Here is a 54,635-nt window from a genome sequence, read left to right as displayed (position 1 = left end):
AGCAGGAGCAGGAGCAGGAGCAGGAGCAGGAGCAGGAGCAGGAGCAGGAGCAGGAGCAGGAGCAGGAAGAGCTTCCTTCGTCTGTATACCCTTTAGCAGAAATTCTAAGTGGTCGGGGTTGTAGTTAAGTTGCTTTTGAAGATTTGCCCAAGAGTAACCCTTGCCTAACTGTGAAGCCTTGAAAGCTATATCGCGGTATTCGAATGAGAAGCCGTTCATCTTACCGGTAGAGGCAATGTTAGCCGTCCAGCCGACTTCTGCCTCTTCCAGCCTCTTGATCAAAGTTAAAAGGTCAGGTGTATCTGCCAAACTTTTATCAAGTATCTGTTGGAGAGCTTCCTTAGGGGAGGGAACACCAGTCCGGGCCGATAGCATTTGTTCGTTGCGAGAGATTCTTTTTCGCTTCGGTTGCCTTGGTGTAATCGCAGAAGCTGTCTTGGTAATTGTCAGGTTATGAGCGATTTCAAGTTCACTGATAATCCGGGTGCTGATGAGGTTTTCATTCCTACCTAAGTAAAGCTTTCCACCGGCCATGTCGATTCTGCTTGCGATAATGTGTATGTGCTGACCTTCGTCGTCATGTAAGACATAGCAACGGAGATGGGTATCACTGAACCCCATCATCTTCATGTAGCCGTCAGCTATGTTTACCCATTGGTCATTCGATAATGCTTCTCCGTCAGGCAATCGTAGAGAGTTGTGCCAAACGGGTTTTGCGACATCCTGGCGAAGATGCTTGGTGCTGTCGAATTCAGCGACCAGTTCAAGGGCTGAATCACCTAACATGTTCCCGCCAATGACGACTGGATCACTTTTGTGGTGTGCTCCCAGCTTCAATGCATATTGAACAACACCTGCGAAGCTCTTACCCCTCTTGATCTTCCGCATACCCTTCACGAGCGGTACTCCAAAAATCTGTTCTTAACAAGCTGTGACGAAGCTCTTTCAGTTGTCGCTTCACAGCGAAAAGCTCGGTGTGAGTAAGCTGGCTATCTTTACTCTTACTGTCGATATGGAGAGCAATACGGTTTAACTTCTGATTGATCTCACCCAAAGTTTTCCATGTATCGATGTTTACAGGAGGCACAATTGTTGGCAGCTTCTGTAACAAAGCCATACGTAACCATTCGCCTTTACTCGTAGAACCGCGTTTCGTATTGAGGTGTTGAAGTTCTGCGTTATTCAGACGAACGCTGACACAATGAGTTCTGAGAGTTTGCGGTATTAATTCTTGCAGATTTGAAGATTGCTTTATTAAAGGTGCGATGCTTTTTGAAATGCGAGGCATTGATGGGTTTATTTCCATATAAACTCCTTTTTTAATGTTGATGTCTTTAACTATTATACATGCTCTTGAAATAAGTCAATATTTGCAGGAGCAATATTTAATATAATACTTATAAATATGTATTAAGAATGATATTCCCAATCAATTTTATGTAGACCATAGTTCTTTATGAGTAGTCCAAAAGGACACAACTCATCATCATGAGCTCTTAATATAGGGTTTGTTGTGCAGAGACTATTAGTGACATTAGGATTTGAAACTCTACATAAATCTATCAGTGCGCAATTTCTGTCACTGCCTGAGACATAAATCATAAGGGCGAGAACTGTTAGAAGTTGCATAAATTCATTCTGGTCAAAGTCTTCTGGAAGTAAGGAAATACATTCCCCATTATTATTCATAACAAGGGGGATACCTATTTCTTGAATGAAACCGTTTATTTTTATGAAAAAATCATCACCATTTAACCTGAAAAGTTCGGCAAATATAAATTTATTAGATAATTCGGTTTTTGCAAAATCAATAACAAGTTGTATCCATCTTTGGATGTTGGGGAAATTGTTTCCAGAATAAGTTAATGATAATGATTCTTTGAAATCAAATAGTCTTCTCTGAGTTTTGGTAAATATAGTTTCATTAAAGCCTCCCTTTGCTTCCCATGGGCGATTAATGAGGTAGTGACTACATGAATCGAAAGTATCAAGAACAGAAATCATATTATTGATTTTTAATTCTTCAATAATATTGAAAAACATATTTAATGGGTTGTCATTATATAGACAATATTCAACGAAACATACTCTAACTTCATCAGCAACATAATCAAAGCCTAAAAAATCAAATAGCGAATCAACAGTCATATATGGAAAGTGAGGATGAGAAGTTTCCCAGTGCTTAGTTTCAATTTTATGTGCAATATATTCAAGGAAATCTCTTGCCCCAACATGGTATTCCGAGTTGTTTTCTAAGACTAAGATATATTTAAAAACCCTAGCACCAGTATCAATTGTGAAAAATTCATTCTTTAAAGATTTGATTTTAACATTTTCATCGATGAAATCGTCGCATCCCCATGTTGAAGAGAATTGTCTGTCAGTCAGTTGGGTATCGTCATCCCACTCAGAAAATGGTCGTATAATTTTCTTTACTTTATTTGCATGAAGGAGGACACTAAGAAATCGTCTTTTTGAGGTTAGTGTGTTTCGTATGGAATATGGGAGGATTAGATCCTGTAAAAAATGTATATATTCATGAACAAATGTTTGTTCGTTATTCCGAACACACTCCTCAATTTGTTCGTTGGATTCGATATGCATATAAAAGTTCGATGGGGAATATGAACCATTTGCTGCTCTGATTTTCATTATATTTGTCACCTCTTTCGTTATATGCTTAGTACTGTGGATTAAAATAACATTACTTGTAGGCTTTTGTATAGTCAGTCTTTTACAACCAAAGGGCAGGAAAAGCAAGGCGACCAAAAGAAGCTCCGCTTCCTTTGGTTAGCTCTTGCTTGAGTTGACAAAACATAAAAGGATGTTAGTTAATATATATTAATTGTAGGAGGGTTTTATGAATAAAAAAATAATGACGTATATTGTGATAATTTATATCGCCTCAATTTTAGCATCCTTAATTTATTTAAACTTATCGGACACTTTCTCGATGAGGTATTTCGAATTGTCCGGTTTAAAAGAAAAAGTCATCACTACCTATGTAGCGGTTTCATTGTTTTTTTCACCATTATTATTTATGATATCGGATGCTATTAATAGTGAAAAATAGAATTCTTCATTTTTCAGATTTATATTTTAACATATTTTCTTTATATTCAAATCGTGCAACGATAGCTTTTACTATTAGTAATATGGTATAGAGGCAAATGACAAGATAACCAATGTTATTTATCATGAATTTATCAAAAAAGTCTATAGACGTATTGGGTAATGTTTTTAAAGTTAGTAAGGCAGTTGTTAGAGCACTTACTGAAAATAAAACAGTATCATTTGCTGATTTAATCAGATCACGTTCAGTTTTATTTTTTAATTCTACCAAACGATAAAAGAAAGGGATAACAATACAAATTGGAAAAACTAATAAATATGGTGAGCTAAGGTCAAAGAAAAAAAATAATATTATGAGAACAAATAATAATTTTATGCTTTTTTTGTACGTGTCTATCAGCGGTTTTGGAATTTTTTTCATAATTTTATTCATTTTTAATTGAGCCAGCAGTGGCTGGCTCTAGTGGTTAGGCTGCCAGACCTTCATTGGGGCGATCTGAATCTTCTCTGCTATCTTTTTCAGCAGCATAAGTAGATTCACGTGACTTAGTAGACATCCCTGAGCCGTAGATCTTCTGAGCTTCACTATTTTCTGGTTTCCAAGCCCAGTTTGAAACATCTACTTTTTGTTCCGATTCCATTTTTTCAAGAAAATTTAAACCAAATACATTCATAGTTCACCTGCTATTTGAAGTTAACCAATTTGCAATGGACCCGGAAATATCCATGCCGGATAAATCTTCGATCCACAACCATTGACCAGCAGAATTCACCTCTAAGAACCACCAGTCATTATTTTCATCAACGATGAAATCTAAAGCCCCATATCGAAGGTTTAACTTAGACATTAAGGAATTTATTTTTTCCTTCACCGAAGTGGGGGCATCAATTTTCCAGTGCGGTGTATTAGGTATATCGTATCTACGCCAATCTATTTTTGCCTTGTTTGAATGCTGAGAGTCTATAGCACAAGCAAAATGTTCATCTTCAATTACTGTGTATCTAACTTCAAATTTTTTATTAACATATTTTTGAAGAGTAATTGGATTTTCTGAATAGTTTGCAAAACTTTCTAATTGTTCTAAAGTTATTTTGTTTACATATAGACCTAATAACTCACCTGATTCAGAGATATACATATCTTGAGACATGAATTTAAGAACCGAATCAGGGTAAGTAGTTAAGAAATTTTTGAGGTCTTCTTTGGAGTTTGAAGTTATAAATAGTGGATTATTTAGCCCAACTTCATTAGCTATTTTGTGTTGAAAATACTTGTTATCAGCGAGAGTTGCATCTCTTACATGATTAAACCAGCAACTTTCAGATAATGCATTATATAGACCAAAAAGGCTTTTATTCCATTCAGATCGCCATAATCTGAAACCATTACTTTGATCTTGCTGTTGTTCAGAATTGACTTGAACAGATACCCGCCTTGGCCAAACACATTTTACGGATGAATTTTTGATTGTTTTTCCGTTCTGGGAGATAGTCCATTCAGAGCCATCAAAGCTAATTTTTGTATCTTTAAGGGCTTCTATATCTAAATTCAAACGGAAATAGTTATCACCGAGTTTCATCGAAACTATGTCTGCATGAACATCGTTACTGTCAGTAAGTATCAAGATCATTGTTAGGATGTATCTGAATTTTTTTTGTTTACTTAATATCCGATAGTTATGTTTCATCGTCAATATTAATTTTTATTGAATATAAGGTATTGATTTAAAAGTAGTTTAATCACCGCATTGGTTTTCATAATGTAATTTACATATGGTATTATATCATTTCTTTTAGTCTTTCTTGTAAATTACCTTGCTTTTACTTGACTTAGTCAGACTTTTGTACTCGATAGCTTTGTGCTTCTTGTGGCTATGGAGTAATCTAATGTGTAATAAAACTATGCTAAGGAACCAATCGATTACTATGTATATCAATAAATTAGCTATTAGAAATTATAAAAACTTTCGAAGCTCAAATTTCTGCTTTGTTAAAAACTCAGTGAATACAATTATCGGTGAGAATGCTTCAGGTAAAACAAATTTGTTTAATGCTATGCGATTGATTCTTGATGACTCACTTCCAATGAATTCAAGAGTTCTATCAGGTGAAGATTTTTATCGTGGCTTAAATGACCCCTTCGGGCACTGGATTATTATCACAATGTATTTTGATGATTTAAGTGAATCTGAAGAAGAACAGGTTATTGCGAACTATACAATAAATAATGGTAACGAAGAGGCATTAAAAGAAGGAAATTATACATTTATATATCGCCCAAGATTTCATATTAGGCAAAAGCTATACGAGTTAACTGTAGATAATAAAGATTTAGAATCAAGATTAGAGGCTTTTACAGAGTTGAAATCAACTTGTATAATATCCAAAGAGACTTACGAGGCTGTCGCTTTTGTTAGAACAAAAGTTGATTTTAATAATGACGAAGTTTATAAGCAAGTAGTTGGGGATTTTGAAAATTACATTTTTTCAAATCCCAATGAAGATGATGCTACAGTCATTGGTGTAAAAAAACCGCCATACTTCGCCTTAGGTAGTGAAGTTGCTTGTACTTATGTCAAGGCTCTTCGCAACGTGGTAGCTGATTTAAAGTATTATAAAACTAATCCACTGTATAAATTGCTCACTTTAAAAAGCAAACAAATTGATGATAGAAAAGATATTTCTGAGAATGTTAAGAACATTAATGAACAAATTTCAGCAATTCCTGAAATTGCTCGACTAAGTAATAAAATATCAACATCTTTACTTAATACGGTTGGCTCAACATATTCGCCAAAAATATTGGTTTCATCACAACTACCCGAAGATTTTACTGAATTAATCCAATCACTTGGATTAGTAGTCGAGGATTCTTTAGATTATGACGGTTCAGGAAGAATTGATGATTTAAGTCTTGGGGGGGCAAATTTAATATATTTGGCTTTAAAATTATATGAGTATGAAGAAATTAGAGATGCTGAAGAGCATATAACTCATTTCCTATTGATTGAAGAACCAGAGGCTCATATACATAATCATATCCAGAAAACTTTATTTGACAATTTTAATTTTCAAAATACTCAAGTCTTCGTTTCGACTCATTCAACCCAAATAAGCTCTGTTTCTAAAATCTCGTCGATGAATATTTTGGCTCGGCAACGAGGATATACAGATATCTATCAGCCTTCCAACGGACTACAGCCAAAAGAAATTTCGTCAATTGAAAGATATCTTGATGCAATCCGTAGTGATGTGTTGTTTGCTAAAAGTGTAATTCTCGTAGAGGGTGATGCTGAATTAATAATAATCCCAGAACTTATAAAGGTCACTTTAGGTATTAGCTTGGATGAATTAGGTATTAGCTTAATAAAATTGGATGGGACTGTATTTAAGCATATTTCAAATCTTTTTCATAGTAATAGATTAAAACGCTATTGCGCAATTTTAACTGATAAAGATTTGGCATATGTGCAAGAACCGGATGAACTATTTGATGCTGATTTCGTTGAATCTTTGAAAAACGCTGAGACTGACGGTTTACGCAGAGAACGAGAGTTGGCAGAGTATGTAGAAGGCAATCAATTTGTCTCCGTTTTTTATGCAGAGAATACGTTTGAAACAGAGCTTGTTCGGTATGATGAAAATTCCGATCTTTTCAACAGTGTCATTAGGACAACATATAAAAGATCAGGTGATATTGAGCGAGTTGTTGCAGGTATTAATTCCGATGATTTACGGGTAAGATTTAGAACTGCTCTTTTTTTCGCCAATAAAATAGGTAAAGGGTGGTTAGCTACTGAAATGGTAGAGTATCTCCATAATGAGAATCGTGTTCCTGACTATATATTAAAAGCGATTCATTTTGCACTTAAAGATAGAGAACTGAATGCTGTGCTTACTAAAATGCTTGCCTATAATATGTCTTTAATGGGAACTCACTGGGATGATGTATGCAACAAGATTAATTCTGAACCTGATTTTGATAAAAAGATGCAAGAGTATAGGAAACATTTCAATGATAGCTTTTCTAGATTTTGGGAGTTGTAATTATGCCATATAGAAATTTGACATCTGAACAACTAGATGCTGTAAAATTTGATGGCAATCTATTACTTACAGCTTGTCCAGGTTCAGGAAAAACAAAAACATTGGTTTCCAAACTTTGTTTTATACTTGAAAATAAGGAGTTGTTTGATATAGGTAAGAAAAAAATTGTGGCATTGACATACACTAATGTTGCAGCAGATACTATTCTCGAAAGAATTATTTCATATGGTATAAATAGCGATTCATTGTGGATTGGAACAATACATAGTTTTTGTTTAAATTGGATTATAAAGCCTAACATTGATAGAATTCCAAGGCTCAGCAAAGGTTTTAATGTAATTGATGAGTATGAAAAAGAATTTATATTAAATGATCTGAGAGAACGTTATAACTTATCTCCTTACGATAAAATAGATACGCTTTTAGACTTAAGTTTTACTCCGGTATATTCTCGAAATACTGCTGAATATTCAGTGGTAAAAGCCTATCACTCCTATTTGTATGAGAATCGATTAATCGATTTTGATTTGATTTTGAATTTAACGTGCAATTTATTATTGAAGAATGATGTGCTATGTGAAAGACTATCTTTAATTATGCGATATATTTTAGTCGATGAATATCAAGATACCTCTCATATTCAATATGAAATACTAAGGCTGATAGTAAGTAAAAGAAATTCCTTGGTTACTTTTATTGGTGATAAAGAACAAGCAATATATACTGGATTGGGAGCGGTTGTTAAAAATAGAGAAGAGTTGTTCGATTACTTCAACCTTGAAGAATTAGAAGAAATGAGGTTAACCGGTTGTTTCCGTAGTAGTCAATCGATCATAGATTTTTATAGCAAATATAAAGATGATGCCTATTATATTAATTCATTGTCAGAACTGAAGACATTTCCTTCTGTGATACTCAAGGAAAATAGTGTTGATATCACCCAGTTGTCTGTTTATGTTTCAGGAATAATAAGAACTCACTTAGAACAAGGTATTTCTCCTGGTGAAATTGCTGTTCTATGCCCAAGTTGGTTTGATGTAATAAAATTATCCAATGAAATTATATCACTAAATTCTGATCTGGATATCGATGGTATCATGGTTTCTCCCATACCTAAAAATAATGAAAACTTGTGGCTCAATCTTGTAAAGCTTGCTTTAATTGAAAAGAATCCATCTAATTATCTTGTTAGGCAAAAACTTTTGCGAGATTTACTCAAAGAATTAAATGATTTAGAGTCATATACAAAATTCTTATCTCCAAAGCAAATCATAAAAGAAATAAATAAAATAGAATTTGCATTGGATTATAATTGTGAAATAGATATTTGGATAAAAAATCTTATAACTAACTTCTGTAGTTCATTAGGATTGGATGTTAATAATCAAAGCTATGCTTATAAAGAAATGATCTGCTTGATAGATGCTACTAAAAAACGAATGGCTAAATATAGTATGAACTATAGGGCAAATGATCTTCATTCTTTTTTTAATTTTAAAAGCGGAGTTAAAATTACGACTTGTCATTCGACAAAAGGAGATGAGTACGATGTCATTATTTGCACCGGGCTATTAAATGGAAAAATACCAAATTGGAATGACATTATAGATTGTAGCCCTGCACATCAAAATTATGTGGCTCGCAGGCTCTTATATGTCATAGGGTCTCGTGCAAAAAAACATTTATATTTGATATCTGAAAGCGGTCATAAGACACAAAAAGGTTATCCATATCAGGTCACTCCACAGCTTTAAGTACCCTTTGGTAGCAATAACTTTGGTATTATTGCTACGGGGAAATATAGTACTTATTTTCTTTTCTGCTTTGTCAATTGTTTAGGCAGCATAAGCTTTTAACCTTTGAGCTTGCACATAGCCGCTCCACCATTGCATGAGAACCACTCGTTCTGCGAGATAATCTGCGCGATTATATGCGGCAATTATTTCATCTTTCTTCGAGTGAGCAAGGGCCGCTTCTAAGACATCTGTCCTGAACTTACCCGACTCCTCTGCGGCCGTTCGTGCAATAGATCTCATTCCATGGGCTACAAGCTCTCCACCAAAGCCCATACGGATTATGGCCGCATTCGCTGTTTGTTCATGCATATGATTGAGTGGAGCTTTGATACTGGGGAAAACCCACTCTCTGTGCCCACTGATGGCTTTCATTGAATCCAATATTCGCAAAGCTTCTTTACTTAATGGGACCTTATGTGGCTTCTTCATTTTCATAAAATCGGATGGTATGTTCCACATGCCGGTTTCTATATCAATATCTGACCATCTTGTGCGAACAGCTTCACCAGGGCGAACCCATGTGAGAAGTTGCCACTCAATCAGTAGCCTTGTTTCTAAACGGATAGAAGCATTGTTTAGAGCAACCAGGAAGCGGGGGAGTTCGGAAGGGGGTAATGCTGGCATGTTCTGTTTCTTCGGCTTACTGAACCGTTGCCCAAGGTTATCAGCAGGATTGAACTCGATAAGTTCCTCAGTTGCAGCATAACGAAAAATTTCATTTAATCGGGAAATGATTCGCCGTAAAGTTTCGAGGACTCCTCTTTGCTCAATAGGATCGAGATGTTGCTTTAAGAGTTTGGGGCGGATCTCATTGATAGGAACATTACCCAAGCCGGGAAAGATATTTCTCTCCAGGCTTCGCCAGATGTCTTCTGCATGGTCTTGTGAGATACCTGAGGTCTTTACCTTCTCATCTAACCATTTCCTTGCCACGGTTTGGAGAGTGTGTTCAGTAGCATTCTTTAAGGCATTAGCTTTATTGTTGTTATGGACTTGAGGATCAATGCGATTGGCAAGCAAGGAAAGGTATTCATCTCGCAAGGCTCTTGCTCTTGCCAGAGTGAGGTGAGGGTAGGTCCCAAGGCTCATTTTGGTTCTTTTCTTACTCACTGGCACCGCATATCTGAAATACCAATTCTTCTTCCCTCCTTTTGCGAGAGGAGCGATTCGCAGGATCAAACCATCACCGTCAAACAAGTTGATTTCTTTGTCGGCTGGCTTGGTGCTTTTGATTTCAGTGTCAGTGAGCTTCTTAGCGATTTTTGCCATTTTGGGACCCTCGGTTTTTGGACCCTTCTTAGTGGGTCCCATTCAGGGTGCCATAACTCGTAGTTCTCAGCAATTCTCGCTAGACTACAATAGACGTAAAAAAGCCCGCAGAGCTTGTGCTGTGCGGGCTTAGTAGACTTTACTGAACTTCAGTACATCAATATTTGGTGGAGCTGGCGGGAGTTGAACCCGCGTCCGAAATTCCTACATCCTCGGCACTACATGCTTAGTCAGTCTTTACATTCGCTTGCCAGCTGCGGACAGACACGCCACTAACAAACTAGCCTGATTAGATTTAACGCTTCAACCCCAGGCAGGGCATCCACGCGATCTCTTTTGGGTTTGACCTCTCTTTGATCCCCGTCTTAAGAGCGGAAGCTAGGGAGAGAGGGCTCAGAGCAGGTTATTAAGCTGCTAAAGCGTAGTTTTCGTCGTTTGCGACTATTTTTTGCGGCTTTTTACGAGGCCAACCGCCCCTCGGCATGCACCTTGGGTTTCGCAAATCCCGTCGAATCCAGAATCAGCCCCAATGTGTAGGTTAAGTATAACAGATTTGTGAATGTCGTTACCAGCCCCATCACGCAGGATTATTTCAGCAGGGTGGACGAAAAAGCAGCATCAACAAGGATATAGCGTAAGGGCCAGCGAGAGCTGGCCCTCGGGGAGGGGAAATTAACGTCCGGCGTGCTTCATAATACGCGCCTTATCCAGCGCCCATTCACGATCTTTCAGGTCGGTACGCTTGTCGTGCTGTTTCTTACCTTTGGCGACGCCGATTTTCACTTTGCACCAGGCGTTCTTCCAGTACAGCGACAGGGCGACGACGGTGTAACCTTCGCGGTTAATGCGGCCGTACAGCGTGTCGAGTTCGCGCTGGTTGAGCAGCAGCTTACGGGTGCGCGTCGGGTCGCAGACATAGTGGGTGGAAGCCACGGCCATGGGCGTAAAGTTGGCGCCGAACAGGAAGGCCTCGCCATCCTTCAGGATGACATAGCTATCGCCGATGTTGGCTTTGCCTGCACGCAGGGATTTGACCTCCCAGCCCTGCAGGGCGAGACCAGCCTCGTATTCATCTTCGATAAAGTATTCGTGACGGGCGCGTTTATTCAGCGCAATGGTGGCTGATCCAGGTTTGTGGGCTTTTTTCTTAGTCATAATGTCCTGAAGTCATCGTCTTATACACAGTTACCTCGATCGCATCCTGCGAGGTGTACTGCGCATCTTAGCACGAGTTGCGGCACAGCGTTTTTTTTAGCAGCAGATAAATGATATTATTTGCACTGTGTTTAAATGTGGAACCTGCTATGCCTCAGATTAGCCGTACTGCGCTGGTGCCTTTCAGCGCGGAACAGATGTATCAACTGGTAAACGATGTGAAGTCCTATCCTGATTTTCTGCCAGGCTGCACCGGTAGCCGCGTGCTGGAATTGGGGCCGACGCAAATGACGGCGGCGGTTGATGTGTCCAAAGCCGGCATCAGTAAGACCTTCACCACACGCAATACACTGACCAGCAACCAGAGCATTTTGATGAGCCTGGTGGATGGCCCGTTCAAGAAGCTGATTGGCGGCTGGAAGTTTATTCCGCTGAGCCCCGAGGCCTGCAAAATAGAATTCCATCTCGATTTCGAGTTTACCAATAAACTGATTGAGATGGCTTTTGGCCGGATCTTCAAAGAGCTGGCCGCTAACATGGTGCAGGCGTTCACTTCGCGCGCCAAAGAGGTTTACAGTGCCGGCTAATATTCGTGTTGAAGTCGCCTACGCGCTGCCTGAAAAGCAGTATCTGCAGCGGGTCACCCTGGACGAGGGGGCGACGGTCGAGCAGGCGATTATCGCCAGCGGTCTGCTGGCGCTGCGTGATGACATCGATCTGGCGAAAAACAAGGTGGGTATCTACAGTCGTCCGGTAAAGCTGCATGACGAAGTTCACGACGGCGACCGGGTCGAAATCTATCGACCGCTGATCGCAGACCCGAAAGAGCTGCGTCGCCAGCGGGCAGAGAAAAGCGCCGCAAAGTAACCTGCAGCAGACCGGCTATCAGCCATAAAAAAAGCGCTCACCGAGCGCTTTTTGCTTTTCCGGGCCTTACTGACTGGTCAGCGCAGGCTTGTTATCAATGTTAGTCAACACACCGCCGCTGTTGAAGGTCAGGGTCAGGGTCTGCTGAGTCACTTTCTGGTGGCCCGGCTCCTGACGGAAGACATAGAACCAGGTATTGGTGCCGAACGGATCCGTCATCATTGGCGTCCCCAGAGCATAAGCTACCTGCTGTTGCGTCATACCGACACGAATTTTTGCTACATCGTTTGGTGCCAGATAGTTACCCTGGTTGATGTCAGGACGGTAAACCACTCGTTCCAGAGTGGAACAGCCTGCGGTCAACATAAGAAGAACCGCTGCGGCAGCAGTCAGCGTTTTACAGCGCATAGTGATTTGATTCCTTTTTGGGCCCGAGCAGTACGTGGCTCATCTGTAATATGCCGATAATAATAGACCTTCGCGCCGTTGGAAACCTCCGGCTGCAGGTCAGCAGGCAATTTGCTGTTCACTATGACCCTGTGAAAATCAAAAAGTTTACGCCGCAAGCAACTCTTTCGCGTTCGCCAGGGTGTTGCGCGTGACTTCGCTGCCGCCCAGCAGACGGGCCAGCTCCTGCAAGCGAGCACGTTTATCCAGCGGCTGCATATGGGTTTCGGTCATCTCGCCATCGGTCTCTTTGCAGACAAAGAAATGATGGTGGCCGCAGCCTGCGACCTGCGGCAGGTGGGTCACGCACATCACCTGCGTGGACTCGCCCAGCTGGCGCAGCAGCTTGCCGACCACGGCGGCGGTCGGGCCGCTGATGCCGACGTCCACTTCGTCGAAGATGAGCGCCGGGGTTTCCATTTTACGCGCGGTGATCACCTGAATCGCCAGCGCAATGCGCGACAGTTCGCCGCCGGAGGCCACTTTGGCGATTGGCTGCAGCGGCTGACCGGGGTTAGTGGTGACGCGGAACTCAATATGGTCGGCGCCGTCGGCGGTGAGATGGCGTTCATCGAACGCGACCTCAATCGCGAAGACCCCGTGCGGCATCGAAAGTGAGTGCATACTTTCAGTGATAAGCTGGGTCAGCTCGTCGGCGCTGGCCTGGCGCAGGGCATGCAGCTGGCGTGCGGTCTCCAGCGCCAGCTGATGATGTTCGACCACCTGCTGGCTGAGGGATTCCAGCGAGCCGGCGCTGTCGTCCAGCAGGCGCTGCTCTTCCAGCATCGCCTGATAAACCGCCGGCAGCTCTTCCGGCATCACCTGATGTTTACGCGCCAGCGCGATTTGTCGGGAAATCCGTTGCTCAAGTTCAAACAGACGGTTCGGATCGAGATCCAGACGGTCATGGTAGTGGCGCAACTCGTCGCTGGCCTCGCTGAGCTGAATGGCCGCCTCTTCCAGCATATCCAGGACGCCGGAAAGCTTGCTGTCCATGCCCACCAGCTCGCTGACCAGCTGCTTCGCGGTATAAAGCTGGCTCTGCAGATTGGCCTCTTCGCCGTCCGCCAGTACCGTAAGGGCGTGCTGACAGGTGCTGAGCAGCTGGCCGCTGTTGGCCAGGCGCTTGTACTCTTCGTCAATCTGCTCGAATTCTCCCGGCAGCGGGTTAAATTCGTTCAGCTCTTTAAGCTGATACTGCAGCAGATCGGCGCGGGCGGCGCGCTCCTGGCTCTGCTGCTGATGCTGGGCCAACTCGCGGCAGCTCTGGTGCCACTGGCGATAGTGCTCGGCCATACACTGAGTAAGCGCATACTCACCGGTATAGCCGTCGAGCAGCGTTTTTTGGTGTTCGGGTTTGGTCAGCAGCTGGTGGGCATGCTGGCCGTGGATCTGGATCAGCAGCTGGCCCAGCTCGCGCAGCTGCGAGAGCGGGACGGCGGTGCCGTTGATGAAGCCGCGCGAGCGGCCGTCGGCGCTGATCACCCGGCGAAGCAAACACTCACGCCCGCTCTCCAGCTGATTCTCTTCCAGCCAGCGCTGGGCAGCCGGGGTATCTTTCAGCGCGAAGCGCGCGCACAGGTCGGCACGGGTGGCGCCGCGACGCACCATGTCGGCTTCCGCTCTGCCGCCGAGGCATAGCCCCAGCGCGTCGATGGCAATGGATTTCCCGGCGCCGGTTTCCCCGGTGATGGCGGTCATGCCGCTGTGGAAATCAATTTCCAGTTCACGAACGATAGCAAAATTACTGATGGTGAGTTGCGCCAACATAGCTGCCTTCCTGTATGAAAAACCAATACTGTGTTTTCGTACAGTATAGACTGGTTTTTTATCCAGTAAAGAGGCAGCCGTGAAAATCAGAACAATTTTTTCGACCAGCCGAGCTTGGTGCTTAATGTATTGAAATAGCTGTAATCTTTAGGGTGAATCAGATTGAGGTGATAATCACAGCGGCGAATGAGGACATCTTCGCCATCCTGGATCGGCAGGGCAATCTGGCTGTCGCAGCTGATCTCCAGATCGCTGCAGCGGTGAGAGAAGCGCAGGCGGATGCTGCTGTCGCCGTTGATCACCAGCGGTCGCGCTGAAAGGGTGTGCGGGAACATCGGCACCAGGGTGATGGCGTCCAGCGACGGCGTAAGGATTGGGCCGCCAGCCGACAGCGAGTAGGCGGTGGAGCCGGTCGGAGTGGAGATAATCAGGCCATCGGATCGCTGAGAGAACGCAAAGACTTCGTCGATATAGACTTCGAACTCAATCATATGCGCCACTTTGCCGGGGTGCAGCACCACTTCGTTGATGGCGGTGCTGATACGTTTCTGGCAATCCTGCTGACACACCTGGGCCTCCAGCAGAAAGCGTTTCTCGGCGATGTAGTGGCCTTCCAGCACGTCGGCGAGCTGCTGCAGGGCGTTGTCCGGGTCAAGGTCGGTGAGAAAGCCGAGGTTGCCGCGGTTAATGCCGATAACGTTAATGTCGTAACGGGCCAGGGTCCGCGCCGCGCCGAGCATATTGCCGTCGCCGCCCACCACCACCGCGAGGTCGGCCTGTTGGCCAATCTCCGCCAGCGTGCCGGTTTTCACGTTGCTGAGCTGAAGTTCATGGGCGATCTGCTGTTCAACCAGCACTTCATACCCTTTGCTGCACAGCCAGCGCCAGAGCATTTCATGTGTGGTCAGGGCGGTGGGGTGACGAGGATGTCCCACAATGCCGATACACTTGAAATGGTTCTTCATGATCTGGATGTCCTTGCGTTAAATGAAATAGTGACAATCTGTCCGCTTCCCTTGAAACCCGGAAACTGATCCCCATAATAAGCGAAGTTAGCGAGATGAATGCGAAAAAAACGCGGAGAAATTCATGAGTAGTAAAGAACAGAAAACGCCTGAGGGGCAAGCCCCGGAAGAAATTATCACGGAGCAGCACGACGACGTTGAGGCGGTAGAGCCTGAAGTTTCGGCTGAGCAGGTGGATCCGCGCGATGAAAAAATTGCGAATCTGGAAGCCCAGCTGGCTGAAGCGCAGAAACGTGAACGTGAAGTGATGCTGCGTGCCAAAGCCGACGAAGATAACCTGCGTCGTCGTACCGAGCAGGATATCGAGAAAGCGCACAAATTCGCGCTGGAAAAATTCGTCAATGAACTGCTGCCGGTAATCGACAGCCTGGACCGCGCGCTGGAAGTGGCTGACAAGGCTAACCCGGAGCTGGCGCCGATGGTGGAGGGGATCGAACTGACCCTGAAATCTATGCTGGACGTAGTGCGTAAGTTCGGCGTGGAAGTGATCGCCGACACCAACGTTCCGCTGGATCCGAACGTCCACCAGGCCATTGCGATGGTCGAGTCTGAAGATGTGGCGGCGGGCAACGTGCTGTCCGTGATGCAGAAAGGTTATACCCTGAACGGCCGTACTATTCGCGCCGCGATGGTGACGGTAGCGAAAGCGAAATAACGCTTGCTGCCTTGCTCAACGGCTGCCTGCGGGCGGCCGTTTTTTGTGTCATCGCTGCCGGCGCGAGATAAAAAAACGGCGGGCCGCAGCCCACCGTGATATTAATTCCTTCGCTAGCGCTACTCCGCGACGCTCTCGCGTAATGATTTCACCGGCATCACTTTCACCTGTTTGATCATGTTGTCCTGCACGTCGAGGATATCTATATCGTACTGCTCAATGCGCACGCGGGTGCCCGGGACCGGGATCTCTTCCAGCGCTTCGAGGATAATACCGTTGACGGTTCGCGCTTCATCTTCCGGCAGGTGCCAGTTAAACGCTTTGTTGATTTCGCGAACGTTGGCGCTGCCGTCGATAATCACCGTGCCGTCGTTAAGCGGGGTCACTTCCTCCGCCAGGGTGGGTGACATGGAGGTGGTGAAGTCGCCGACAATCTCTTCAAGAATATCTTCGACGGTGACCAGCCCCTGAATATCGCCGTATTCATCGACCACCAGACCGACTTTCTTTTTATTGCGCTGAAATTTCACCAGCTGGGTGCTGAGCGGCGTGCCTTCCGGCACAAAGTAGATCTCATCTGCCGCCCGCAGCATGATCTCTTTTGTGAACTCTTTCTTCTCCGTCATCAGACGGTAGGCTTCGCGAACGCGCAGCATGCTGATGGCATCGTCCAGCGAATCGCGGTAGAGCACGATGCGGCCATGCGGGGAGTGGGTCAGCTGGCGGACGATAGATTTCCAGTCATCATTGATATCGATGCCGACAATCTCATTGCGCGGCACCATGATGTCGTTAACGCTGACCTTCTCCAGGTCCAGCACCGACAGCAGCATATCCTGATTGCGTCGTGAGATTTGTGAACGGGATTCATTCACAATCGTGCGCAGTTCATCTTTGCTCAGGGCGCTGCTGATGACGGTATCGGTGCGGATGCCCATCATGCGCATCAATATGCGGGTGATGGTATTCAGCAGCCACACCAGCGGCATCATCAGCACCTGCAGGGGCGCCAACAGGAAGCTGCTGGGGTAGGCAACCTTTTCCGGATAGAGGGCGGCGATGGTCTTCGGCAGCACTTCGGCAAATACCAGCACCACAAAGGTAAGTACGCCGGTGGCGATCGCGACGCCGGCGTCGCCGTACAGGCGCATGCCGACGATGGTGCCCAGCGCCGAGGCGAGAATGTTGACAAGGTTATTGCCGATCAGCACAAGGCTAATCAGGCGGTCCGGCTTGCGCAGCAGCTTCTCCACGCGCTTGGCGGGGCGGTTGCCTTGTTTCGCCATGTGGCGTAACCGGTAGCGGTTCAGCGTCATCATGCCGGTTTCGGAACCGGAGAAATAGGCAGAGATAATCACCATGACGATCAGCGTTATGATCAGCGTGGTGGTGGAGATATGTTCCACGTAGGATTCCTTAAAAGACTTAGCTCACGAACTGCTGCAGCACGCGGCTACCAAAATAGGCCAGCGTCAGCAGACCGGCGCCAGCGACGCTGAACCAGACCACACGACGTCCGCGCCACCCTTCATGATAGTGCCCCCACAGCAGGACGATATAGACGAACCACGCAATAATCGACAGCACCGCTTTATCGATATTTTCGCTGCTGAACAGATTGTGCATGTAGAACAGGCCGCTGCACAGCGTCAGGGTCAGCAGCACCACGCCGACCTGGGTGATGTGGAACATTTTGCGCTCAATGCTCATCAGCGGCGGCATTTCGCTGCTGAAGGCCAGCTTTTTATTCTTGAGCTGGTAGTCGATCCACGCCAGCTGCAACGCATACAGCGCGGCAATGATCAGCGTGGCGTACGAGAAGAGCGACAGGCCGATATGCACCAGCATCCCCGGGGTGGTTTCCAGGTGGGTGATATATTCGTTAGGCACGAATGTGGCGAAGGCCAGGTTGATCAGCGCGAAGGCATAGACGATAGGCAGCAGCAGCCAGCCGCGATTGCGCGAGGCCACGATAGTCATCACCGTACAGATCATCAGGCTGACCAGCGACCCGACGTTCAGTAAGCTGAGATTTTGCCCGCTCTCGCCGCCGGGGAATATCCGTGCTTCCAGCGCAAAAGCATGGCAGATTAAGGCGATAGTCGCAGATAAAATCGCCATTCGCCGCCAGCTGCTGTTTTTTTGCAGCAAGCCGGGGATAATCAGCGCGAGGCTGACGGAGTAGGCGACAAGGGCGAGTAGAGCAAAAACAGGCATAGGTGTCGGCTGTTGGCTAAATAAGAAAGAGAAGCAGTATAACGTTAGCAGGCCTCTGCTCCAACCGTTGCAGCACATTCAGATTGATGTCGTGTTATACTCCGCCACATTCGTTTTGTGTGTCGCTGCGGCGACCGACCGTTTCCACCTCAGGCGAGAGACAATGTTTGATAATTTAACCGATCGTTTGTCGCGTACGCTGCGCAACATTAGCGGCCGCGGACGCCTTACAGAAGACAATATTAAAGACACCCTGCGCGAAGTGCGCATGGCGCTGCTGGAAGCGGACGTTGCGCTTCCGGTGGTCCGTGATTTCATCAGCCGCGTCAAAGAGAGCGCGGTCGGCCATGAAGTCAATAAAAGCCTGACCCCGGGTCAGGAGTTCGTCAAAATCGTCCGCAACGAGCTGGTGGCGGCGATGGGCGAAGAGAACCAGACGCTCGACCTGGCCGCGCAGCCGCCGGCCGTGGTGCTGATGGCTGGCCTGCAAGGTGCTGGTAAAACCACCAGCGTCGGTAAGCTGGGGAAATTCCTGCGCGAGAAGCACAAGAAGAAAGTGCTGGTCGTTTCCGCGGACGTTTACCGCCCGGCGGCGATCAAACAGCTGGAAACCCTGGCCGAGCAGGTCGGCGTCGATTTCTTCCCGTCTGATGTCGGGCAGAAGCCGGTTGATATCGTCAACGCGGCGCTGAAAGAAGCGAAACTCAAATTCTACGACGTGCTGCTGGTGGATACCGCCGGTCGTCTGCACGTTGACGAAGCGATGATGGACGAAATCAAGCACGTCCACGCCGCCATTAACCCGGTTGAAACCCTGTTCGTCGTCGATGCGATGACCGGTCAGGATGCGGCGAATACCGCGAAGGCCTTTAACGAAGCGCTGCCGCTGACCGGCGTGGTGCTGACCAAAGTGGACGGCGACGCCCGCGGCGGCGCGGCGCTGTCGATTCGCCATATTACCGGCAAGCCGATTAAATTCCTCGGCGTCGGCGAGAAAACCGAAGCGCTGGAGCCGTTCCATCCGGACCGCGTCGCTTCCCGTATCCTCGGCATGGGCGACGTGCTGTCGCTGATCGAAGATATCGAGAGCAAGGTTGACCGCGCGCAGGCCGAGAAGCTGGCCTCCAAGCTGAAGAAAGGCGACGGTTTCGACCTCACCGACTTCCTTGAGCAGCTGCGCCAGATGAAAAACATGGGCGGCATGGCCAGCCTGATGGGCAAGCTGCCGGGCATGGGGCAGATCCCGGACAACGTGAAAGCGCAGATGGACGACAAAGTGCTGGTGCGTATGGAAGCGATCATCAACTCGATGACCCTGAAAGAGCGCGCTAAGCCGGAAATCATCAAAGGTTCGCGTAAGCGCCGTATCGCCGCCGGCTGCGGCATGCAGGTGCAGGATGTGAACCGTCTGCTCAAGCAGTTCGACGACATGCAGCGCATGATGAAGAAGATGAAGTCGAAAGGCGGCATGATGAAGATGATGCGCGGGATGAAAGGGATGATGCCGCCAGGCTTCCCGGGTCGTTAAAAACAAGGGCATAAGGCTATCTTGTTTGCCATTTTAGCGCCGGGGTGTGCTCGCCATCTTCACGTACTACCTGTACGTTCCAGTGGTTGCGCACACGCTGGTACTAAACTGGCTGCACCGCCGACGGCCTTTTACAGCAGACTTATCAACTGCTGATTGCATTTTCCCCAGAAATCAGTAAAATTTTCGGGCTTTTAATATGACACCGGGCTCCGTTCCTCGATGGGGCCCGGTTGTTTTATTCACACAAGAGGATGTTATGGTAACTATTCGTTTAGCACGTCACGGCGCTAAAAAGCGTCCGTTCTACCAGGTTGTTGTCACCGACAGCCGTAATGCACGCAACGGTCGCTTCATCGAGCGCGTTGGTTTCTTCAACCCGATCGCTAACGGTGCGGAAGAAGAAACTCGCCTGGATCTGGATCGTATCGCTCACTGGGTTGGCCAGGGCGCTACTGTTTCCGATCGCGTTGCCGCGCTGATCAAAGCCGCTAACAAAGCAGCTTAATCTGTCACGGTGGTCATGATGAGCAAGCAACACACCGCGCAAGCACCTGTTGATCCGATCGTATTGGGGAAAATGGGTTCTTCCTACGGTATCCGTGGTTGGCTCAGAGTGTTTTCCTCCACCGAAGACGCCGAAAGCATTTTTGACTATCAGCCCTGGTTAATCCAGAAGGCGGGTCAGTGGCAGGTCGTTGAGCTGGAAAGCTGGCGCCACCACAATCAGGACATCATCATCAAGCTGAAAGGCGTTGACGATCGTGATGCCGCGAATCTACTGACTAATTGCGAAATTATCGTGGATTCATCGCAGTTGCCGGAGCTGGAAGAGGGTGACTACTACTGGAAAGACCTGATGGGCTGCCAGGTAGTTACGACGGAAGGCTATAGCCTCGGTAAAGTCATCGATATGATGGAAACCGGGTCGAATGACGTGCTCGTCATCAAGGCAAACCTGAAAGATGCATTTGGTATCAAGGAGCGGTTGGTTCCGTTCCTCGATGGGCAGGTTATCAAGAAAGTCGATCTCACTACGCGTACTATCGAAGTAGATTGGGATCCTGGTTTTTAAATTCTCCGGATAAACGGTAAAAGACGGCGCTATGTGGATTGGCATAATTAGCCTGTTTCCTGAAATGTTCCGCGCAATTACCGATTACGGGGTAACTGGCCGGGCAGTAAAAAATGGCCTGCTGAGCATCGAAAGCTGGAGTCCTCGCGACTTCACGCATGACCGGCACCGTACCGTGGACGATCGTCCTTACGGCGGCGGACCGGGGATGCTAATGATGGTGCAACCCTTACGGGATGCCATTCATGCAGCAAAAGCCGCGGCAGGTGAAGGCGCGAAGGTGATTTATCTGTCACCTCAGGGACGCAAGCTTGATCAAGCGGGCGTCAGCGAACTGGCAACGAATCAGAAACTGATTCTGGTGTGCGGTCGCTACGAAGGGATAGACGAGCGCGTAATCCAAACCGAAATTGACGAAGAATGGTCAATCGGCGATTACGTTCTCAGCGGTGGTGAGTTACCGGCAATGACGCTGATTGACTCCGTTTCCCGGTTCATTCCGGGAGTACTGGGCCATGAAGCATCGGCAACGGAAGATTCCTTTGCTGATGGGTTGCTGGATTGCCCCCACTATACCCGTCCTGAAGTGTTAGAGGAGATGGAAGTACCGCCAGTATTGCTGTCGGGAAACCATGCTGAGATACGTCGCTGGCGTCTGAAGCAGTCGCTGGGCCGCACCTGGCTTAGAAGACCTGAACTTCTGGAAAACCTGGCTCTGACTGAAGAGCAAGCAAAGCTGCTGGCGGAGTTCAAAACTGAACACGCGCAACAGCAGCATAAACATGATGGGCAGGCGTGAGCCCCCAATATCAGTTTACCCAGGATAAGAGATTAAATTATGAGCAACATTATTAAGCAACTTGAACAAGAACAGATGAAGCAGGACGTACCTTCCTTCCGTCCGGGTGATACCGTGGAAGTGAAAGTATGGGTTGTTGAAGGTTCCAAAAAACGTCTGCAGGCATTCGAGGGCGTGGTTATCGCTATTCGTAACCGCGGTCTGCACTCTGCATTCACTGTTCGCAAAATTTCCAACGGCGAAGGCGTTGAGCGTGTCTTCCAGACTCACTCTCCGGTAGTTGACAGCATTGCTGTTAAACGTCGTGGTGCTGTACGTAAAGCTAAACTGTACTACCTGCGTGAGCGCACTGGTAAGTCTGCTCGTATCAAAGAGCGTCTTAACTAAGATTCGCTTTCGCGACATCCTGACAAAAAGGGCTGGCCTCAGGGCCGGCCCTTTTTTTATCTTTGTTGTAACCATCGTGATGTAAATCATTTACAATACGCCCTCTATACGGAGGGGCGGTGGTCAGCAACAGTTTTCAGCAAACGACACCTAAACGGCGAGCCGCCTGGCTGGCGCTGTTGGCGATCCTGCTGATCGTGGTGGCCCCGCTAATCTCCGTCTCCCTGCAAAAAGACCCCATGAGCGCCATGCCCGGCATGCACCACGCCATGATGATGGATAGCTCGTCCGCGAGCATGGCGCAGATGCCCGGGCACAAGATGGCAATGATGCACAGCACAGACGGCGCTACGCATACCGGACACGAAATGCCGCTGGACCATGCCGAAGCGTGTGGCTATTGCGTGCTGTTAGCCCATGTCCCGGGGCTCCTTTTCGCGCTGGCGCTGTTCGTCGCCATGCTCCTGCGGCGCATTCGCCTGCCGGTTTCTCGCCCGGTATTAAAGCACTGGCACTACTTTCCCTGGCTCTACCCCGAAACCCGCGCCCCGCCGCGGTTGTCTGCTTTTTCCCTTAAATAAAAATCAATCTGCGCACCGCGCAACGACCTCTTTTGCTTTAAAAAAGGAAAAGTATGACAACCTGCACCTCGCGCGCGGCATGGCTGAACCTGCTGCGTCGCCTCCATTTCTATATTGGTCTGTTTATCGGACCGTTTATCTTTGTCGCTGCCCTGACCGGTACGTTGTACGTGGCGACGCCGCAGCTGGAAAACTGGCTCTATCACGACGCGCTGCATGGCCTTGCCGACGGGACTCCGCAGCCGCTCAGCGCCCAGATTGCGGTGGCCGAAGAAGCGACCCAGGGCAATCTGCGGCTGCTGGCGGTGCGTCCGGCGTCTGCGTTGGGCGAGACCACGCGCATTATGTTTGCCGATCCGGGTCTCGGAGAGTCGGAATCCCGGGCTATTTTTGTCGATCCGATCGCGCTGCGGGTGAAGGGCGATATGACGGTCTACGGCACCAGCGGCATCCTGCCGCTGCGCCAGTGGATTGATTATGCGCATCGCTCTCTGCTGCTGGGCGACAGCGGGAGGTTATACAGCGAACTGGCCGCCTCCTGGATGTGGGTGGCCGCGCTCGGAGGCATTGCCCTGTGGGCGATGACGCGTCCAAAACGGCGGCTGAATAACGCCTTGCAGAACCATCGTCGGCTGCACGTGACGCTGGGCTGGGGCTTACTGGTGGGTATGCTGCTCTTCTCCGCCACCGGCCTGACCTGGTCGCAATGGGCCGGCGGCAATGTGGACAAAATGCGGGCAGCGTTCGGCTGGCTGACGCCGCAGGTCAATACCCAGCTGCATGGCGAGATGCAGATGACGCACGATCCCCACGCCGGACATCATATGGATGCGATGGCCATGGCCCAGCATCAGCCGGCGCTGCAGCTGGCCCAGTTTGACCAGGCGCTGGCGGCGGCCCGTCAGGCGGGGCTGAACGCCAGCCGGCTGGAGATCCGTCCGCCAGTGTCAGACGACCGCGCCTGGACGGTGAATGAGATCGACCGTCGCTGGCCGACGCAGGTGGACGCGGTGGCGATCGATGGCGCCACGATGCAGGTGGTGGATCGCACGCGTTTTGCCGACTTTCCGCTGATGGCGAAGCTCACCCGCTGGGGCGTCGATTTCCATATGGGGATCCTCTTTGGTCTGGCGAATCAGCTGCTGCTGGTGGGATTTGGCTGCGCGCTGTGCGTTACCATCGGGGTGGGGTACCGGTTATGGTGGATCCGCCGTCCGCCTCAGGCGGCCTGGGATCCGGCGCATTCGCTGCTGCAGGCGTGGCTGTCGCTCGCCTGGCCTGCCCGAATCCTGGTGCTTGGGCTGGCGTTTGCCCTTGGATTGGCCATGCCGTTAATGGGAGCCAGCCTGCTGCTGTTCATTGCCGTTGACTACCTGCGCTGGCGCGCGGCAACGGCAATGAGGATGATGAAGTCCAGCGACTAAGTGAAGACTTACGGCGTGCTGATGACCACCGTTACCCGGCGGTTTTCGGCGCGCCCGGCCGCCGTGTCGTTGCTGGCGATCGGGTATTTTTTGCCAAGGCCGCGGGTGACTAAATTACTGCGTGGGACATGAGCGCCTTCCGCCCAGGCATCGGCCACGCTGTTGGCCCGCTTAAGCGACAGGGCTTCATTGTAGCTATCTTCACCATAATTATCGGTATGGCCTTCAAGGCGGCTATGGGTGATCCCGGTAGCCGCCAGCCGCGAGGCCATCGTGGTGATCTGCTGGCGGCTGTCGGGACGTAGTCGGTAGTCATTCTTGTCAAACAGGATGCTATCGGATAAGCCCAGGGACCAATCGCCATTGCTTTCAGTGAAGCCGTAAGATTTCATCGCCGCCACCTGCTCCGGGGTAAATTTTCCCTGAGGAGCCTGGCAACCTGTCAAAAGCGCCGCCGCCATCAGGGCGGGGACGAAATATTTTCTGATCATAATGAGTCCTTTATTATTTCAGCGTCTGCTGGATACGTTGGTTTTTCATCCGATACATATTCTGATCGGCAAGTTCTTGCAGTGATTCCGCGGTGGCGTGCTCCCACGCCAGGGCATAACCGACGCTCAGCGAGAGCGTGGCGCTATGACCGTTGTGCAGGTTGAATGGCGGAAGAAATTTTTCCGTTAGCGCCTGGCACAGGGCCTGCACTTCTGCTTCCGAGCGCACCTCGCGCAGCAGAACGGCAAACTCATCGCCGCCAAGACGCCACGCCAGATGGCGTTTACCGGCAAAAGTCATCAGGCGGCTGGCGACCTCCATCAGCACTTTATCGCCCGCCGCATGCCCCCAGTTGTCGTTAATCAGTTTGAAATTATCGCCATCAAGAAACAGCAATGCCGAGGTTTGATGATCGACTTCATTCTGCATCAGCTCGGCGAGCGCGTTACGAAAGGCGGCGCGGTTAGCCAGGCCGGTCAACGGATCGTGTAACGAACTGCGCAACAGCTGCGCGTTTTTGGCCTGCAGCTGGCGCTGCCAGTCCTCCATTTCCCCCAGCAGGCTGTTAAAGTCCTGGGCGAAAAGATGGAACTCCTCGATACGCTCCTCCGGCACCCGCCGGGAGAAGTGGCGGTTTTCACGTATATCATGCACGACCTCAGTGATGCTCTGCAGGGCGGCGACGATCCCCCGGTGTAGGGAGTGGGTCAGCAGCAGGGCGATGAACGAGGCGAGCAGAATGCTGCCGGTCAGCACCAGAATCGAGATACCGAGAAAGTGGCTAATCAGTTCATCAAGCGCGGTCAATCTCAGCTCGCCGATTTGTTTGCCCTGGTGCCAGATGGGCTGCACCGTGGGCTCCGGAAACAGCCATTTACTGATAAGCCCGCTCACTTGCTCTTTATTGGCCAGCGGTTCATGGCGCCACGCGGCGAAGTGCTGCATCTGGCCGTTTAGCACGATTGCCTGGGAGATCTGCCCTTGCTTGCCCAACGACGCGAGGGTCTCCTCTGCCGCCGCGCTGTCGCCAAATACCAGGGCGGCTTCGAGGCTGCGCCCCATGGTCGCGGCAGTGAGCTCAAGATTTTTCTGCGCGTACTGCTTGAGCGTGAAGATTGAGGCTGTACTCAGCAGCAGCCAGACCAGCGTCATGGAGATCACCACGCTTATCACGCTAATGCGACGGAGCGCGCGTTTGAAAGTCGGGCGCGGAGTCTGTGAAAAGTCCTTATTCATGTGGTTTCTTCCGGGCAAGCATCAGGACGTCCGGGTTAACCCGAACCCCGCTGTGCGTCAGAACGTCCAGATTAACGGAGAAGCGGACCCGGTCGTCATTGATGATCAGGCAAAACGCGCTACCAATTGAACAATCCGTATTTTGTTCTGCGATGAGTAACAGCGGCCTCGGGCCATAGCGGCGAGTGAGTTCTGACTGTTCAGTCGGCGATTCGCTGCCAAAATAAAAACCATCGCAGGTCGTTTTTAACGCTTCTTCACGATTACGTACTATCACCGGTTGATAGGGTAATGCATCCGGATCTTCATGAGCCAGGCTATGGGTGAAGCGTGATGAGGCAAAAATGCACAGCTTTGGCGCTCCTGTTAATGACGGCCAACGGGTGTAGGTCACGATCCCGGAAACAATAGCGCGAACATGTTCTGAAGGTCCGGCAGCAAAAACAGGAGATACCGCGATGAGAAAAAATACAGTCAATAAAAGACGGTGTAATACTGTCATTAACGCTTCCGTCAAAGTCGCCATAGCGCGGGAAAAGCCGCTGCCGATGCCCGGCGAAGAATACCACTGTTAATAAAACCCGTCATTAGATGCGCCCTTTGCTTTGGGACAATTCTCACCAGGATTTTTCGTAGTACCGATACCGTGGGTGCGCAAGTTTGGCTTGTTTTTCCTATGTGTAAATATTGTTATACGCATCGCGCCATTGTGAGTGGCAATTAATTCGCTGGTGTAAATTAAAATTTACTGAATATGGATTGAATTCTTTACTTTGTGTGGTATCGTTACGTCATGCCCTCTGAGGCAACCCTAATCGCAAACGAGCTACACAGGATCGCAATCATGCAAAAAGACGCGCTGAACAACGTACATATTACCGACGAACATGTATTAATGACCCCGGAGCAACTGAAGGCGGAATTCCCGCTGAGCGTCGAGCAGGAAGCGCAGATCGCGCACGCCCGTCAGACCATTTCGGATATCATCGCCGGTCGCGATCCGCGCCTGCTGGTGGTATGTGGTCCTTGCTCCATTCACGATCCGGAAGCTGCGATTGAATATGCTCGTCGGTTTAAAGCCCTTGCCGCAGAGGTCAGCGATAGCCTCTACCTGGTGATGCGCGTCTATTTTGAAAAACCCCGTACCACCGTCGGCTGGAAGGGGCTGATTAACGATCCGCACATGGATGGTTCGTTTGATGTTGAAGGCGGCCTGAAGATTGCGCGTCGTCTGCTGGTCGAGCTCGTCAATATGGGACTGCCGCTGGCGACGGAAGCGCTGGATCCTAACAGCCCGCAGTACCTCGGGGATCTGTTCAGCTGGTCCGCTATCGGCGCGCGTACCACGGAATCACAAACGCACCGCGAAATGGCCTCTGGCCTGTCGATGCCGGTCGGCTTTAAAAACGGTACCGACGGTAGCCTGGCCACGGCCATCAACGCCATGCGCGCCGCGGCGATGCCGCACCGTTTCGTCGGCATCAACCAGGCCGGGCAGGTCTGCCTGCTGCAAACGCAGGGTAATCCGAACGGCCATGTGATCCTCCGTGGCGGCAAGGCGCCGAACTACGGTCCGGAAGATGTGGCGAAATGCGAAAAAGAGATGGCGCAGGCGGGACTGAAGCCGTCGCTGATGGTAGATTGCAGTCATGGGAACTCCAATAAAGATTTCCGCCGCCAGCCGGCCGTGGCTGAATCCGTGGTCGCGCAGATCAAAGATGGCAACCGCTCCATTATCGGCCTGATGATCGAAAGTAATATCCACGAAGGCAATCAGTCCTCTGAACAGCCGCGTGAGGCGATGAAATACGGCGTCTCGGTGACGGATGCCTGCATCAGCTGGGAGACTACCGAGGCGCTGCTGCGTGAACTGGATAAGGATCTCCGCGGCCACCTGGCGGCCCGTTTGGTTTAAGAGGAAAGTATGGTTGCTGAACTGACCGCGTTACGCGATCAAATTGATGAAGTGGATAAAGCGTTGCTTAGCCTGCTGGCTAAGCGTCTGGAGCTGGTGGCCGAAGTCGGCGAGGTGAAGAGCCAGTATGGCCTGCCGATTTACGTCCCGGAGCGCGAGTCGGCGATGCTCGCCTCCCGACGTGAAGAGGCGGCTGCGCTCGGCGTACCACCGGATCTGATCGAGGACGTTCTGCGTCGCGTGATGCGGGAATCCTATTCCAGCGAAAACGACAAAGGCTTCAAAACCCTGCAGCCGAATCTGCGGCCGGTGGTCATCGTCGGCGGCGGTGGGCAGATGGGGCGTCTGTTTGAGAAGATGTTAACGCTGTCCGGCTACCAGGTGCGTATTCTGGAAAAAAACGATTGGGCCCGGGCGGCGGATATCGTCGCCGATGCCGGCATGGTTATCGTCAGCGTACCTATTCACACCACCGTGGAGACGATCGGCAGGCTGCCGCCCCTTCCGGCGGATTGCATTCTGGTTGACCTTGCCTCGGTGAAAGCGGAGCCGCTGCAGGCGATGCTGGCGGCGCATCAGGGCCCGGTTCTTGGCCTGCACCCGATGTTCGGTCCGGACAGCGGCAGCCTGGCGAAGCAGGTGGTGGTCTATTGTGATGGCCGCCAGCCGGAGGCCTATCAGTGGTTCCTCGAACAAATCCAGGTTTGGGGCGCGCGGCTGCACCGCATCAGCGCCGTTGAGCACGATCAGAACATGGCCTTTATTCAGGCGCTGCGCCACTTTGCCACCTTCGCCTATGGCCTGCACCTGGCGGAAGAGAATGTACGTCTTGAGCAACTGCTGGCGCTCTCGTCACCCATTTACCGACTGGAGCTGGCGATGGTAGGCCGTCTGTTTGCCCAGGATCCGCAGCTGTACGCCGATATTATTATGTCATCGGAAAACAACCTGGCGCTGATTAAGCGCTACTACCAGCGTTTCGGCGAAGCGATCGGCCTGCTGGAGCAGGGCGATAAGCAGGCGTTTATCGACAGCTTCCGTAAAGTCGAACACTGGTTTGGCGATTACGCCCAGCGTTTCCAGAGCGAGAGCCGCACGCTGCTGCGTCAGGCGAACGATAATCGGCAGTAAAGCGAAAAAGATGTATACAATAAAGCCAGCGACCGCTGGCTTTTTTTATAGGGATGACAACGATGGCTGAACCACAACCGCTGTTTGACTACACCGGATACCTGCCGGAATGCCCGACCTGGAGCGAGGCAGAACAGGCCCTCTACTGGGCTGATATCATGGAATGTGAAATTCACCGCTACGATATCCGCAGCGGAGAACACCAGGTGCTGCAGTTTCCGGAGGAGGTCGGCTGTTTTGCCCTGCGCGAGAAGGGCGGGTTTATCGTGGCATTGCGCAGCGGCATCTGGCTGACCGACGCCCACGGCCTGCTGCGGCGGAAAGTCTGCGATAACCCGAGCAACCCGGAGCTGGCGCGGTTTAACGACGGCGGGACCGATCGCGATGGGCGCTTTTATGCCGGTACCTTCTGGGGGCCAGGGGATTACAACGGCGCGCTGCTGATGCGAGTGGATAACGACCTGCAGCCGAAAGTGATCCAGTGTGACATCCATGGCGCCAATGGCCTGGCCTTTAGCGCCGACCGGCGCTGGATGTATACCTCTGATACGCCGAACGCCGTGATCTACCGTACGCCGCTGGATGAGCAGGGTGAGCCTGGCCGACGCGAAGTCTTTCGCCGTTTTCAGCCTGGCGAAGGGATCCCTGACGGGGCGGCGATCGACGTGGAGGGATGTTACTGGAGCGCAATGTTTGACGGCTGGCGGATCGCCCGTTTCTCGCCGCAGGGCGAGGAGCTGGACTCCTACCCGATGCCGGTTCGTTGCCCGACGATGGTCTGCTTCGGCGGGGCGGATATGAAAACGCTCTATATCACCACCACCCGGGAAAACATGGAGGACGACGAGCTGGCGCAGTATCCGCTGTCAGGCGCCATCTTCACCCTGCCGGTAGCGGTGGCAGGGATGAAGAAATTACCGTTCCGCGAATGTTAAACCGGATCCACCGGGACCACGTTTTCGCTAGGGTAGCAGCCGAGGACCTTCATGGAGCGGGTGATATCCGCCAGCTCCTTCAGCGCCTTGCGCATGGGCAGCGAATCCAGGTTGGCCTGAATATCGAGATAAAACATCTCTTCCCAGGGATTGCCGTGGATCGGGCGGGATTCCAGTTTGGTCATGATCAGATTGTGGTTGCGCAACACCAGCAGGGCTTCCACCAGGGCGCCCGCCTGCTGACCGGTCGCCATTAACAGCGTGGTCTTGGCCGGCACCTGATCGGAGACGTTCACCGCTTTGCGCGCCAGGACGAGGAAGCGCGTGATGTTCTGCGTCTGGTTGGCCTGGCAGTGCTCCAGCACCTGCAGACCATACAGAGCGCCGCCCGCTTCGCTACCCAGGGCCGCGACGGCCGGGGAGTTCGCCTGCGCCACTTTTTCCATTGCCGCCGAGGTGCTCTCGGTATACTCAATCTTCCAGTGCGGGTAGCGGCTCAGGTACTGGCTGCACTGCTGGAACGGCTGCGGATGGCTGTAAACGGTCTGAATTTTATCGGCATCCGTCGAGGTGCTCACCAGTACGCAATGATCGATAGGGATCGTCAGCTCGCCAACGATCGACAGGCTGGTGTGCTGCAGCAGATCGTAGACGTCGTTGATCCCGCCGGAGCTGGTGTTTTCAATCGGCACCACCGCGTAATCGGCCTGGCCGGTTTCTACCTGATTAAAAATATCGGCGAACTTCGCGCAGCCGCTCTCAATAAACTGCTCAAAGTGGCGAGCGGCGTACTGACGCGCCGCCAGATGCGAGTAAGAGCCCTTGGGACCGAGGAACGCCACGCGGGCCGAATGCGGGTTAATTTTATTCAGATGCTGCTGCAGCAGGGTTTGCTGGGTAAGAACAGAGTCTTCGATAATCAGCTGGAACAGGCGGGTGATATAGTGCGCATCCAGATTATGGCGCTTGCCGATAGTCATCAGGCGCTCCAGCAGATCGCGTTCGCGGTCAATATCACGCACCGGACGATGGGAGGCCAGTTTGGCTTTTCCAACCTCAACAGCCAGTCCGCGGCGCTCCGCCAGCAGAGCAAGCAGCTTCTCGTCCAGGGCGCTTATCTTATCGCGCAGCGCCAGTAATGGGTTTTCCTCGGTCATAGATGTTGCCTTTGTTGTTATCAAATAAAAAAGGCCTCCCGGGTGGGAGGCCTTATTGTTCGTCTTCGCATTCTTTCTTATACGACGAATTGCCTCCCGGTCAGGGGAAGGTAAAAAAGAATGCGAAGAAGAACGGGACAAGTTTCATGGTAAATTCCTTTAGGTAGTGGGGATTACAGTACCTGTACTGTTTTCACTCTGTCAATAAAAAACGCGCCCGAAGGCGCGTGGCATGACACAACTTAAGTTAAGGATTACTCTTCTTCTTCCACAAAGCCTGCCTCTTTCACCGACGTCGCGGCGCGGCGGGCTTCCCCTTTGTGTTGCACTTTATTGAGCTGCCGTTCCAGCTTGTTGATCAATTCGTTAATGGCGGCGTACATATCTTCATGACGCGCACTGGCAACCAGATGGCCGTTTGGCGTGTTGATGGTTGCATCAGCGATAAAACCCTGCGGCTCCTTAGACAGAATGATGTGCGGGTTGATTAAATGAGTTTGCCACTTATCCAGTTTGGCGAGACGGTCTGCGACATGCTGGCGGATTGCCGGAGTAATTTCCATTTGTTTACTGGTAATGTTCATTGTCATAAATTTTACCTCTTGTCTTTCCCGTCTTGGTGAATCCAGCATACCTTTCCCAATGTCAAAATGTGTGATCTAAATCACATTTTATTGTCACTTTTTGTCAACAAATTCATTTTGTGAGACAGGGCAGGAAGAAGTGAGATTTTACTTGTCGAACCCGATAAAGCAGGCCATATTTGATGAGTTAACCCGGCGCTAAACCGCTTCAGCTCGTCGGGAAACGTATAAAAAAACAGCAGCCAGTGGCTGCCGTTTGCGATCGATGAGTCAGGCTCAGGTGTTCTTGCTGTTCGCGGCGATAATCTTCGCGACTTTGTCCGCCTGAGCGTTCATTTGCATCTGACGATAGGCGTTTTCCATCTTCGGCAGGGCATCGCGGGTGGCCTGGGTATCCGGATAATTACGCATCATCCCTTCCACACGGTTAACCACGGCAACCCATGCGCCACGATCGGTGTAGTAATCCACGACCGACAGCTCATATTTGGCCAGACGATCTTTCAGGAACACCATGCGTTTATAGGCGTCAGTGGCGTACTGGCTGTTCGGATAACCACGCACCAGTTTGGAGAAGTCATTGAAGGCATCGCGCGCGTGCTGCGGATCGCGGTCGGAGCGATCAACGCCGAAGAAGCCCTGCAGCGCGCTGTCATCCAGGGCCATGTTGGTCAGGCCGCGCATATAGATGACATAGTCGATGTTCGGATGGGTGGGGTTCAAACGCATGAAGCGATCGATAGCCGCCTGAGCCAGAGGAAGATCGGCGTTTTTATAATACGCATAAATCAGATCCAGCTGTACCTGTTGGGAATAAGGGCCGAATGGATAACGATTATCCAACGCTTCCAGTTGCGTTATCGCCTGTTTCCAGTTACCGTCCTGCAGTTTTTGCTGGGCGGTCGCGTAGATTTCATTCGGCGGATTATCAGGCACCTCTTCCTTAGAGCCGGAGCAACCCACCAAAGCCAGGCTCAGTGTGGCGGCTGCCACCAGGTATTTCATGCGCGTCATGACGTTTTGACTTCCTCAAAATGTTTATGCGGGAGAATCTCTGTTCCTGCTCCCGATTAAGACCAGCTACAATAGCACACTATATTAAACGGCAAAGCCGTAAAACCCAACGTTAAACGAAGAAGCTGTATATGGCACAACGAGTACAACTCACCGCAACGGTGACCGAAAATCAACTCGGTCAACGCTTAGATCAGGCTTTGGCCGAATTGTTCCCTGATTATTCGCGATCGCGGATAAAAGAATGGATCCTCGACCAACGCGTATTAGTCAATGGCACCATTGGCGATAAACCGAAAGAAAAAGTGCTGGGGGGAGAACGCATCGCTATCGATGTGGAAATCGAAGAAGAGGCGCGCTTCCAGCCGCAGGATATTCCGCTCAATATCGTTTACGAAGATGATGACATCATCGTGATCAATAAACCGCGCGATCTGGTTGTACATCCTGGCGCGGGCAACCCTGACGGTACTGTGCTGAATGCGCTGCTGCACTACTATCCGCCTATTGCCGATGTGCCGCGCGCGGGTATTGTTCATCGTCTGGATAAAGACACCACCGGTCTGATGGTGGTGGCGAAAACCATTCCGGCGCAAACCCGGCTGGTGGAGTCGCTGCAGCTGCGCGAGATCACCCGTGAATACGAAGCGGTGGCGATCGGTCATATGACCGCCGGTGGCACAGTGGAAGAGCCGATCAGCCGTCACCCGACCAAGCGTACCCATATGGCGGTGCATCCGATGGGCAAACCGGCGGTGACCCACTACCGCATTATGGAACATTTCCGCATCCATACCCGCCTGCGTCTGCGTCTGGAAACCGGTCGTACACATCAGATCCGCGTGCATATGTCGCATATCACCCATCCGCTGGTGGGTGACCAGGTCTATGGCGGCCGGCCGCGTCCGCCGAAGGGCGCGTCGGAGGAGTTCATCACCGCGCTGCGTAAATTCGACCGCCAGGCGCTGCACGCCACCATGCTGCGCCTGTATCACCCGATCTCCGGCATTGAAATGGAGTGGCACGCGCCCATCCCGCAGGATATGGTCGAGCTCATCGAGGCGATGCGCGCCGATTTTGAAGCCCATAAGGACGATATTGACTGGTTATGACGAAACTGATTGTACCGCAGTGGCCAATGCCCGGCAGCGTGGCGGCCTGTAGTTCTACCCGCATCGGCGGCGTGAGTCTGCCGCCCTATGACTCGCTCAACCTGGGCGCCCATTGCGGCGACAATCTGCAGCATGTCGAAGAAAACCGGCGGCGGATGTTTGCCGCCGGCGGCTTGCCGTCTTACCCGGTTTGGCTGGAGCAGGTCCATGGCACCGAGGTTCTGACGCTGGACGGCGGACCCTATCCGTCGAAACGCGCGGATGCCTCTTATAGTCGTACGCCAGGGACCGTCTGCGCGGTGATGACCGCTGACTGCCTGCCGGTGCTGTTCTGTAACCGCGACGGCACCGAAGTCGCCGCGGCGCACGCGGGATGGCGCGGCTTATGCGAAGGGGTTCTGGAAGCGACGGTTGCTCGTTTCGCCGATAAAGCCGAAAATATTATGGCGTGGCTTGGGCCCGCCATCGGTCCGCAGGCGTTTGAGGTGGGACCGGAAGTCCGGGATGCCTTTATGGCGAAGGACGAGAATGCGCACCGGGCTTTTCGTTCGGCAGGCGAAAAATATTTTGCTGATATCTACCAACTGGCGCGGCAGCGTCTGGCAAACGTCGGCGTTGAGCAGATTTTCGGCGGCGATCGCTGCACGCTAAGCGAAAAGGATGATTTTTTCTCTTACCGGCGCGACAAGACCACCGGTCGTATGGCAAGTTTCATTTGGCTGATATAACCTAGAGAATCAAGACGATCCAGAAGGCAAACTTATTTTTCACATAGTTCGGGTCTTTAACCTTGAATAATTGAGGGATGACCTCATTTAATCTCCAGTAGCAAATTTGACCTGTTTATGGGAGGAGTTATGCGTCTGGATCGTCTTACCAATAAATTCCAGCTTGCTCTTGCCGATGCCCAGTCGCTCGCACTCGGGCACGACAACCAATTCATCGAACCTCTTCATTTAATGAGCGCCTTGCTGAATCAGGAAGGGGGATCGGTACGTCCTTTATTAACCTCGGCGGGCGTGAATGCCGGGAAACTGCGCACTGACATCGAACAGGCCTTGAGCCGTTTACCGCAGGTGGAAGGCACCGGCGGCGATGTGCAACCTTCTCAGGATTTAGTGCGGATCCTCAACCTTTGCGACAAGCTGGCGCAAAAGAAAAAGGACAACTTTATTTCGTCGGAACTGTTCGTTCTGGCGGCGCTTGAATCACGCGGTACGCTGACCGACCTTTTAAAATCCGCCGGAGCAACAACCGCCAACGTGACTCAGGCGATTGAACAAATGCGCGGAGGGGAAAGCGTGAACGATCAGGGTGCCGAAGACCAACGTCAGGCATTGAAGAAATTTACCGTCGATCTCACCGAGCGTGCCGAGCAGGGCAAGCTGGATCCGGTGATCGGCCGTGATGAAGAGATTCGCCGTACCATTCAGGTACTGCAGCGTCGTACCAAAAACAACCCGGTGCTGATCGGTGAACCCGGGGTGGGTAAAACGGCAATCGTCGAAGGCCTGGCGCAGCGTATCGTCAACGGCGAAGTACCAGAAGGGCTGAAAGGCCGTCGGGTATTGGCGCTGGATATGGGGGCGCTGGTGGCCGGGGCGAAATACCGCGGTGAGTTTGAAGAGCGTCTGAAAGGCGTGCTGACCGACCTGTCCAAACAGGAAGGCAACGTCATTCTATTTATCGACGAACTGCATACCATGGTTGGCGCTGGTAAAGCCGACGGCGCGATGGATGCGGGTAACATGCTGAAGCCGGCGCTGGCGCGTGGTGAACTGCACTGCGTCGGGGCGACGACGCTTGATGAATACCGTCAGTACATCGAAAAAGACGCCGCGCTGGAACGTCGCTTCCAGAAAGTGTTCGTTGCCGAGCCTTCGGTAGAAGATACCATCGCGATTCTGCGCGGTCTGAAAGAACGTTATGAGCTGCACCACCACGTGCAGATCACTGACCCGGCTATCGTGGCGGCGGCGACCTTATCGCATCGCTATATTGCCGACCGTCAGCTGCCGGATAAAGCCATCGACCTCATCGATGAGGCGGCATCCAGCATCCGTATGCAGATTGACTCCAAACCGGAAGAGCTGGACCGCCTCGATCGGCGTATTATCCAGCTGAAACTGGAACAGCAGGCGCTGAAGAAAGAGTCTGATGAGGCGAGCCTGAAGCGTCTCGATATGCTCAACGAGGAGCTGGCGGATAAAGAACGGCAGTACTCGGTGCTGGAAGAAGAGTGGAAAGCGGAAAAAGCGTCGCTCTCCGGCACCCAGACCATCAAAGCTGAGCTGGAGCAGGCGAAAATCGCCATCGAACAGGCGCGTCGCGTCGGCGATCTGGCGCGGATGTCCGAGCTGCAGTATGGCAAAATTCCGGAACTGGAGAAACAGCTGGCGGCTGCCACTCAGTCCGAAGGGAAAACCATGCGTCTGCTGCGTAATAAAGTGACGGATGCTGAAATCGCCGAAGTGCTGGCCCGCTGGACCGGTATCCCGGTCTCCCGCATGATGGAAAGCGAGCGCGACAAACTGCTGCGTATGGAGCAGGAGCTGCATCATCGGGTGATTGGCCAGGATGAGGCGGTTGAAGCGGTATCCAACGCCATTCGCCGCAGCCGCGCCGGGCTGTCCGATCCGAACCGGCCGATTGGTTCGTTCCTGTTCCTCGGTCCAACCGGGGTCGGTAAAACCGAGCTGTGTAAAACGCTGGCTAACTTTATGTTCGACAGCGACGACGCAATGGTGCGTATCGATATGTCCGAGTTTATGGAGAAACACTCCGTCTCGCGTCTGGTCGGTGCGCCTCCGGGATACGTCGGCTATGAAGAGGGCGGTTACCTGACCGAGGCGGTGCGCCGTCGTCCTTATTCCGTCATCCTGCTGGATGAAGTGGAAAAAGCGCACCCGGATGTGTTCAACATTCTGCTGCAGGTACTCGACGACGGGCGTCTCACCGACGGGCAGGGGAGAACGGTCGACTTCCGTAATACGGTAGTCATCATGACCTCGAACCTCGGTTCCGATCTGATTCAGGAACGGTTCGGCGAGCTGGACTACGGACATATGAAGGACCTGGTGCTGGGGGTAGTCAGCCAGAACTTCCGTCCGGAGTTCATCAACCGTATCGACGAAGTGGTGGTCTTCCATCCGCTGGGCGAGAAACATATTGCCTCTATTGCCCAGATCCAGCTGCAGCGTCTGTATAAACGTCTGGAAGAGCGCGGATATGAAGTGCAGATGTCCGATGAGGCGCTGAAGCTGCTGAGCGCCAACGGTTACGATCCGGTATACGGCGCGCGGCCATTGAAACGTGCTATTCAGCAGCAGATTGAGAACCCGTTAGCCCAGCAGATCCTTTCCGGTGAGCTGGTTCCGGGTAAAACCATCGAGCTGGTAGTAAAAGACGACCGCATTGTGGCAGTGCAGTAAATCACAAAACGACAAAAACGAGCCCAGCGGGCTCGTTTTTGTTTAAAAACCAGGCAAGAATTAAAACTCAATACCTGATTTGGTTGAAAAGTGAGCGGTTGAATTCTTTTTTTGAATTTATCCTTGTCACTTCAGAATTACCCCCTATAATGCGCCTCCACTGACACGGAACAACGGCAAACAAGCCGCCGGGCCAGGAGGGTTTTAGCGGTGAAGTTCAGCGCTAAAAACTGACAGAGAAAAGCAAAATAAGGGCTTGACTCTGAATGAGGAAAACGTATTATACGGGACCTCGCAACGGTGAGCTGAAAGCCGCGTTGCAACTGCTCTTTAACAATTTATCAGACAATCTGTGTGGGCACTCAAAGTGACATGGATTCTTAACGTCCTCGGACGAAAAATGAATACCAAGTCTCAAGAGTGAACACGTAATTCATTACGAAGTTTAATTCTTTGAGCATCAAACTTAAATTGAAGAGTTTGATCATGGCTCAGATTGAACGCTGGCGGCAGGCCTAACACATGCAAGTCGAGCGGTAGCACAGAGAGCTTGCTCTCGGGTGACGAGCGGCGGACGGGTGAGTAATGTCTGGGAAACTGCCTGATGGAGGGGGATAACTACTGGAAACGGTAGCTAATACCGCATAACGTCGCAAGACCAAAGTGGGGGACCTTCGGGCCTCATGCCATCAGATGTGCCCAGATGGGATTAGCTAGTAGGTGGGGTAATGGCTCACCTAGGCGACGATCCCTAGCTGGTCTGAGAGGATGACCAGCCACACTGGAACTGAGACACGGTCCAGACTCCTACGGGAGGCAGCAGTGGGGAATATTGCACAATGGGCGCAAGCCTGATGCAGCCATGCCGCGTGTGTGAAGAAGGCCTTCGGGTTGTAAAGCACTTTCAGCGGGGAGGAAGGCGTTAAGGTTAATAACCTTGGCGATTGACGTTACCCGCAGAAGAAGCACCGGCTAACTCCGTGCCAGCAGCCGCGGTAATACGGAGGGTGCAAGCGTTAATCGGAATTACTGGGCGTAAAGCGCACGCAGGCGGTCTGTCAAGTCGGATGTGAAATCCCCGGGCTCAACCTGGGAACTGCATTCGAAACTGGCAGGCTAGAGTCTTGTAGAGGGGGGTAGAATTCCAGGTGTAGCGGTGAAATGCGTAGAGATCTGGAGGAATACCGGTGGCGAAGGCGGCCCCCTGGACAAAGACTGACGCTCAGGTGCGAAAGCGTGGGGAGCAAACAGGATTAGATACCCTGGTAGTCCACGCCGTAAACGATGTCGATTTGGAGGTTGTGCCCTTGAGGCGTGGCTTCCGGAGCTAACGCGTTAAATCGACCGCCTGGGGAGTACGGCCGCAAGGTTAAAACTCAAATGAATTGACGGGGGCCCGCACAAGCGGTGGAGCATGTGGTTTAATTCGATGCAACGCGAAGAACCTTACCTGGTCTTGACATCCACAGAACTTTCCAGAGATGGATTGGTGCCTTCGGGAACTGTGAGACAGGTGCTGCATGGCTGTCGTCAGCTCGTGTTGTGAAATGTTGGGTTAAGTCCCGCAACGAGCGCAACCCTTATCCTTTGTTGCCAGCGGTTAGGCCGGGAACTCAAAGGAGACTGCCAGTGATAAACTGGAGGAAGGTGGGGATGACGTCAAGTCATCATGGCCCTTACGACCAGGGCTACACACGTGCTACAATGGCATATACAAAGAGAAGCGACCTCGCGAGAGCAAGCGGACCTCATAAAGTATGTCGTAGTCCGGATTGGAGTCTGCAACTCGACTCCATGAAGTCGGAATCGCTAGTAATCGTAGATCAGAATGCTACGGTGAATACGTTCCCGGGCCTTGTACACACCGCCCGTCACACCATGGGAGTGGGTTGCAAAAGAAGTAGGTAGCTTAACCTTCGGGAGGGCGCTTACCACTTTGTGATTCATGACTGGGGTGAAGTCGTAACAAGGTAACCGTAGGGGAACCTGCGGTTGGATCACCTCCTTACCTTAAAGAACCTGCCTTTGTAGTGCTCACACAGATTGTCTGATGAAAGTAAAGAAGCAAGGCGTCTTGCGATTGAGACTTCAGTGTCCCCTTCGTCTAGAGGCCCAGGACACCGCCCTTTCACGGCGGTAACAGGGGTTCGAATCCCCTAGGGGACGCCACTTGCTGGTTCGTGAGTGAAAGACGCGTGCCGAACTATCTCAAAACTCATCTTCGGGTGATGTTTGAGATATTTGCTCTTTAAAAATCTGGATCAAGCTGAAAATTGAAACGACACACAGTTAATGTGTGTTCGAGTCTCTCAAATTTTCGCGACACGATGATGTTTTACGAAACATCTTCGGGTTGTGAGGTTAAGCGACTAAGCGTACACGGTGGATGCCCTGGCAGTCAGAGGCGATGAAGGACGTGCTAATCTGCGAAAAGCGTCGGTAAGGTGATATGAACCGTTATAACCGGCGATGTCCGAATGGGGAAACCCAGTGTGATTCGTCACACTATCGTTAACTGAATACATAGGTTAACGAGGCGAACCGGGGGAACTGAAACATCTAAGTACCCCGAGGAAAAGAAATCAACCGAGATTCCCCCAGTAGCGGCGAGCGAACGGGGAGCAGCCCAGAGTCTGAATCAGCTTGTGTGTTAGTGGAACGGTCTGGAAAGTCCGACGGTACAGGGTGATAGTCCCGTACACCAAAATGCACAGGTTGTGAACTCGAAGAGTAGGGCGGGACACGTGGTATCCTGTCTGAATATGGGGGGACCATCCTCCAAGGCTAAATACTCCTGACTGACCGATAGTGAACCAGTACCGTGAGGGAAAGGCGAAAAGAACCCCGGCGAGGGGAGTGAAAAAGAACCTGAAACCGTGTACGTACAAGCAGTGGGAGCACCTTCGGGTGTGACTGCGTACCTTTTGTATAATGGGTCAGCGACTTATATTCTGTAGCAAGGTTAACCGTATAGGGGAGCCGCAGGGAAACCGAGTCTTAACTGGGCGTTAAGTTGCAGGGTATAGACCCGAAACCCGGTGATCTAGCCATGGGCAGGTTGAAGGTTGGGTAACACTAACTGGAGGACCGAACCGACTAATGTTGAAAAATTAGCGGATGACTTGTGGCTGGGGGTGAAAGGCCAATCAAACCGGGAGATAGCTGGTTCTCCCCGAAAGCTATTTAGGTAGCGCCTCGTGAATTCATCTTCGGGGGTAGAGCACTGTTTCGGCTAGGGGGTCATCCCGACTTACCAACCCGATGCAAACTACGAATACCGAAGAATGTTATCACGGGAGACACACGGCGGGTGCTAACGTCCGTCGTGAAGAGGGAAACAACCCAGACCGCCAGCTAAGGTCCCAAAGTCATGGTTAAGTGGGAAACGATGTGGGAAGGCACAGACAGCCAGGATGTTGGCTTAGAAGCAGCCATCATTTAAAGAAAGCGTAATAGCTCACTGGTCGAGTCGGCCTGCGCGGAAGATGTAACGGGGCTAAACCATGCACCGAAGCTGCGGCAGCGACACTATGTGTTGTTGGGTAGGGGAGCGTTCTGTAAGCCTGCGAAGGTGTGCTGTGAGGCATGCTGGAGGTATCAGAAGTGCGAATGCTGACATAAGTAACGATAAAGCGGGTGAAAAGCCCGCTCGCCGGAAGACCAAGGGTTCCTGTCCAACGTTAATCGGGGCAGGGTGAGTCGACCCCTAAGGCGAGGCCGAAAGGCGTAGTCGATGGGAAACAGGTTAATATTCCTGTACTTGGTGTTACTGCGAAGGGGGGACGGAGAAGGCTATGTTAGCCGGGCGACGGTTGTCCCGGTTTAAGCATGTAGGCTGGTTGTCCAGGCAAATCCGGATAATCAAGGCTGAGGTGTGATGACGAGGCACTACGGTGCTGAAGTAACAAATGCCCTGCTTCCAGGAAAAGCCTCTAAGCATCAGGTAACATCAAATCGTACCCCAAACCGACACAGGTGGTCAGGTAGAGAATACCAAGGCGCTTGAGAGAACTCGGGTGAAGGAACTAGGCAAAATGGTGCCGTAACTTCGGGAGAAGGCACGCTGGTGTGTAGGTGAAGTCCCTGCGGATGGAGCTGAGACCAGTCGAAGATACCAGCTGGCTGCAACTGTTTATTAAAAACACAGCACTGTGCAAACACGAAAGTGGACGTATACGGTGTGACGCCTGCCCGGTGCCGGAAGGTTAATTGATGGGGTTATCCGTAAGGAGAAGCTCTTGATCGAAGCCCCGGTAAACGGCGGCCGTAACTATAACGGTCCTAAGGTAGCGAAATTCCTTGTCGGGTAAGTTCCGACCTGCACGAATGGCGTAATGATGGCCAGGCTGTCTCCACCCGAGACTCAGTGAAATTGAACTCGCTGTGAAGATGCAGTGTACCCGCGGCAAGACGGAAAGACCCCGTGAACCTTTACTATAGCTTGACACTGAACATTGAGCCTTGATGTGTAGGATAGGTGGGAGGCTTTGAAGCGTGGACGCCAGTCTGCGTGGAGCCAACCTTGAAATACCACCCTTTAATGTTTGATGTTCTAACGTTGGCCCCTTACCGGGGTTGCGGACAGTGTCTGGTGGGTAGTTTGACTGGGGCGGTCTCCTCCCAAAGCGTAACGGAGGAGCACGAAGGTTAGCTAATCCTGGTCGGACATCAGGAGGTTAGTGCAATGGCATAAGCTAGCTTGACTGCGAGCGTGACGGCGCGAGCAGGTGCGAAAGCAGGTCATAGTGATCCGGTGGTTCTGAATGGAAGGGCCATCGCTCAACGGATAAAAGGTACTCCGGGGATAACAGGCTGATACCGCCCAAGAGTTCATATCGACGGCGGTGTTTGGCACCTCGATGTCGGCTCATCACATCCTGGGGCTGAAGTAGGTCCCAAGGGTATGGCTGTTCGCCATTTAAAGTGGTACGCGAGCTGGGTTTAGAACGTCGTGAGACAGTTCGGTCCCTATCTGCCGTGGGCGCTGGAGAATTGAGGGGGGCTGCTCCTAGTACGAGAGGACCGGAGTGGACGCATCACTGGTGTTCGGGTTGTCATGCCAATGGCACTGCCCGGTAGCTAAATGCGGAAGAGATAAGTGCTGAAAGCATCTAAGCACGAAACTTGCCCCGAGATGAGTTCTCCCTGAGACTTTAAGTCTCCTGAAGGAACGTTGAAGACGACGACGTTGATAGGCCGGGTGTGTAAGCGCAGCGATGCGTTGAGCTAACCGGTACTAATGAACCGTGAGGCTTAACCTTACAACGCCGAAGATGTTTTGGCGGATTGAGAGAATTTTCAGCTCTGATACAGATTAATCGATACGTTGGTGAGACGTGTTGATAAAACAGAATTTGCCTGGCGGCACTAGCGCGGTGGTCCCACCTGACCCCATGCCGAACTCAGAAGTGAAACGCCGTAGCGCCGATGGTAGTGTGGGGTCTCCCCATGTGAGAGTAGGGAACTGCCAGGCATCAAATAAAGCAGAAAGCCCGGTCGAAAGACCGGGCTTTTTGTTTTTGCGTTTAAAAAGAACCCCGTCCCGAAAGGCGCGGGGTTTTTTGCTGTGTGGGGTATATCTCCCCCCGGTGGCGCTGCGCTTACCGGGGCTACAAAAGCGTACCCCGGACAAAGTGCGCAGCACCGCCTCCGGCGAAAATTACGCCATGTTCGCTCCATTATCTCCTTTCAACGCAAAATAAAACCCCGTCATGGCAATCCCTTCGCCATAATCCACTTTTTCCCTGCCCCTGCGCTGGCGATGATCGCGAAAACCGTGCTTGCGAAAAAAAATGTGAATCCAATCACATATAAAAATATAACAATTATATAACATTTAGTTTACTAATTAATTTGTCTGCGTGACGTGGTACGCCCGACAAGACAGATTGCAGTCTTTGCTGGAGCAATATAACAATGACAGAAAGTAGCATTACCGAACGGGGCGCGCCGGAACTGGCCGATACCCGTCGTCGTATTTGGGCAATTGTTGGCGCTTCCTCGGGGAATCTGGTTGAATGGTTTGATTTTTACGTTTACTCATTCTGCTCGCTCTATTTCGCGCACATCTTCTTTCCATCCGGAAATACCACCACCCAACTGCTGCAAACGGCAGGCGTATTTGCCGCCGGATTTCTGATGCGTCCTATCGGTGGATGGCTGTTTGGTCGGATCGCTGACCGCCGGGGACGTAAAACGTCCATGCTTATCTCGGTCTGCATGATGTGCTTTGGCTCACTGGTGATTGCCTGTCTGCCGGGTTATGCGGTGATCGGCACCTGGGCCCCGGCGCTGCTGCTGCTGGCGCGTCTGTTCCAGGGGCTGTCTGTTGGCGGAGAATACGGCACCAGTGCGACCTATATGAGTGAAGTCGCGGTGGAGGGTAAGAAAGGCTTCTATGCCTCCTTCCAGTACGTTACGCTGATTGGTGGTCAACTGCTGGCTGTATTAGTGGTTGTGGCGCTCCAGCAGGTGCTTAGCGATGAAGATCTCCATGCCTGGGGATGGCGTATTCCTTTTGCCCTCGGGGCGGTACTGGCTATCGTCGCGCTGTGGCTGCGTCGCCAGCTGGACGAAACCTCGAAGCAGGAGACCCGGGCGCTGAAAGAGGCTGGCTCATTTAAAGGGTTGTGGCGCAATCGCCGGGCCTTTGCGATGGTGTTAGGCTTTACCGCCGCCGGATCGCTGACCTTCTACACCTTCACCACCTATATGCAAAAGTATCTGGTCAACACGGCGGGCATGACGGCCAGCACCGCCAGCGTGATCATGACCGCGGCGCTGTTCGTTTATATGCTGGTTCAGCCGCTATTCGGCGCCTTCTCGGATAAAGTTGGCCGCCGGACCTCCATGCTGTGCTTTGGCGTGCTGGCGACGTTATTTACCGTGCCTATTCTCAGCGCCTTGCAAAAAGTGAGCTCACCCTATGCCGCCTTCGGCCTGGTGATCTGCGCCTTACTGATTGTCAGTTTCTATACCTCGATCAGCGGCATCCTGAAAGCAGAGATGTTCCCGGCTCAGGTTCGCGCGCTTGGGGTCGGGTTGTCCTATGCCGTCGCGAACGCATTGTTCGGCGGCTCTGCGGAGTACGTCGCGCTGTCGCTTAAGTCGGCAGGGATAGAGCACGCGTTCTACTGGTATGTGACGGTGATGGCCGCCATTGCCTTCCTTGTCTCCCTGATGTTGCATCGCAAAGGGAAGGGGTTGCGTCTGTAACGCTTACTGATGAGCCAACTGCCATACAGCGTAGCCGGTGGTCGCGCCGGCGACATCCCAGGCAAAATCCTTCCAGCTCCAGCCGCTCCCAGCCGGGCGGCTGTCCCAAAGCTCTTTTGAGGCGCCAAGGCTGACGGAAAACATCAGGCCGATAGCGGCGCTGCGGTCCCGGCTGTAACCCTGATGTTGCGCATATTCATTGCCAGCGGCAGAGAGCATCGCTGAGGCCAGAAAATGCTGGGCTTTGTCCTGACCGGACCATGCATCATTTGCCATGTGGCTGCAGCCGGTTAACAGCAGCGAAGCAATCACTAATATCGTACGCATAGCACTTCCAGAAAAAAGCCCCGTCGAGGCGGGGCTGATAGTCAGAGAATACGGCTGATCAGCCGGTCAATGCGGATCCGCCGCAGGCGGCGGATCAGTTTTCGCACTTTCACCGGATAGTCGGCGATACTTTGCAGATCCCGATAATGTTTCACTACCGTGGTGTGGGTGCGGATGAGCTTCAGCTCTTTCTCCCGCATGGCCCCCAGCTGCCGCTTTGGATCGTGGATCAGAATGGCGTTTTCCAGATCGAGCCGCCAGGCGCGCGGGTTCAGGTTGTTGCCAGTGAGCAGCATCCACTCATCGTCAACCCACATGCCTTTCAGGTGGTAGCTGTTATCGTCATCCTTCCACAGGCGGACGATCAGCTGATCGGTATTGACATAATACTGCAGCCGGCTGAGGAAACGCCGCAGGTTGATCTCATACAGATAGGGAAGGGCGCCGATGATTTTAAACGGCTGATCTTCAGGAATGTAGAAATCGTTAGCCGTTTTATCGCCGACAATAATCTCCACCTGTTTTCCGTCGCGCAGCAGCTGGATGATATTTCTTACCAGTACGGCAGGGAGGTTGAAGTAGGGGGTGCAGATCGTCAGCTTGTGTTCGGCACAGGGCATCAGGTGAAAGATGGTTTTATTCAGCAGGCTCGATTTACCCAGGCCTACCAGCGGGGTGACGGAGAGTTCTTCGTCACCAGCGGTGCCGACAAAATGGTAGCTGCGGTCGCGGAGCTCCTGACGGTACTGGCGAATGTCGTTTTTGATTTCCGGGCTTCTTGGCCGATCCGGTCTGTCGAGACGGTTAACGCCGCGCCCCTGAACCAGATTGTTGTCGACCCAGTCGAACATGATGTCCGCCATTTTGCCGTTACGGATGCACTGATAGCGATCATAGCGATACTTATCATGCTGATGCAGATAAACATCATTCAGGCTGGCGCCGCTGTAGAGGACGCAGTCATCAATAATAAAGCCTTTGAAATGGAGAACGCCGAGCGCCTCCCGGGTGTTAATCGGCACGCCGTAAACGGGGATATCTACCCCTGGATTTTCATTGGCCATCCGACAATACCAGTCGGCATTGGTATTAGAGGCGGCGGCGCCGATACGGCCACGCTGAGCGCGGTGCCAGTCCACCAGAACGCGGACATCCAGTTCCGGACGCTGGCGTTTGGCGTCATAAAGGGCCTGCAAAATTCCTTTTCCGCCATCATCTTGCTCCAGATAGAGCGCAATAATGCATATACGCTGAGTGGCGTGGGCAATCCGGGTCAGTAACGCTTCCCTGAATTCCGCAGGGGCGTAAAAGAACTCTACATCATCAACTGACTGAGAAAGCTTAGGGAGTTGGGCAAGGTGTTGTTGATGTTTATTACGCTTAAATTTTGACAACATCACAGTGCGTTTCTTCTCTGTTTATTGAAGGGTCTTCTGTACCATGCAGACGACGTAAGCGGGCAATAATACCATTACTACCCGCTAATGTGGTCAACAATTGCGGTCAGCGTCGCGCGATTATCCCTGATTCAGGGGCAGCGACAGGCTGACAATCCCATCTTCCAGCTGAATATCGACGGTGAATCCCAGCTTTCTGGCGAGGCCTATCATGCCTCGGTTATTTGGCATCGTAATACCATTAAGGCGCTGCAGGCCATGGCTTTGCGTATAGGCGATCAGCTTTTCCAGCAACCTTCGCCCCAGGCCTAACCCTTTTAAATCTGAACGGACCAGAACGGCAAACTCGGCGTCAATATTATCGGGATCGGAGATCGCCCGCGTCACGCCGAGGATCTCGCTCTTCTCTGCGCTGGTCCTGACGGCAACGAACGCCATTTCTCGATCGTAGTCGATCTGGGTCATATTGGCTAAGTCGTCATGGGTAAATTCGTTGATCTCACTAAAATAGCGATAATAGAGATCTTCTTTGGTGACCTGGGCGATAAATGCGAGCAACTGTGGCTCATCTTCCGGGAGGATCGGCCGGAACAGACAGCGATCGCCATTTTTCATCACCACCCACTCCTCCAGTTGGTGCGGATAGGGACGAATAGCGAGACGGCTTTCACTGTCGCCGCTGAAGGGAGCAAGCCCCAGGGTAACGTCCAGCGCCGTAAACTCGTTGCCGGAGGCGAGCAGGGGATGAATATCCAGGCGCTGGATCTCCGGGCAGTCGACGATCAGGTTCGAGACCTGAACCAGCAGCTGGCTTAAGCCAGCGATATCCAGCGGGCGCAAGGCGCTGCGGCCGCGGATCTTCTTATTTTTGATCGCCTGGATCACCAGATAACGCGCCAGGTTCATATTCAGCGGCGGCAGCGCCACGGCGGCCTGGTCCTCGGCCCGCCACTCCACGCCGCCCTCGCCCAGCATAATCAACGGGCCGAAGACGGGATCGTGCTCAACCACTACTCTTAGCTCCTGGGCGCCAGCGCGATTGGCCATGCTTTGCACCAGCAATCCATGAATGCGCGCCTGGGGCCAGGCCAGTTTGACGCGATCGATCATCGCATCTGCAGCCTGCTGCACCTCGGCGGCGGTACGCAAATAGAGCATGACCCCCTGTACTTCTGATTTGTGCGGGATATCCGGAGAACGCAGCTTCAGCGCAACCGGATAGCCTATCTGCTCAGCGATATGCACCGCTTCCGCGCTGTCAGCGGCAATCCAGGTTGGCAGCGTGTGGATGCCATAGGCCCGAAGCACCGGGCTGACCTCGTGAGTATCCAGCGTGGTGGCGCCGTCTTCTATCGCTTGCTGCAGCAGAGCATGCGCCTCGCTGGTATTGGCGGTTAAGGAGTCTGGTAGCACCGGCGTCTCGCGCAGTTGTTTCTGGTTGCGACGGTATTCCACCATATGCATAAAAGCGGTGATCGTGCCCTCCGGCGTACGGTAGGTAGGGAGGCCGGCATCGCTGAATAAACGTCGCGCTTCCTGCGAGGAAAATTCGCCGCACCAGTTGGTCAGTACGGTGACATATTTACCGCGCGGATGATGCTTCAGAGCGTCAATCAGGGCCAGGGCACTCTCGGTGCCCGGCGCGGCGGCGCTGGGAGAGTGGATCACCAGCAGCGCGTCATAGTCCTGACTGTTGAGCAAAACATTCACCGCCCGCTGATAGTGTTCGCTACTGGCGTCATCGCGTAGATCCAGCGGGTTGGCGATCTCCACGCCAACCGGCAACGCCTGGCGCAGGGCGTCGCGCGTCTCCTCGCTGAGAGTCGCCAGCTTACCGTTTCGCAACCAAAGCTCATCCAGCGCCAGCGCCGCCGGCGCCGCACCGTTGCTGACGATCATCAGTTTTTCACCGCGCAGCGGGCGCATGTGGCTGAGGGTTTCCACCGCAGAGAACAGCTCATGGGTATCCTGCACCCGCAGCAGACCAGCGCGCTGAATGGCCGCATCCCATGCCGGGTCCATCCCGGAATTGGCGTGCAATAGCTTCTGCGCCGCCGGACTACGGCCGCTTTTAATCACCAGGATAGGTTTGTTTCGCGAAGCGCTGCGCGCGGCGGAGACAAAGCGGCGCGCGTCGCTGAGATGCTCGAGGTACAGCAAAATGGCGCTGGTCTTGCTGTCGCGGGCCAGAAAGTCCAGCAGGTCATCGACATCAATATCCAGGCTATCACCCAGGGCGATGAAGTAGGAAAAACCCATCTCGCGCTGTTGCGCCCAGTCAAGGATAGTATTGGAGACGGCGGCCGACTGCGAGATAAAGGCCAGTTTACCGCGATGGATCGGCACCGGTGAAAAGCTGGCGTTCAGCCCTTGCCATGGGGCCAGCAGTCCGAGACTGTTGGGGCCGAGCAGACGCATCTGATAGCGCGCGGCGCATTCGAGCAGCGCCGGGTACTGTTCCGGCTGCGAAGAGAGGATGATGCAGGTCTTGCAGCCTTTTTGCCCTAAGGCTTCGAGCAATTCGAGATTACGCCTGGCGTTAGTACAGAGCACCGCCAGATCCGGGGTAAACGGCAGGCTCTCGATGGTAGGCCATGCCAGTACCCCAAGAACCGCCTTCCAGGCGGGGGTGACCGGCATCACCGGGCCATTGAAGCCGCCGGCTAACAGGTTGCGCATCATGAGATAGCCAGCGCGCTGCGGCTTCATTGATGCGCCAATAACGGCGATGGACTTTGGTCGCAGCAGCGCTTCCAGGCCTCGTTGGCTCATACCGGTCTCCTTTCATCCCAGTGACCGAATGATTTTAAACGTTTTCCACCTGGCCCGCTGTGATACTGCCCTTATGCTGGGTTTTTCCCGCCAGATAGCGGGTCCGGAAGCGGGTGAAGTGCTCGCCAAGCGCAGCGGCGGCCGGGGCATCGCCCGCCAGATCCAGCAGGGCGATGGCCACTTCCGCGGTACAATATTGTCCGTCGGCGTGCGCCTCGCGTAGATGGTAGGCAGAGATGCGCGACAGATCGACGGAGATAATCGGCAGCGCGTCGAGATAAGGACTCTTACGGAACATTTTGCGCGCTTCGGTCCAGGTGCCGTCGAGCATGATAAACAGCGGCGGTTTACCGGACGGCGGCGCGCTCAGGACCTGGCGATCCGGCCCGGCATAGGAGGCCGGAAATACGACCATGGGCTGATAATCAGGATGGGCGACCAGATCGAGCAGCGCCTGCGGCGGTTCGGTACGCGACCACTGAAACGCTTCGGTATCTGGCAGAATATCGGCGATGAGCCGGCCAGTGTTGCTGGGCTTCATCGGTTCCGTATCAAACATCACCAGGCAGAAGCGGCTGGCGGCCTGCGCCGAGGTTAACGTGGCGCACAGGCACTGCTTGAGCGGCAGCAGACAGCGCTGGCAGCGGCGGATGCGATTGCCGCGCGCAAGGAAAGGGCGGGTAGCTCGCGCGAGACGTTCGGCGCGCAGGCGAAGGACAGCGTTATCAGTCATGGGAGTCGATAGTGAAAAACGCTATTGTCGCAGAGGTGAAAACGGGGCACAAGCGGTGCCCCGGAAGGGTTATTGTTGGCCGGCTTCGTTAAGCCAGCTATCGAATGGCGCTTTTGGCACTGCGCCATTGAGCATGTCGATCACTTCGCCATTTTTGAACATCATAATGGTCGGGATGCTGCGGATACGAAACCGGGCGCTAAGCTCACGTTCCGCTTCGGTGTTGACTTTCACAAAACGCATCTTCCCGCTACGCTCTTCCGCGACGTCTTCAAAGATCGGCGCGAAGCTACGGCAGGGTCCGCACCATGGCGCCCAGAAATCGACAACGACCGGCAGATCGTCTTTCAAGAGTTTATCCAGCGTTGCCCCGGTCGCGTTGATGACGTCGCCATCAAAAAGATCGTGACCGCAGCGTCCGCACTTTGCGCCATCCGCGCTACGATCGTCCGGGAGGCGGTTCAGAGCCTGACAACTGGCACAAACGGTATTCATAACTAACCTCTGGTTATGGGTTGCAACGTGGCACGTGGCCGATATGTTTCTGTGATGTTACATATTATCGATGAAGTGTTATTTGAGGACAATGCGTTTTGTTCGATGAGTGCAATAGAGGCCGGCTTTTAAACGAAATCATGGCGAAGCGATGGCACATCGGGTAATCTGCGCGCTTCGCGCAGCGCAGGTGGAGAAAATTGATGAGCGACGAACTGAAAAATAAAAGCGGCAAGGTCAAAGTGATGTATGTCCGCAGTGATGATGATTCTGACAAACGCACCCATAACCCACGTACCGGGAAAGGGGGAGGTCGTCCAGGAAAATCTCGTGTTGACGGCCGCAGCCGCCCTGCGCGTGACGAACGAAACAGCCGCGGCGACGATCGCAAACGTGACGACCGTAAGCGTGACGATCGCAAACGCGATGATTTTCATCGCGACGATGCGTCTCCGTGGCGTACCGTTTCCCGCGCTCCTGGCGATGAGACGCCGGTAAAAGAAGATCACGGCGGGATCAGCGGGAAGAGCTTTATCGATCCGGAAGTGCTGCGTCGTCAGCGTGCGGAAGAGACCCGCGTATATGGCGAAAACGCCTGCCAGGCGCTGTTCCAGAGCCGTCCGGAAGCTATCGTTCGCGCCTGGTTTATTCAGAGCGTGACGCCGCGCTTTAAAGAGGCGCTGCGCTGGATGGCGGCCAACCGTAAGGCCTATCACGTGGTGGACGAAGCCGAGCTGGCGAAAGCCTCCGGCACCGAGCACCACGGCGGCGTCTGTTTCCTGATCAAAAAACGCCACGGCACTTCTGTTGCTCAATGGGTCGCGAAGGCCGGGGAAGAAGATTGCGTTCTGGCGCTGGAAGATGTGGGTAACCCACATAATCTCGGGGCGATCATGCGCAGCTGCGCGCACTTTGGCGTGAAGGGCGTGGTGGTTCAGGATGCCGGCGTGCTGGAGTCCGGGGCGGCGATCCGTACGGCGGAGGGCGGTGCGGAGCATGTTGAACCGATCACCGGCGACAGCTTTATCGATACCCTCGATCAGTTCCGCAAAGCGGGCTACGCGATTGTCTCAACGTCCAGCCATAATGGTACCCCGCTGTTTAAAGCCGAGCTGCCGAAGAAAATGGTGCTGGCGTTAGGCCAGGAACGTGATGGTCTGTCCGATGCGGCGATTTCCAGCGCCGATCTCAGCGTTGCCATCGACGGTACCGGCAACGTTGAAAGCCTGAACGTCTCTGTGGCGACCGGTGTCCTGCTGGCGGAATGGTGGCGTCAGAACAAGGCGTGATTCGCCTGCCTGAATGCAAAAAAGCCAGCTGATGCTGGCTTTTTTTATGGCTGTCAATCACTCGCTTTCAGCGGGAAGGACCGGCATCCAGTCGATCGGCGTTTCGCCGCGGTCAACCAGCCACTGGTTGGTCTGTACGAAATGATTGCAGCCAAAGAAGCCGCGATGCGCAGAGAGCGGTGATGGATGCGGCGCCTTCAGCACGCAGTGGCGCTGACGATCGATAATCGCGCCTTTCTTCTGCGCATGAGAGCCCCACAGCAGAAAAACTACTCCCTCGCAATGCTCATTGATTAAAGCGATAACCTTATCGGTAAAGGTCTCCCAGCCCAGACTGGCGTGCGAGTGCGCCTGTCCGGCGCGGACGGTCAGGACCGTATTCAGCAGCAGCACGCCCTGTCGTGCCCAGCTTTCGAGATAACCGTGGGTGGGGCGGGTAAAGCCGGGGATCGTGGCCTCCAGCTCTTTATACATATTCAGCAACGAAGGCGGGATCGCGACGCCCGGACGAACTGAGAACGCCAGACCATGGGCCTGACCCGGGCCGTGATAGGGGTCCTGGCCGAGAATGACGACTTTGACATCGCCCAGTTCAGTAAAGCGAAACGCATTGAAGACGTCTTTTTGCGGTGGATAGATGGTGATCCCGGACTGGCGCTCTTCGGCGACGGTCTTCAGAGTATTGAGAAAATAGGGTTGTTGCTTTTCATCCGCCAGCACGTCATGCCAGGTTAAAGGGGTGGTCATCTTGCTCTCCTGCAAAAGGGTCATCGCTATAGCTTAACGGCTTCTTTCTATAGAACAAAATCGGCACGGCTTGATGCCGGCTTTTATGCAAAAAAAATTGAAAATTTACAAAATTATTTATAGCTCACAATGGCGTAACTTGATGTAAAACAATAAAAACCTCCTATACCCACGTTGGGTGAGTGGTTTTTATTGATTTATATCAAGGAGTGCCGAGGGTGCGGCTGATATATATACACTCATACAACAATGGTTTTACCAATTGGCCGCGAAGAGGCCAAAATCGAATAAACACTGCCTGGGAGGCATCAAATGATTACTGGTATCCAAATTACTAAAGCGGCAAACGACGACCTGCTCAACTCTTTCTGGCTGCTGGATAGCGAAAAAGGCGAAGCGCGCTGCCTGTGCGCCAAAGGTGGTTTTGCGGAAGATGATGTGGTTGCGGTAAGCAAACTGGGTGAAATCGAATACCGTGAAATCCCGGTGGACGTGAAACCGGAAGTGCGCGTCGAAGGCGGTCAGCACCTGAACGTTAACGTGCTGCGTCGCGAAACCCTGCTGGACGCGGTTGAGCATCCGGAAAAATATCCGCAGCTGACCATTCGTGTTTCCGGCTACGCGGTACGCTTCAACTCTCTGACGCCGGAACAGCAGCGCGACGTTATCGCCCGTACCTTTACCGAAAGCCTGTAAGGCTAACGCCAGATGTGAAAACGCCGGGATATCCCGGCGTTTTTTTTACTCATCGCTGGACGCTGATGGCGTCCCGGCCGCGCTTGGCTTCCGGCGCTTACCGATATTTTTCGTATCGCGGTGGCGCTTCTTCACCCGCGGTTTCTCTTTTTCATCTTTTTTCTTCTGCGCACGCTTCGCCAGCACTTTCTTCGATGGCTTACCCGTCAGCTTCTCGCTCGGCGCACGGGTCGTCGGGCGCAGTTCATCGATAACTCTGGCTTTCAACGGCTCTTCAATATAGCGACCAATCTTACCCAGCAGCAGGTGGTCATGAGCCTCGACCAGAGAAATGGCGGTCCCTTTTTTACCGGCGCGGCCGGTACGACCGATACGGTGCAGGTAGGTATCCGCGGTACGCGGCATATCGAAGTTAAAGACGTGGCTGACGTCCGGAATATCGATACCGCGGGCAGCGACGTCGGTGGCGATCAGCACGTTGACGCGGCCGTCGGTCAGGCGCTTGATAGCTTCGTTTCGCTTGGCCTGCACCATCTCGCCTTCCAGCCAGCAGGTGTTAATCCCGGCCTCACGCAGCCAGTTAGCCAGCTCATGCACGCGCTCACGCTTACGCACAAACACGATAGCACGGGTGGCTTCCGGCTGTTGCAGCAGATTCACCAGCAGTTTGGTTTTATGTTCGATATCGTCGGCGCGGTAGTACCACTGATGGATTTTCTTACGCTCGCGGGTTGACGGATTGGCGGAAACTTCAACCGGCTCCTCCAGCAGACGCTCAGCAAAGTCTTTGATCGCATCGCCTTCCAGCGTCGCGGAGAACAGCATAGTCTGCTTGCGCCAGCGAGTTTCACCGGCGATGGTTTCGATATCCTGGGCAAAACCCATATCCAGCATGCGGTCGGCTTCATCGAGGATTAGGGTCTCGACGGCGCGGCAGTCGAAATTCTCTTCTTTAATATATTGCAGCAGGCGACCGGTGGTGGCGACTACGATGTCCTGGTTTTCGCTGAACACTTCCGCGTGGTTCATGTACGCCACGCCGCCGGTAATGGTAGCAATGTCCAGATGGGTATGCTTCGCCAGCTCGCGGGCGTGGTCGGCCACCTGCATCGCCAGCTCACGGGTCGGCGTCAGGATAAGAATGCGCGGCGGGCCGGATTTCTTACGCGGGAAATCGAGCAGGTGCTGCAACGCTGGCAGCAGATACGCCGCCGTTTTACCGGTGCCGGTCGGCGCTGAACCGAGAATGTCACGGCCATCGAGCGCAGGCGGAATAGCGGCGGCCTGAATGGCTGTCGGGCGAGTGAAACCTTTATCCTGGAGGGCTTCCAGCAGGTTTTCGTCGAGTTCAAGTTCGGAAAAAGTCGTTACAGTCATGTTCTACCTCTGAGTGGGCCGCCGATTATAGACGTTACTGACGTAATGTTCATCTGTTTGTAAGGCTATCTGTTCTCCGGTATTGTGCATAGCCTGAGGTTCAGGAGTTTTTGTCGGCAAGGTTATTGAGGATGTCTCAGTCGAAGTTTGCGCTGCCGCGCAATGGTTTTACCTTCAAACGGTTCTTTGTCGCTCACGATCGCTGCGCCATGAAGGTGGGTACCGACGGCATTTTGCTGGGCGCCTGGGCGCCGATTGCCGGAGTGAAGCATGTGCTGGATATTGGCGCGGGCAGCGGCCTGCTGGCGCTGATGCTCGCGCAGCGTACCGGAGATGATGTGCATGTCGAGGCGGTAGAACTGGACGAAGAGGCCGCCGCTCAGGCGCGGGAAAACGCCCTCGCGTCGCCGTGGGCTTCGCGGATTGAGGTCTGGCAGGCCGATATTCATCAGTGGCAGCCGTCGCA

Annotated in this window: 49 protein-coding genes, 1 tRNA gene, 3 rRNA genes, 1 other RNA gene and 1 other annotated feature (1 of these 55 running past the window's edge); of the genes, 26 read left to right on the top strand and 28 right to left on the bottom strand. The window is 52.1% G+C overall.

Going from position 1 to position 54,635, the window contains the following annotated elements; translation table 11 throughout:
* From BHE81_RS13045 to BHE81_RS13020, 6 genes are all read right to left on the bottom strand, one after another.
* Nucleotides 1-897 (bottom strand): relaxase/mobilization nuclease domain-containing protein (locus BHE81_RS13045; RefSeq protein WP_228268713.1); only part of this gene is annotated, 897 nt, incomplete at its 3' end.
* Complete coding sequence (locus BHE81_RS13040) at nt 866-1,306, bottom strand: hypothetical protein (protein WP_087812862.1); 441 nt, start codon at nt 1,304-1,306, stop codon at nt 866-868. The genes BHE81_RS13045 and BHE81_RS13040, both read right to left, overlap by 32 nt.
* Before the next feature lie 104 nt (nt 1,307-1,410).
* Nucleotides 1,411-2,652 carry a hypothetical protein gene (locus BHE81_RS13035; RefSeq protein ID WP_064840275.1) on the bottom strand — a complete coding sequence of 414 codons (1,242 nt, stop codon included), beginning with the start codon at nt 2,650-2,652 and terminating at the stop codon, nt 1,411-1,413.
* Nucleotides 2,653-3,079: 427 nt separating this feature from the next.
* A complete protein-coding gene (locus BHE81_RS13030; protein WP_045889046.1) occupies nt 3,080-3,493 on the bottom strand; it encodes a hypothetical protein in 414 nt (137 codons plus the stop codon).
* A 46-nt stretch (nt 3,494-3,539) separates the two neighbouring features.
* Nucleotides 3,540-3,746 (bottom strand): hypothetical protein, encoded by a 207-nt coding sequence (locus tag BHE81_RS13025; protein WP_071698745.1) that lies wholly within the window; start codon nt 3,744-3,746, stop codon nt 3,540-3,542.
* A gap of 3 nt (nt 3,747-3,749) precedes the next feature.
* The gene (locus BHE81_RS13020; protein ID WP_124302410.1) at nt 3,750-4,652 is read right to left on the bottom strand and encodes a hypothetical protein; all 903 of its coding nucleotides are present in this window, start codon (nt 4,650-4,652) and stop codon (nt 3,750-3,752) included.
* 346 nt (nt 4,653-4,998) lie between these two features.
* Here BHE81_RS13020 and BHE81_RS13015 point away from each other — a divergent pair, with 346 nt between their 5' ends.
* Both BHE81_RS13015 and BHE81_RS13010 read left to right on the top strand, forming a co-directional pair.
* Entirely contained in the window at nt 4,999-7,119 is a 2,121-nt protein-coding gene (locus BHE81_RS13015; RefSeq protein WP_045889052.1) for an ATP-dependent nuclease, read from the top strand.
* Nucleotides 7,120-7,121: 2 nt separating this feature from the next.
* A complete protein-coding gene (locus BHE81_RS13010; RefSeq protein ID WP_058661550.1) occupies nt 7,122-8,873 on the top strand; it encodes a UvrD-helicase domain-containing protein in 1,752 nt (583 codons plus the stop codon).
* 81 nt (nt 8,874-8,954) lie between these two features.
* Here the strand turns inward: BHE81_RS13010 and BHE81_RS13005 are convergent, their stop codons facing one another.
* The 3 genes from BHE81_RS13005 to smpB form a co-directional block, all read right to left on the bottom strand.
* Nucleotides 8,955-10,184: an integrase domain-containing protein gene (locus BHE81_RS13005; RefSeq protein WP_077948849.1), complete on the bottom strand. Its 1,230-nt coding sequence runs from the start codon at nt 10,182-10,184 to the stop codon at nt 8,955-8,957.
* Between the two features lie 165 nt (nt 10,185-10,349).
* Nucleotides 10,350-10,712: a transfer-messenger RNA gene (ssrA, locus tag BHE81_RS12995) on the bottom strand.
* A 144-nt stretch (nt 10,713-10,856) separates the two neighbouring features.
* A complete protein-coding gene (gene smpB / locus BHE81_RS12990; RefSeq protein ID WP_002914164.1) occupies nt 10,857-11,339 on the bottom strand; it encodes an SsrA-binding protein SmpB in 483 nt (160 codons plus the stop codon).
* A gap of 149 nt (nt 11,340-11,488) precedes the next feature.
* On the opposite strand from smpB, the gene BHE81_RS12985 reads away from it, so the two are divergent.
* Nucleotides 11,489-11,926 (top strand): type II toxin-antitoxin system RatA family toxin, encoded by a 438-nt coding sequence (locus BHE81_RS12985; RefSeq protein ID WP_004174798.1) that lies wholly within the window; start codon nt 11,489-11,491, stop codon nt 11,924-11,926.
* Nucleotides 11,916-12,206: an RnfH family protein gene (locus BHE81_RS12980; protein ID WP_023342642.1), complete on the top strand. Its 291-nt coding sequence runs from the start codon at nt 11,916-11,918 to the stop codon at nt 12,204-12,206. Before BHE81_RS12985 ends, BHE81_RS12980 begins: the two co-directional genes overlap by 11 nt.
* A 66-nt stretch (nt 12,207-12,272) precedes the next feature.
* Here the strand turns inward: BHE81_RS12980 and bamE are convergent, their stop codons facing one another.
* The 3 genes from bamE to nadK form a co-directional block, all read right to left on the bottom strand.
* On the bottom strand, nt 12,273-12,614 hold the full coding sequence (bamE, locus tag BHE81_RS12975) for an outer membrane protein assembly factor BamE (RefSeq protein ID WP_002914160.1): 342 nt from the start codon (nt 12,612-12,614) through the stop codon (nt 12,273-12,275).
* Between the two features lie 147 nt (nt 12,615-12,761).
* Nucleotides 12,762-14,423, bottom strand: a complete 1,662-nt coding sequence (recN, locus tag BHE81_RS12970; protein WP_004890335.1) for a DNA repair protein RecN — start codon at nt 14,421-14,423, stop codon at nt 12,762-12,764.
* Between the two features lie 86 nt (nt 14,424-14,509).
* Nucleotides 14,510-15,388: an NAD(+) kinase gene (nadK, locus tag BHE81_RS12965; protein WP_023342643.1), complete on the bottom strand. Its 879-nt coding sequence runs from the start codon at nt 15,386-15,388 to the stop codon at nt 14,510-14,512.
* 124 nt (nt 15,389-15,512) lie between these two features.
* Here nadK and grpE point away from each other — a divergent pair, with 124 nt between their 5' ends.
* Complete coding sequence (gene grpE / locus BHE81_RS12960; RefSeq protein ID WP_002914155.1) at nt 15,513-16,103, top strand: nucleotide exchange factor GrpE; 591 nt, start codon at nt 15,513-15,515, stop codon at nt 16,101-16,103.
* A 119-nt stretch (nt 16,104-16,222) separates the two neighbouring features.
* Here the strand turns inward: grpE and BHE81_RS12955 are convergent, their stop codons facing one another.
* A complete protein-coding gene (locus BHE81_RS12955; protein WP_004149392.1) occupies nt 16,223-17,509 on the bottom strand; it encodes an HlyC/CorC family transporter in 1,287 nt (428 codons plus the stop codon).
* A gap of 19 nt (nt 17,510-17,528) precedes the next feature.
* Nucleotides 17,529-18,320: a cytochrome C assembly family protein gene (locus BHE81_RS12950; RefSeq protein ID WP_002914153.1), complete on the bottom strand. Its 792-nt coding sequence runs from the start codon at nt 18,318-18,320 to the stop codon at nt 17,529-17,531.
* Nucleotides 18,321-18,483: 163 nt separating this feature from the next.
* Here BHE81_RS12950 and ffh point away from each other — a divergent pair, with 163 nt between their 5' ends.
* The 7 genes from ffh (at nt 18,484) to BHE81_RS12915 (ending at nt 24,114) form a co-directional block, all read left to right on the top strand.
* The gene (gene ffh / locus BHE81_RS12945; RefSeq protein ID WP_002914152.1) at nt 18,484-19,848 is read left to right on the top strand and encodes a signal recognition particle protein; all 1,365 of its coding nucleotides are present in this window, start codon (nt 18,484-18,486) and stop codon (nt 19,846-19,848) included.
* A gap of 259 nt (nt 19,849-20,107) precedes the next feature.
* Entirely contained in the window at nt 20,108-20,356 is a 249-nt protein-coding gene (gene rpsP / locus BHE81_RS12940; RefSeq protein ID WP_002914149.1) for a 30S ribosomal protein S16, read from the top strand.
* An 18-nt stretch (nt 20,357-20,374) separates the two neighbouring features.
* A complete protein-coding gene (gene rimM / locus BHE81_RS12935; RefSeq protein ID WP_004150977.1) occupies nt 20,375-20,923 on the top strand; it encodes a ribosome maturation factor RimM in 549 nt (182 codons plus the stop codon).
* Nucleotides 20,924-20,954: 31 nt separating this feature from the next.
* Entirely contained in the window at nt 20,955-21,722 is a 768-nt protein-coding gene (trmD, locus tag BHE81_RS12930) for a tRNA (guanosine(37)-N1)-methyltransferase TrmD (protein ID WP_002914147.1), read from the top strand.
* Nucleotides 21,723-21,761: 39 nt separating this feature from the next.
* The gene (rplS, locus tag BHE81_RS12925) at nt 21,762-22,109 is read left to right on the top strand and encodes a 50S ribosomal protein L19 (protein ID WP_002914145.1); all 348 of its coding nucleotides are present in this window, start codon (nt 21,762-21,764) and stop codon (nt 22,107-22,109) included.
* A 119-nt stretch (nt 22,110-22,228) separates the two neighbouring features.
* Nucleotides 22,229-22,690 (top strand): DUF2946 domain-containing protein, encoded by a 462-nt coding sequence (locus tag BHE81_RS12920; RefSeq protein ID WP_023342644.1) that lies wholly within the window; start codon nt 22,229-22,231, stop codon nt 22,688-22,690.
* 53 nt (nt 22,691-22,743) lie between these two features.
* A complete protein-coding gene (locus tag BHE81_RS12915) occupies nt 22,744-24,114 on the top strand; it encodes a PepSY-associated TM helix domain-containing protein (RefSeq protein WP_023342645.1) in 1,371 nt (456 codons plus the stop codon).
* 8 nt (nt 24,115-24,122) lie between these two features.
* Here BHE81_RS12915 and BHE81_RS12910 read toward each other — a convergent pair whose 3' ends face one another.
* Genes BHE81_RS12910 through BHE81_RS12900 form a run of 3 tightly spaced genes read right to left on the bottom strand, consistent with a single transcriptional unit; the run spans nt 24,123 to nt 26,344 of the window.
* Nucleotides 24,123-24,605, bottom strand: coding sequence for an OmpA family protein (locus BHE81_RS12910; protein WP_004145671.1), 483 nt, complete (start codon nt 24,603-24,605; stop codon nt 24,123-24,125).
* A 13-nt stretch (nt 24,606-24,618) separates the two neighbouring features.
* Nucleotides 24,619-25,842: a diguanylate cyclase DgcN gene (dgcN, locus tag BHE81_RS12905; protein ID WP_004180950.1), complete on the bottom strand. Its 1,224-nt coding sequence runs from the start codon at nt 25,840-25,842 to the stop codon at nt 24,619-24,621.
* Nucleotides 25,835-26,344, bottom strand: a complete 510-nt coding sequence (locus BHE81_RS12900) for a YfiR family protein (RefSeq protein WP_004174804.1) — start codon at nt 26,342-26,344, stop codon at nt 25,835-25,837. Before BHE81_RS12900 ends, dgcN begins: the two co-directional genes overlap by 8 nt.
* 342 nt (nt 26,345-26,686) lie before the next feature.
* On the opposite strand from BHE81_RS12900, the gene aroF reads away from it, so the two are divergent.
* The 3 genes from aroF (at nt 26,687) to BHE81_RS12885 (ending at nt 29,823) form a co-directional block, all read left to right on the top strand.
* Nucleotides 26,687-27,757 (top strand): 3-deoxy-7-phosphoheptulonate synthase AroF, encoded by a 1,071-nt coding sequence (gene aroF / locus BHE81_RS12895; protein ID WP_002914114.1) that lies wholly within the window; start codon nt 26,687-26,689, stop codon nt 27,755-27,757.
* Nucleotides 27,758-27,766: 9 nt separating this feature from the next.
* Nucleotides 27,767-28,888, top strand: a complete 1,122-nt coding sequence (tyrA, locus tag BHE81_RS12890; protein ID WP_002914113.1) for a bifunctional chorismate mutase/prephenate dehydrogenase — start codon at nt 27,767-27,769, stop codon at nt 28,886-28,888.
* A gap of 62 nt (nt 28,889-28,950) precedes the next feature.
* Nucleotides 28,951-29,823, top strand: a complete 873-nt coding sequence (locus BHE81_RS12885; RefSeq protein WP_023342647.1) for an SMP-30/gluconolactonase/LRE family protein — start codon at nt 28,951-28,953, stop codon at nt 29,821-29,823.
* Here the strand turns inward: BHE81_RS12885 and pheA are convergent.
* The 4 genes from pheA to bamD all read right to left on the bottom strand — a co-directional run bounded on the left by pheA (nt 29,820) and on the right by bamD (nt 32,578).
* Nucleotides 29,820-30,980, bottom strand: a complete 1,161-nt coding sequence (gene pheA, locus BHE81_RS12880) for a bifunctional chorismate mutase/prephenate dehydratase (RefSeq protein WP_004150975.1) — start codon at nt 30,978-30,980, stop codon at nt 29,820-29,822. The genes BHE81_RS12885 and pheA overlap by 4 nt on opposite strands.
* 24 nt (nt 30,981-31,004) lie before the next feature.
* Nucleotides 31,005-31,129: a sequence feature (Phe leader region), on the bottom strand.
* The gene (pheL, locus tag BHE81_RS12875) at nt 31,081-31,128 is read right to left on the bottom strand and encodes a pheA operon leader peptide PheL (RefSeq protein WP_100250063.1); all 48 of its coding nucleotides are present in this window, start codon (nt 31,126-31,128) and stop codon (nt 31,081-31,083) included. It overlaps the preceding feature by 48 nt.
* A 105-nt stretch (nt 31,130-31,234) precedes the next feature.
* On the bottom strand, nt 31,235-31,570 hold the full coding sequence (gene raiA, locus BHE81_RS12870; protein WP_002914111.1) for a ribosome-associated translation inhibitor RaiA: 336 nt from the start codon (nt 31,568-31,570) through the stop codon (nt 31,235-31,237).
* Nucleotides 31,571-31,840: 270 nt separating this feature from the next.
* Nucleotides 31,841-32,578 carry an outer membrane protein assembly factor BamD gene (gene bamD / locus BHE81_RS12865; RefSeq protein ID WP_004145664.1) on the bottom strand — a complete coding sequence of 246 codons (738 nt, stop codon included), beginning with the start codon at nt 32,576-32,578 and terminating at the stop codon, nt 31,841-31,843.
* A gap of 131 nt (nt 32,579-32,709) precedes the next feature.
* On the opposite strand from bamD, the gene rluD reads away from it, so the two are divergent.
* The 8 genes from rluD (at nt 32,710) to BHE81_RS12825 (ending at nt 44,336) form a co-directional block, all read left to right on the top strand.
* Nucleotides 32,710-33,690, top strand: a complete 981-nt coding sequence (rluD, locus tag BHE81_RS12860; protein WP_002914110.1) for a 23S rRNA pseudouridine(1911/1915/1917) synthase RluD — start codon at nt 32,710-32,712, stop codon at nt 33,688-33,690.
* Complete coding sequence (gene yfiH, locus BHE81_RS12855) at nt 33,687-34,418, top strand: purine nucleoside phosphorylase YfiH (RefSeq protein ID WP_023301575.1); 732 nt, start codon at nt 33,687-33,689, stop codon at nt 34,416-34,418. The genes rluD and yfiH overlap by 4 nt, the downstream gene beginning before the upstream one ends.
* Nucleotides 34,419-34,547: 129 nt before the next feature.
* Nucleotides 34,548-37,121 carry an ATP-dependent chaperone ClpB gene (gene clpB / locus BHE81_RS12850; RefSeq protein ID WP_004150973.1) on the top strand — a complete coding sequence of 858 codons (2,574 nt, stop codon included), beginning with the start codon at nt 34,548-34,550 and terminating at the stop codon, nt 37,119-37,121.
* A gap of 468 nt (nt 37,122-37,589) precedes the next feature.
* Nucleotides 37,590-39,129: ribosomal RNA gene (locus BHE81_RS12845) — 16S ribosomal RNA — on the top strand.
* A gap of 85 nt (nt 39,130-39,214) precedes the next feature.
* Nucleotides 39,215-39,290, top strand: a tRNA-Glu gene (locus BHE81_RS12840).
* 190 nt (nt 39,291-39,480) lie between these two features.
* Nucleotides 39,481-42,382: ribosomal RNA gene (locus BHE81_RS12835) — 23S ribosomal RNA — on the top strand.
* Between the two features lie 96 nt (nt 42,383-42,478).
* Nucleotides 42,479-42,594, top strand: a 5S ribosomal RNA gene (gene rrf, locus BHE81_RS12830).
* The 16S, 23S and 5S rRNA genes sit together here with 1 tRNA gene alongside, the layout of an rRNA operon.
* A gap of 443 nt (nt 42,595-43,037) precedes the next feature.
* Entirely contained in the window at nt 43,038-44,336 is a 1,299-nt protein-coding gene (locus BHE81_RS12825; protein WP_004144368.1) for an MFS transporter, read from the top strand.
* A gap of 3 nt (nt 44,337-44,339) precedes the next feature.
* On the opposite strand, the gene BHE81_RS12820 is transcribed toward BHE81_RS12825, so the two are convergent.
* From BHE81_RS12820 to trxC, 5 genes are all read right to left on the bottom strand, one after another.
* Nucleotides 44,340-44,663, bottom strand: coding sequence for a YfiM family lipoprotein (locus BHE81_RS12820; RefSeq protein WP_004888435.1), 324 nt, complete (start codon nt 44,661-44,663; stop codon nt 44,340-44,342).
* Nucleotides 44,664-44,704: 41 nt separating this feature from the next.
* A complete protein-coding gene (pssA, locus tag BHE81_RS12815) occupies nt 44,705-46,060 on the bottom strand; it encodes a CDP-diacylglycerol--serine O-phosphatidyltransferase (RefSeq protein WP_002914094.1) in 1,356 nt (451 codons plus the stop codon).
* A gap of 120 nt (nt 46,061-46,180) precedes the next feature.
* A complete protein-coding gene (locus BHE81_RS12810) occupies nt 46,181-48,832 on the bottom strand; it encodes a bifunctional acetate--CoA ligase family protein/GNAT family N-acetyltransferase (RefSeq protein ID WP_004149373.1) in 2,652 nt (883 codons plus the stop codon).
* Nucleotides 48,833-48,866: 34 nt separating this feature from the next.
* Nucleotides 48,867-49,565 (bottom strand): tRNA-uridine aminocarboxypropyltransferase, encoded by a 699-nt coding sequence (gene tapT / locus BHE81_RS12805; RefSeq protein WP_002914092.1) that lies wholly within the window; start codon nt 49,563-49,565, stop codon nt 48,867-48,869.
* 69 nt (nt 49,566-49,634) lie between these two features.
* Entirely contained in the window at nt 49,635-50,060 is a 426-nt protein-coding gene (gene trxC, locus BHE81_RS12800; RefSeq protein WP_002914091.1) for a thioredoxin TrxC, read from the bottom strand.
* A gap of 203 nt (nt 50,061-50,263) precedes the next feature.
* On the opposite strand from trxC, the gene BHE81_RS12795 reads away from it, so the two are divergent.
* A complete protein-coding gene (locus BHE81_RS12795) occupies nt 50,264-51,349 on the top strand; it encodes a tRNA/rRNA methyltransferase (RefSeq protein ID WP_002914089.1) in 1,086 nt (361 codons plus the stop codon).
* 57 nt (nt 51,350-51,406) lie between these two features.
* On the opposite strand, the gene ung is transcribed toward BHE81_RS12795, so the two are convergent.
* Nucleotides 51,407-52,096, bottom strand: a complete 690-nt coding sequence (ung, locus tag BHE81_RS12790) for a uracil-DNA glycosylase (RefSeq protein WP_002914088.1) — start codon at nt 52,094-52,096, stop codon at nt 51,407-51,409.
* A 312-nt stretch (nt 52,097-52,408) separates the two neighbouring features.
* On the opposite strand from ung, the gene grcA reads away from it, so the two are divergent.
* Nucleotides 52,409-52,792 carry an autonomous glycyl radical cofactor GrcA gene (grcA, locus tag BHE81_RS12785; RefSeq protein ID WP_002914084.1) on the top strand — a complete coding sequence of 128 codons (384 nt, stop codon included), beginning with the start codon at nt 52,409-52,411 and terminating at the stop codon, nt 52,790-52,792.
* 45 nt (nt 52,793-52,837) lie between these two features.
* On the opposite strand, the gene srmB is transcribed toward grcA, so the two are convergent.
* Nucleotides 52,838-54,169 (bottom strand): ATP-dependent RNA helicase SrmB, encoded by a 1,332-nt coding sequence (gene srmB, locus BHE81_RS12780; RefSeq protein ID WP_002914082.1) that lies wholly within the window; start codon nt 54,167-54,169, stop codon nt 52,838-52,840.
* Nucleotides 54,170-54,300: 131 nt separating this feature from the next.
* On the opposite strand from srmB, the gene trmN reads away from it, so the two are divergent.
* On the top strand, nt 54,301-54,635 hold the beginning of the coding sequence (gene trmN / locus BHE81_RS12775; RefSeq protein ID WP_002914079.1) for a tRNA(1)(Val) (adenine(37)-N(6))-methyltransferase TrmN. The gene runs 403 nt beyond the window's last position; 335 of the gene's 738 nt are visible here — the first part of the coding sequence; the start codon lies at nt 54,301-54,303; its stop codon lies off the right edge, out of view.

The sequence above is a fragment of the Klebsiella sp. AqSCr genome (genome assembly GCF_008452795.1).
Lineage (GTDB): Bacteria > Pseudomonadota > Gammaproteobacteria > Enterobacterales > Enterobacteriaceae > Klebsiella > Klebsiella pneumoniae.
This window is presented reverse-complemented; position numbering and strand designations above follow the sequence as displayed.

Coding starts and splice junctions, on each gene's coding strand:
- BHE81_RS12910 (WP_004145671.1), bottom strand. CDS start 24,605: ATGATCAGAAAATATTTCGTCCCCGCCCTGATGGCGGCGGCGCTTTTG.
- tapT (WP_002914092.1), bottom strand. CDS start 49,565: ATGACTGATAACGCTGTCCTTCGCCTGCGCGCCGAACGTCTCGCGCGA.
- pheA (WP_004150975.1), bottom strand. CDS start 30,980: ATGACCGAGGAAAACCCATTACTGGCGCTGCGCGATAAGATAAGCGCC.
- pssA (WP_002914094.1), bottom strand. CDS start 46,060: ATGTTGTCAAAATTTAAGCGTAATAAACATCAACAACACCTTGCCCAA.
- rpsP (WP_002914149.1), top strand. CDS start 20,108: ATGGTAACTATTCGTTTAGCACGTCACGGCGCTAAAAAGCGTCCGTTC.
- raiA (WP_002914111.1), bottom strand. CDS start 31,570: ATGACAATGAACATTACCAGTAAACAAATGGAAATTACTCCGGCAATC.
- BHE81_RS13020 (WP_124302410.1), bottom strand. CDS start 4,652: ATGAAACTCGGTGATAACTATTTCCGTTTGAATTTAGATATAGAAGCC.
- trxC (WP_002914091.1), bottom strand. CDS start 50,060: ATGAATACCGTTTGTGCCAGTTGTCAGGCTCTGAACCGCCTCCCGGAC.
- BHE81_RS13030 (WP_045889046.1), bottom strand. CDS start 3,493: ATGAAAAAAATTCCAAAACCGCTGATAGACACGTACAAAAAAAGCATA.
- aroF (WP_002914114.1), top strand. CDS start 26,687: ATGCAAAAAGACGCGCTGAACAACGTACATATTACCGACGAACATGTA.
- bamD (WP_004145664.1), bottom strand. CDS start 32,578: ATGACGCGCATGAAATACCTGGTGGCAGCCGCCACACTGAGCCTGGCT.
- BHE81_RS12810 (WP_004149373.1), bottom strand. CDS start 48,832: ATGAGCCAACGAGGCCTGGAAGCGCTGCTGCGACCAAAGTCCATCGCC.
- BHE81_RS12795 (WP_002914089.1), top strand. CDS start 50,264: ATGAGCGACGAACTGAAAAATAAAAGCGGCAAGGTCAAAGTGATGTAT.
- BHE81_RS12985 (WP_004174798.1), top strand. CDS start 11,489: ATGCCTCAGATTAGCCGTACTGCGCTGGTGCCTTTCAGCGCGGAACAG.
- BHE81_RS13035 (WP_064840275.1), bottom strand. CDS start 2,652: ATGAAAATCAGAGCAGCAAATGGTTCATATTCCCCATCGAACTTTTAT.
- recN (WP_004890335.1), bottom strand. CDS start 14,423: ATGTTGGCGCAACTCACCATCAGTAATTTTGCTATCGTTCGTGAACTG.
- BHE81_RS12900 (WP_004174804.1), bottom strand. CDS start 26,344: ATGACAGTATTACACCGTCTTTTATTGACTGTATTTTTTCTCATCGCG.
- rimM (WP_004150977.1), top strand. CDS start 20,375: ATGAGCAAGCAACACACCGCGCAAGCACCTGTTGATCCGATCGTATTG.
- rluD (WP_002914110.1), top strand. CDS start 32,710: ATGGCACAACGAGTACAACTCACCGCAACGGTGACCGAAAATCAACTC.
- smpB (WP_002914164.1), bottom strand. CDS start 11,339: ATGACTAAGAAAAAAGCCCACAAACCTGGATCAGCCACCATTGCGCTG.
- BHE81_RS12820 (WP_004888435.1), bottom strand. CDS start 44,663: ATGCGTACGATATTAGTGATTGCTTCGCTGCTGTTAACCGGCTGCAGC.
- srmB (WP_002914082.1), bottom strand. CDS start 54,169: ATGACTGTAACGACTTTTTCCGAACTTGAACTCGACGAAAACCTGCTG.
- BHE81_RS13015 (WP_045889052.1), top strand. CDS start 4,999: ATGTATATCAATAAATTAGCTATTAGAAATTATAAAAACTTTCGAAGC.
- grpE (WP_002914155.1), top strand. CDS start 15,513: ATGAGTAGTAAAGAACAGAAAACGCCTGAGGGGCAAGCCCCGGAAGAA.
- dgcN (WP_004180950.1), bottom strand. CDS start 25,842: ATGAATAAGGACTTTTCACAGACTCCGCGCCCGACTTTCAAACGCGCG.
- BHE81_RS13010 (WP_058661550.1), top strand. CDS start 7,122: ATGCCATATAGAAATTTGACATCTGAACAACTAGATGCTGTAAAATTT.
- BHE81_RS12885 (WP_023342647.1), top strand. CDS start 28,951: ATGGCTGAACCACAACCGCTGTTTGACTACACCGGATACCTGCCGGAA.
- BHE81_RS12825 (WP_004144368.1), top strand. CDS start 43,038: ATGACAGAAAGTAGCATTACCGAACGGGGCGCGCCGGAACTGGCCGAT.
- rplS (WP_002914145.1), top strand. CDS start 21,762: ATGAGCAACATTATTAAGCAACTTGAACAAGAACAGATGAAGCAGGAC.
- ffh (WP_002914152.1), top strand. CDS start 18,484: ATGTTTGATAATTTAACCGATCGTTTGTCGCGTACGCTGCGCAACATT.
- tyrA (WP_002914113.1), top strand. CDS start 27,767: ATGGTTGCTGAACTGACCGCGTTACGCGATCAAATTGATGAAGTGGAT.
- trmD (WP_002914147.1), top strand. CDS start 20,955: ATGTGGATTGGCATAATTAGCCTGTTTCCTGAAATGTTCCGCGCAATT.
- BHE81_RS12950 (WP_002914153.1), bottom strand. CDS start 18,320: ATGCCTGTTTTTGCTCTACTCGCCCTTGTCGCCTACTCCGTCAGCCTC.
- clpB (WP_004150973.1), top strand. CDS start 34,548: ATGCGTCTGGATCGTCTTACCAATAAATTCCAGCTTGCTCTTGCCGAT.
- BHE81_RS13040 (WP_087812862.1), bottom strand. CDS start 1,306: ATGGAAATAAACCCATCAATGCCTCGCATTTCAAAAAGCATCGCACCT.
- BHE81_RS13025 (WP_071698745.1), bottom strand. CDS start 3,746: ATGAATGTATTTGGTTTAAATTTTCTTGAAAAAATGGAATCGGAACAA.
- yfiH (WP_023301575.1), top strand. CDS start 33,687: ATGACGAAACTGATTGTACCGCAGTGGCCAATGCCCGGCAGCGTGGCG.
- BHE81_RS13005 (WP_077948849.1), bottom strand. CDS start 10,184: ATGGCAAAAATCGCTAAGAAGCTCACTGACACTGAAATCAAAAGCACC.
- BHE81_RS12915 (WP_023342645.1), top strand. CDS start 22,744: ATGACAACCTGCACCTCGCGCGCGGCATGGCTGAACCTGCTGCGTCGC.
- bamE (WP_002914160.1), bottom strand. CDS start 12,614: ATGCGCTGTAAAACGCTGACTGCTGCCGCAGCGGTTCTTCTTATGTTG.
- ung (WP_002914088.1), bottom strand. CDS start 52,096: ATGACCACCCCTTTAACCTGGCATGACGTGCTGGCGGATGAAAAGCAA.
- nadK (WP_023342643.1), bottom strand. CDS start 15,388: ATGAAGAACCATTTCAAGTGTATCGGCATTGTGGGACATCCTCGTCAC.
- grcA (WP_002914084.1), top strand. CDS start 52,409: ATGATTACTGGTATCCAAATTACTAAAGCGGCAAACGACGACCTGCTC.